The sequence below is a fragment of the Streptomyces sp. NPDC047130 genome (assembly GCF_040643475.1).
In the GTDB taxonomy this organism is placed as follows: Bacteria; Actinomycetota; Actinomycetes; order Streptomycetales; family Streptomycetaceae; genus Streptomyces.
In genome coordinates, this window is the sequence record NZ_JBEYUK010000029.1 from 1 (window position 1) to 55266 (window position 55266).

At 74.8% G+C, this 55266-nt stretch carries 51 protein-coding genes and 3 pseudogenes (1 of these 54 only partly in view); 25 read left to right on the top strand and 29 right to left on the bottom strand.

Annotated elements, in window-relative coordinates:
- Both ABZ836_RS26050 and ABZ836_RS26055 read left to right on the top strand, forming a co-directional pair.
- Positions 1–129: pseudogene (locus ABZ836_RS26050) on the top strand (6-phosphogluconate dehydrogenase); the annotation flags it as partial.
- 7 nt (positions 130–136) lie between these two features.
- On the top strand, positions 137–745 hold the full coding sequence (locus ABZ836_RS26055; RefSeq protein WP_356132173.1) for a histidine phosphatase family protein: 609 nt from the start codon (positions 137–139) through the stop codon (positions 743–745).
- Positions 746–777: 32 nt separating this feature from the next.
- On the opposite strand, the gene ABZ836_RS26060 is transcribed toward ABZ836_RS26055, so the two are convergent.
- Positions 778–1212, bottom strand: coding sequence for a PPOX class F420-dependent oxidoreductase (locus tag ABZ836_RS26060; RefSeq protein ID WP_356132170.1), 435 nt, complete (start codon positions 1210–1212; stop codon positions 778–780).
- Between the two features lie 118 nt (positions 1213–1330).
- On the opposite strand from ABZ836_RS26060, the gene ABZ836_RS26065 reads away from it, so the two are divergent.
- A complete protein-coding gene (locus tag ABZ836_RS26065) occupies positions 1331–2572 on the top strand; it encodes a serine hydrolase domain-containing protein (RefSeq protein WP_356132167.1) in 1242 nt (413 codons plus the stop codon).
- Positions 2573–2590: 18 nt separating this feature from the next.
- Here ABZ836_RS26065 and ABZ836_RS26070 read toward each other — a convergent pair.
- Positions 2591–3405, bottom strand: a pseudogene (locus tag ABZ836_RS26070) (GTP-binding protein); the annotation flags it as partial.
- A gap of 421 nt (positions 3406–3826) precedes the next feature.
- Here ABZ836_RS26070 and ABZ836_RS26075 point away from each other — a divergent pair.
- Both ABZ836_RS26075 and rfbC read left to right on the top strand, forming a co-directional pair.
- Entirely contained in the window at positions 3827–5848 is a 2022-nt protein-coding gene (locus ABZ836_RS26075; RefSeq protein WP_356132164.1) for a glycosyltransferase family A protein, read from the top strand.
- A 4-nt stretch (positions 5849–5852) separates the two neighbouring features.
- On the top strand, positions 5853–6458 hold the full coding sequence (rfbC, locus tag ABZ836_RS26080; RefSeq protein WP_356132161.1) for a dTDP-4-dehydrorhamnose 3,5-epimerase: 606 nt from the start codon (positions 5853–5855) through the stop codon (positions 6456–6458).
- Between the two features lie 56 nt (positions 6459–6514).
- Here the strand turns inward: rfbC and ABZ836_RS26085 are convergent, their stop codons facing one another.
- The 6 genes from ABZ836_RS26085 to ABZ836_RS26110 all read right to left on the bottom strand — a co-directional run bounded on the left by ABZ836_RS26085 (position 6515) and on the right by ABZ836_RS26110 (position 13323).
- Complete coding sequence (locus ABZ836_RS26085; RefSeq protein WP_356132159.1) at positions 6515–7321, bottom strand: class I SAM-dependent methyltransferase; 807 nt, start codon at positions 7319–7321, stop codon at positions 6515–6517.
- On the bottom strand, positions 7318–8205 hold the full coding sequence (gene rfbD / locus ABZ836_RS26090; RefSeq protein WP_356132156.1) for a dTDP-4-dehydrorhamnose reductase: 888 nt from the start codon (positions 8203–8205) through the stop codon (positions 7318–7320). Before rfbD ends, ABZ836_RS26085 begins: the two co-directional genes overlap by 4 nt.
- Before the next feature lie 46 nt (positions 8206–8251).
- The gene (rfbB, locus tag ABZ836_RS26095) at positions 8252–9235 is read right to left on the bottom strand and encodes a dTDP-glucose 4,6-dehydratase (protein WP_356132153.1); all 984 of its coding nucleotides are present in this window, start codon (positions 9233–9235) and stop codon (positions 8252–8254) included.
- Positions 9232–10305 carry a glucose-1-phosphate thymidylyltransferase gene (locus ABZ836_RS26100; protein WP_361146042.1) on the bottom strand — a complete coding sequence of 358 codons (1074 nt, stop codon included), beginning with the start codon at positions 10303–10305 and terminating at the stop codon, positions 9232–9234. The genes rfbB and ABZ836_RS26100 overlap by 4 nt, the downstream gene beginning before the upstream one ends.
- An 837-nt stretch (positions 10306–11142) precedes the next feature.
- Positions 11143–11505 (bottom strand): hypothetical protein, encoded by a 363-nt coding sequence (locus ABZ836_RS26105; RefSeq protein ID WP_356132147.1) that lies wholly within the window; start codon positions 11503–11505, stop codon positions 11143–11145.
- Positions 11506–11661: 156 nt separating this feature from the next.
- Positions 11662–13323 carry an N-6 DNA methylase gene (locus ABZ836_RS26110; protein WP_356132144.1) on the bottom strand — a complete coding sequence of 554 codons (1662 nt, stop codon included), beginning with the start codon at positions 13321–13323 and terminating at the stop codon, positions 11662–11664.
- 145 nt (positions 13324–13468) lie between these two features.
- Between ABZ836_RS26110 and ABZ836_RS26115 the strand changes: the two genes are divergently transcribed.
- The gene (locus ABZ836_RS26115) at positions 13469–14548 is read left to right on the top strand and encodes an acyltransferase family protein (RefSeq protein ID WP_361146046.1); all 1080 of its coding nucleotides are present in this window, start codon (positions 13469–13471) and stop codon (positions 14546–14548) included.
- A gap of 84 nt (positions 14549–14632) precedes the next feature.
- On the opposite strand, the gene ABZ836_RS26120 is transcribed toward ABZ836_RS26115, so the two are convergent.
- On the bottom strand, positions 14633–15421 hold the full coding sequence (locus tag ABZ836_RS26120; protein ID WP_356132139.1) for a methyltransferase domain-containing protein: 789 nt from the start codon (positions 15419–15421) through the stop codon (positions 14633–14635).
- 148 nt (positions 15422–15569) lie between these two features.
- Here ABZ836_RS26120 and ABZ836_RS26125 point away from each other — a divergent pair, with 148 nt between their 5' ends.
- Positions 15570–16223: a nucleoside/nucleotide kinase family protein gene (locus tag ABZ836_RS26125; protein ID WP_356132136.1), complete on the top strand. Its 654-nt coding sequence runs from the start codon at positions 15570–15572 to the stop codon at positions 16221–16223.
- Between the two features lie 85 nt (positions 16224–16308).
- Here ABZ836_RS26125 and ABZ836_RS26130 read toward each other — a convergent pair whose 3' ends face one another.
- Together ABZ836_RS26130 and ABZ836_RS26135 are read right to left on the bottom strand one after the other, a co-directional pair.
- Complete coding sequence (locus ABZ836_RS26130) at positions 16309–17640, bottom strand: hypothetical protein (protein WP_361146049.1); 1332 nt, start codon at positions 17638–17640, stop codon at positions 16309–16311.
- Between the two features lie 52 nt (positions 17641–17692).
- The gene (locus ABZ836_RS26135; RefSeq protein WP_356132130.1) at positions 17693–18205 is read right to left on the bottom strand and encodes a SigE family RNA polymerase sigma factor; all 513 of its coding nucleotides are present in this window, start codon (positions 18203–18205) and stop codon (positions 17693–17695) included.
- Between the two features lie 115 nt (positions 18206–18320).
- Between ABZ836_RS26135 and ABZ836_RS26140 the strand changes: the two genes are divergently transcribed.
- On the top strand, positions 18321–18953 hold the full coding sequence (locus tag ABZ836_RS26140) for a hypothetical protein (protein ID WP_361146052.1): 633 nt from the start codon (positions 18321–18323) through the stop codon (positions 18951–18953).
- Here the strand turns inward: ABZ836_RS26140 and ABZ836_RS26145 are convergent.
- A complete protein-coding gene (locus ABZ836_RS26145; RefSeq protein ID WP_361146055.1) occupies positions 18947–19546 on the bottom strand; it encodes a hypothetical protein in 600 nt (199 codons plus the stop codon). The genes ABZ836_RS26140 and ABZ836_RS26145 overlap by 7 nt on opposite strands.
- A gap of 140 nt (positions 19547–19686) precedes the next feature.
- Positions 19687–20727 (bottom strand): phosphotransferase, encoded by a 1041-nt coding sequence (locus ABZ836_RS26150; RefSeq protein WP_361146057.1) that lies wholly within the window; start codon positions 20725–20727, stop codon positions 19687–19689.
- A gap of 236 nt (positions 20728–20963) precedes the next feature.
- On the opposite strand from ABZ836_RS26150, the gene ABZ836_RS26155 reads away from it, so the two are divergent.
- The 7 genes from ABZ836_RS26155 to ABZ836_RS26185 all read left to right on the top strand — a co-directional run bounded on the left by ABZ836_RS26155 (position 20964) and on the right by ABZ836_RS26185 (position 27819).
- Complete coding sequence (locus tag ABZ836_RS26155; protein ID WP_361146060.1) at positions 20964–22100, top strand: peptidoglycan bridge formation glycyltransferase FemA/FemB family protein; 1137 nt, start codon at positions 20964–20966, stop codon at positions 22098–22100.
- A 206-nt stretch (positions 22101–22306) separates the two neighbouring features.
- A complete protein-coding gene (locus ABZ836_RS26160; RefSeq protein WP_361146063.1) occupies positions 22307–23896 on the top strand; it encodes an ATP-binding protein in 1590 nt (529 codons plus the stop codon).
- A complete protein-coding gene (locus ABZ836_RS26165) occupies positions 23896–24333 on the top strand; it encodes a roadblock/LC7 domain-containing protein (protein WP_356132114.1) in 438 nt (145 codons plus the stop codon). The genes ABZ836_RS26160 and ABZ836_RS26165 overlap by 1 nt, the downstream gene beginning before the upstream one ends.
- Positions 24330–24686 (top strand): DUF742 domain-containing protein, encoded by a 357-nt coding sequence (locus ABZ836_RS26170; protein ID WP_356132111.1) that lies wholly within the window; start codon positions 24330–24332, stop codon positions 24684–24686. The genes ABZ836_RS26165 and ABZ836_RS26170 overlap by 4 nt, the downstream gene beginning before the upstream one ends.
- Positions 24687–24696: 10 nt before the next feature.
- The gene (locus ABZ836_RS26175; protein ID WP_356132108.1) at positions 24697–25296 is read left to right on the top strand and encodes an ATP/GTP-binding protein; all 600 of its coding nucleotides are present in this window, start codon (positions 24697–24699) and stop codon (positions 25294–25296) included.
- Between the two features lie 7 nt (positions 25297–25303).
- Positions 25304–26578, top strand: a complete 1275-nt coding sequence (locus ABZ836_RS26180; RefSeq protein WP_356132105.1) for a cytochrome P450 — start codon at positions 25304–25306, stop codon at positions 26576–26578.
- Positions 26575–27819 (top strand): cytochrome P450, encoded by a 1245-nt coding sequence (locus ABZ836_RS26185; protein ID WP_361146068.1) that lies wholly within the window; start codon positions 26575–26577, stop codon positions 27817–27819. Before ABZ836_RS26180 ends, ABZ836_RS26185 begins: the two co-directional genes overlap by 4 nt.
- Positions 27820–28012: 193 nt before the next feature.
- Here the strand turns inward: ABZ836_RS26185 and ABZ836_RS26190 are convergent, their stop codons facing one another.
- A complete protein-coding gene (locus tag ABZ836_RS26190; protein WP_361146071.1) occupies positions 28013–28729 on the bottom strand; it encodes a type 1 glutamine amidotransferase in 717 nt (238 codons plus the stop codon).
- A 295-nt stretch (positions 28730–29024) separates the two neighbouring features.
- On the opposite strand from ABZ836_RS26190, the gene ABZ836_RS26195 reads away from it, so the two are divergent.
- On the top strand, positions 29025–30071 hold the full coding sequence (locus ABZ836_RS26195; protein WP_361146074.1) for an aminoglycoside phosphotransferase family protein: 1047 nt from the start codon (positions 29025–29027) through the stop codon (positions 30069–30071).
- Here ABZ836_RS26195 and ABZ836_RS26200 read toward each other — a convergent pair.
- Positions 30061–31074 (bottom strand): zinc-binding dehydrogenase, encoded by a 1014-nt coding sequence (locus tag ABZ836_RS26200; protein WP_361146076.1) that lies wholly within the window; start codon positions 31072–31074, stop codon positions 30061–30063. The two genes, ABZ836_RS26195 and ABZ836_RS26200, sit on opposite strands and share 11 nt — an antisense overlap.
- A gap of 197 nt (positions 31075–31271) precedes the next feature.
- Positions 31272–31916: a class I SAM-dependent methyltransferase gene (locus ABZ836_RS26205; protein ID WP_361146079.1), complete on the bottom strand. Its 645-nt coding sequence runs from the start codon at positions 31914–31916 to the stop codon at positions 31272–31274.
- Between the two features lie 42 nt (positions 31917–31958).
- Between ABZ836_RS26205 and ABZ836_RS26210 the strand changes: the two genes are divergently transcribed.
- A complete protein-coding gene (locus tag ABZ836_RS26210) occupies positions 31959–32411 on the top strand; it encodes a flavodoxin family protein (protein WP_356132089.1) in 453 nt (150 codons plus the stop codon).
- A 20-nt stretch (positions 32412–32431) separates the two neighbouring features.
- Here ABZ836_RS26210 and ABZ836_RS26215 read toward each other — a convergent pair whose 3' ends face one another.
- From ABZ836_RS26215 to ABZ836_RS26225, 3 genes are all read right to left on the bottom strand, one after another.
- The gene (locus ABZ836_RS26215) at positions 32432–32812 is read right to left on the bottom strand and encodes a hypothetical protein (RefSeq protein ID WP_356132086.1); all 381 of its coding nucleotides are present in this window, start codon (positions 32810–32812) and stop codon (positions 32432–32434) included.
- 141 nt (positions 32813–32953) lie between these two features.
- The gene (gene dnaN, locus ABZ836_RS26220; RefSeq protein ID WP_361146083.1) at positions 32954–34093 is read right to left on the bottom strand and encodes a DNA polymerase III subunit beta; all 1140 of its coding nucleotides are present in this window, start codon (positions 34091–34093) and stop codon (positions 32954–32956) included.
- Between the two features lie 263 nt (positions 34094–34356).
- On the bottom strand, positions 34357–35559 hold the full coding sequence (locus ABZ836_RS26225; protein ID WP_361146086.1) for a winged helix DNA-binding domain-containing protein: 1203 nt from the start codon (positions 35557–35559) through the stop codon (positions 34357–34359).
- Between the two features lie 220 nt (positions 35560–35779).
- On the opposite strand from ABZ836_RS26225, the gene rph reads away from it, so the two are divergent.
- The 4 genes and pseudogenes from rph (at position 35780) to ABZ836_RS26245 (ending at position 41259) form a co-directional block, all read left to right on the top strand.
- Positions 35780–38389 carry a rifamycin-inactivating phosphotransferase gene (gene rph, locus ABZ836_RS26230; RefSeq protein WP_361146089.1) on the top strand — a complete coding sequence of 870 codons (2610 nt, stop codon included), beginning with the start codon at positions 35780–35782 and terminating at the stop codon, positions 38387–38389.
- A gap of 79 nt (positions 38390–38468) precedes the next feature.
- Positions 38469–39443: pseudogene (locus tag ABZ836_RS26235) on the top strand (pirin family protein); the annotation flags it as partial.
- Entirely contained in the window at positions 39444–39797 is a 354-nt protein-coding gene (locus tag ABZ836_RS26240) for a GNAT family N-acetyltransferase (protein ID WP_361146165.1), read from the top strand.
- A 208-nt stretch (positions 39798–40005) separates the two neighbouring features.
- Positions 40006–41259, top strand: a complete 1254-nt coding sequence (locus tag ABZ836_RS26245; protein WP_361146168.1) for a phytase — start codon at positions 40006–40008, stop codon at positions 41257–41259.
- 168 nt (positions 41260–41427) lie between these two features.
- On the opposite strand, the gene ABZ836_RS26250 is transcribed toward ABZ836_RS26245, so the two are convergent.
- The 4 genes from ABZ836_RS26250 to ABZ836_RS26265 all read right to left on the bottom strand — a co-directional run bounded on the left by ABZ836_RS26250 (position 41428) and on the right by ABZ836_RS26265 (position 45529).
- Positions 41428–42318: an SDR family NAD(P)-dependent oxidoreductase gene (locus ABZ836_RS26250; protein WP_361146091.1), complete on the bottom strand. Its 891-nt coding sequence runs from the start codon at positions 42316–42318 to the stop codon at positions 41428–41430.
- A 183-nt stretch (positions 42319–42501) separates the two neighbouring features.
- Positions 42502–43359: a class A beta-lactamase gene (gene bla / locus ABZ836_RS26255; protein ID WP_361146171.1), complete on the bottom strand. Its 858-nt coding sequence runs from the start codon at positions 43357–43359 to the stop codon at positions 42502–42504.
- A 242-nt stretch (positions 43360–43601) separates the two neighbouring features.
- On the bottom strand, positions 43602–44534 hold the full coding sequence (locus ABZ836_RS26260) for an NAD(P)/FAD-dependent oxidoreductase (RefSeq protein WP_361146094.1): 933 nt from the start codon (positions 44532–44534) through the stop codon (positions 43602–43604).
- Between the two features lie 53 nt (positions 44535–44587).
- Positions 44588–45529 carry a class I SAM-dependent methyltransferase gene (locus ABZ836_RS26265; RefSeq protein ID WP_361146096.1) on the bottom strand — a complete coding sequence of 314 codons (942 nt, stop codon included), beginning with the start codon at positions 45527–45529 and terminating at the stop codon, positions 44588–44590.
- 49 nt (positions 45530–45578) lie between these two features.
- Here ABZ836_RS26265 and ABZ836_RS26270 point away from each other — a divergent pair, with 49 nt between their 5' ends.
- Positions 45579–46169 (top strand): XRE family transcriptional regulator, encoded by a 591-nt coding sequence (locus ABZ836_RS26270; RefSeq protein WP_356132063.1) that lies wholly within the window; start codon positions 45579–45581, stop codon positions 46167–46169.
- Between the two features lie 3 nt (positions 46170–46172).
- On the opposite strand, the gene ABZ836_RS26275 is transcribed toward ABZ836_RS26270, so the two are convergent.
- Complete coding sequence (locus ABZ836_RS26275; RefSeq protein WP_361146100.1) at positions 46173–47042, bottom strand: alpha/beta hydrolase; 870 nt, start codon at positions 47040–47042, stop codon at positions 46173–46175.
- A 108-nt stretch (positions 47043–47150) separates the two neighbouring features.
- Between ABZ836_RS26275 and ABZ836_RS26280 the strand changes: the two genes are divergently transcribed.
- A complete protein-coding gene (locus ABZ836_RS26280) occupies positions 47151–47630 on the top strand; it encodes a VOC family protein (protein WP_361146103.1) in 480 nt (159 codons plus the stop codon).
- Here the strand turns inward: ABZ836_RS26280 and ABZ836_RS26285 are convergent.
- The gene (locus tag ABZ836_RS26285) at positions 47525–48019 is read right to left on the bottom strand and encodes a hypothetical protein (protein WP_361146106.1); all 495 of its coding nucleotides are present in this window, start codon (positions 48017–48019) and stop codon (positions 47525–47527) included. The genes ABZ836_RS26280 and ABZ836_RS26285 overlap by 106 nt on opposite strands.
- Positions 48020–48143: 124 nt before the next feature.
- Here ABZ836_RS26285 and ABZ836_RS26290 point away from each other — a divergent pair, with 124 nt between their 5' ends.
- Positions 48144–49679, top strand: a complete 1536-nt coding sequence (locus ABZ836_RS26290; RefSeq protein ID WP_361146109.1) for an alpha/beta hydrolase — start codon at positions 48144–48146, stop codon at positions 49677–49679.
- Positions 49680–49745: 66 nt separating this feature from the next.
- Here ABZ836_RS26290 and ABZ836_RS26295 read toward each other — a convergent pair whose 3' ends face one another.
- From ABZ836_RS26295 to ABZ836_RS26305, 3 genes are all read right to left on the bottom strand, one after another.
- Positions 49746–52412 carry a SpoIIE family protein phosphatase gene (locus ABZ836_RS26295; protein WP_361146112.1) on the bottom strand — a complete coding sequence of 889 codons (2667 nt, stop codon included), beginning with the start codon at positions 52410–52412 and terminating at the stop codon, positions 49746–49748.
- Between the two features lie 88 nt (positions 52413–52500).
- Complete coding sequence (locus tag ABZ836_RS26300; protein WP_361146115.1) at positions 52501–53004, bottom strand: FBP domain-containing protein; 504 nt, start codon at positions 53002–53004, stop codon at positions 52501–52503.
- A gap of 41 nt (positions 53005–53045) precedes the next feature.
- Positions 53046–54143, bottom strand: coding sequence for a P1 family peptidase (locus tag ABZ836_RS26305; RefSeq protein WP_356132043.1), 1098 nt, complete (start codon positions 54141–54143; stop codon positions 53046–53048).
- 113 nt (positions 54144–54256) lie between these two features.
- On the opposite strand from ABZ836_RS26305, the gene ABZ836_RS26310 reads away from it, so the two are divergent.
- Complete coding sequence (locus ABZ836_RS26310) at positions 54257–54631, top strand: DUF1330 domain-containing protein (RefSeq protein ID WP_356132040.1); 375 nt, start codon at positions 54257–54259, stop codon at positions 54629–54631.
- On the opposite strand, the gene ABZ836_RS26315 is transcribed toward ABZ836_RS26310, so the two are convergent.
- Positions 54621–55266: the 3' portion of a GvpL/GvpF family gas vesicle protein gene (locus tag ABZ836_RS26315; RefSeq protein ID WP_361146118.1), read on the bottom strand. Its footprint extends 188 nt past the window's final position; only the last 646 of its 834 coding nucleotides appear in the window; its start codon lies beyond the right edge, outside the window; its stop codon occupies positions 54621–54623. The two genes, ABZ836_RS26310 and ABZ836_RS26315, sit on opposite strands and share 11 nt — an antisense overlap.

The window sequence follows — 55266 nt, forward strand, 5'->3', positions numbered from 1 at the left end:
ACCGCCTCGCTCTTCGCCCGGTTCGCCTCCCGCCAGGAGGACTCGCCCCAGATGAAGATGATCGCCGCGCTCCGCAACCAGTTCGGCGGACACGCCGTCGAGGCGGCCGGCCGGCCGGCGGCGAGGTAGGCGGGACGTGGGCGACCTTCTGCTGCTGCGGCACGGCGAGACGGAGTGGAGCGCGGCGCGCCGCCACACCAGCCGCACCGACCTGCCGCTCACCGCGCGCGGGGAGGAGGAGGCGCGGGCGGTGGCGCCGCTGCTGGCCGGGCGGCGCCTGGCCGAGGTGCTGACCAGTCCCCGGCTGCGCGCCGTCACCACCGCACGGCTGGCCGGACTTCCCGGCGCGCGGGCCGAGCCGGAGATGCGGGAGTGGGAGTACGGCGCGTACGAGGGCCTGATGACGGAGGAGATCCGCCGGGAGCGCCCCGGGTGGAACATCTGGACCGACGGCTGCCCGCCCTCCGCGGACGGGCACCCCGGTGAGCTGCCGGAGGAGGTCGGGGCAAGGGCGGACCGCGTCCTGGACCGCGTGGAACCGCTGCTGCGGGCCGACGACGGCGACGTGCTGCTGGTCGCCCACGGCCACTTCCTGCGGGTGCTGACCGCCCGGCGGCTGGGGCTGCCGGCCGCGGAGGGCAGGCTCTTCCAGATCTTCACCGGCACGGTCAGCCGGCTCTCCACCGAACACGGCCGTGCGGTGGTGTCGGTCTGGAACGCCCGGCCCGGTGGCACGGGACCGTAGCGCATGCGCCTCCGGGGCCGGCCGGCCCGGCGTCACCCCAGGGCGCCGCGCGGGATCCCGTAGGCGCGCTCCACGCGGATCCGCAGCACCAGGCGCCGGTCCCGGACCATCGCCGCGCGGTACTCGTCCCAGTCGGGGTGCTCGCCGGCGACGTCGCGGTAGAGGCGTATCAGTTCCTCCACCGCCTCGTCGTGCGGGTCCCGGGCGACCTCGCTCAGCTCGGCCGTCCCCTCGGCCACCGTGTACGCCCAGCGGTCCTGGCTGGTGACGTGGTAGGAGGCGCGGGGGTCCCTGCGGAGGTTGCGGGTCTTGGCCCGGTCGTCCGTGACGGAGATCCGGATCAGGCGTTCCTCGGGGTAGTAGGCGTGGTTGACGTTGGACAGCTGCGGCCGTCCGTCGGACCTGAGGGTCGCCAGCACTCCGCCGTCGGCCTCGGAGAGCAGGGCGAGCAGGGCTTCTTCGCTCATACCGGCCGAACGCGCCCCGCGCCCGCGGTGTTCCCCGGACGGCCCGGTCGGGTCTGACATTGCGCCGAACGGGGTATCTCGGAGCAGCTTGCGGAACGGACACGAAAGGCGAGGAGCGATGGTGGCGACCCCGGGGTCGGTGTTGCGGCAGGAGATCGGTCCGGACGAGGCGGGACTCGACCCGGCCCGGCTGGAGGAGCTGGACCGGGTGCTGGCCCGGCACGTCGACACCGGCGGCCTGCCGGGCTACCTGCTGTCGGTGGCGCGGGCCGGCCGGGTGGCGTGGCTGACCACCTACGGCAGCCGGGACCTGGCGGCGGGTCTGCCGGTGGAACCGGACACCCTGTGGCGGATCTACTCGATGTCCAAGCCGGTCACCTCGGTGGCCGCGATGACCCTGGTGGAGCAGGGCCTGCTCGGGCTCGACGACCCGCTGGAGCGCCACCTCCCCGCCTTCGCCGGGCCGCGGGTGCACGTGGCGGGCGAGGGCCCCGGCATGCGGACCCGCCCGGCGGACGGCCCCGTCCTGATCCGCCACCTGCTCTCCCACACGGCGGGTCTGACCTCGGCCTTCTACCACGCCCATCCGGTGGACGCCCTCTACCGCCGGGCGGGGCTGCACGCCTCGGTGCTCCCCGGCGGCGACCTGGCCGAGACCTGCGACGCCTACGCGCGGCTGCCGCTGCAGTTCGAGCCGGGGAGCCGGTGGAACTACTCGGTGGCCACCAACGTGCTGGGCCGGGTGATCGAGGTGGTGTCGGGCCGCCCGCTGGACGAGTTCGTCACCGCCCGGGTCCTCGCGCCGCTGGGGATGACCGACACCGGGTTCCAGATCGACGACGAACAGGCCGGACGCCTGGCCGAGCTGTACGGGGACGGCGACGACGGGAGGCTCGAGGTCGTGCCCGGCACTCCGGTGCGCGGGCGGCCCCGCTTCCTGTCCGGCAGCGGCGGGCTGGTGGCGAGCGCGGGTGACTACCACCGCTTCATGGAGATGCTGCGGCGCCGCGGCGAGCTCGACGGGGTGCGGGTGCTGCGCCCGGAGACCGTGGACCTGATGACGCGCAGTCACCTGCCGGAGGGCGCGGACATCCGCGGCTTCGGCTGCCCGGCCCACGACGAGCCGGCCAACTCCGGCGTGGGGTTCGGCCTGGGCTTCTCCGTGGTGGTGGACCCCGCCCGGACGGAGTCGCCGTCCTCGGCGGGGACCTTCGGGTGGAAGGGGGTGGCGACCACCGTCTTCTGGGTCGACCCGGTGCGGGACATGACCGTGCAGTTCATGACGCAGCTGCGCCCCCGGCGGTCGCGGCTGCTCTACCCGGACATCCGGCGGCTGACCCACGCGGCCGTCGTGGACTGACCGGCCTCCGGGCGCCCCCGTGCCCGCCACGGGCGGCAGGTCGGGCGGGGACGGCAGGTAGACCGCCGCCGCGTCCAGCAGCGGCTCCACGCCCTTGTCGCGGTACGCCGAAGCAGAGCACCACGACGGCGTCGCCGGTACGGGTCGGGTCCCGCAGGGCGGTCCGCAGGGTGTCCGCGCCCAGCGAGCCCTCCCGCGCAGAACTCCTCGAGCGCCGCGGCGTGCAGCGAGGCCACGGTCTCCTCCAGCGCGCGCCGCCGCCGCGCGGCCTCGGCGGCCAGGGACGCGGGGACCGGCTCCTCGACGGGCGCCTCGGCGCCCTCGGCCCACACCAGCGCCCGCAGGCCGAGCAGGTCCACGACGCCCCGGAAGCCGTCCTGCGCCCCGAGCGGCAACTGCACCGCCAGCGGCACCGGATGGAGGCGTTCGCGGACGGCGGCGACGGCCGCGTCGAGGTCGGCGCCGACCCGGTCCATCTTGTTGGCGAAGACGATCCGGGGCACGCCGTGCCGGTCGGCCTGCCGCCACACCGCCTCGCTCTGCGGCTCGACCCCGGCGACCGCGTCGAGGACCACCACCGCGCCGTCCAGGACCCGCAGCGAGCGCTCCACCTCATCGGCGAAGTCGACGTGGCCGGGCGTGTCGATCAGGTTGATCCGGCAGCCGTTCCACTCGCAGGTGACGGCGGCGGCGAAGATGGTGATGCCCCGTTCGCGTTCCTGGGGGTCGTGGTCGGTGACGGTGGTCTTGCCCGCGTCGACGTGGGCCAGCACGCCCAGGTTGCGGACGGCGGCGAGGGTGACGGCGGAACTGCGGACGAGGTCGTTGCGCACGGCCTGCGGCCTTTCTGGTGGATGATCCGGTCCTGGGGACGCGCGATCACCGCCGGGCCCGCGCCACGCCGCGCGTGCGGGCGTGGTTCAGCGGTACGGGGCGGACGTCCGGCGCCGGCCGCGCGGCGGGCGCCGGAGCACCGGGGACACCAGGATCACCTCGTACCGCGAACGGGGAACGACGGCTTCGGCGCGCTGACGCACGGCCTGTCCCCCTTCACTCGTCACGGTCGGCTCCCGGGCGGGTCCGTGGACGCGGACGTGCGGCCAACGGGAGGCAAACACCCGGGTGTTGAGCCGAGTGTAGGGTCGGACCACGGACAGGGCACCGCATTTTCCGGCGCGGTCGACCGGCCGCGCGGAACGTCCGGTTCGCGGTAGGTTCGCCCTACGTCCGTCTTCCGAGGAGCCTGTGAAGCGCATGTCCATCAAGGTCAGTGTGGTCGTCCCGGTGTACAACCCCGGTCCGTACATCGAGGACTGCGTGAACTCCCTCCTGCGGCAGTCGCTCGCGCCCGGGGAGTTCGAGGTCGTCTTCGTGGACGACGGATCGACGGACGGCACTCCCGCACGCCTGGACGCGCTGGCGGCCGAGCACCCGCACGTGCAGGTGATCCACCAGGAGCCGTCCGGCTGGTCGGGGAAGCCGCGCAACGTCGGCATCGAGGCCTCGGGCGGCGAGTACGTGATGTTCGTCGACAACGACGACTACCTGGGCGACGAGGCCCTGGAGCGGATGTACGACTACGCCGTGAAGAACGGCTCGGACGTCGTCATCGGCAAGATGGCCGGCAAGGGCCGCCCGGTGCCGGTGGAGCTGTTCCGCAGGAACCATCCGCGGGCGACGGTCGGGAACGCGCCCCTGATGGACAGTCTGACGCCCCACAAGATGTTCCGGCGCGCCTTCCTGGACCGGATCGGCCTGCGCTTCCCGGAGGGCCGGCGGCGGCTGGAGGACCACGTCTTCATCGCCGAGGCGTACCTGCGGGCCGAGACGATCTCGGTGCTCAGCGACTACGTCTGCTACTACCACGTCAAGCGCGAGGACGCCTCCAACGCCGGCTTCCAGCGGTTCGACCCGGTCGGGTACTTCAAGAACCTGCGGGAGGCGCTCGACGTGGTCGAGCGCCACACCGAGCCCGGTGAGCTGCGTGACCGCATGTACCGCCGCTGGCTGCGCAACGAGATGGTCGAGCGGATGCGCGGCAAGCGGCTGCTGGTCCTGCCGGACGACTACCGGCGCGAGATGTTCGCCGAGATCCGGGACGTGATCAACGAGCGGTTCGGTCCCTCGGTGGCGGAGCCGCTGGCTCCCACCCAGCGGGTGGTGGCGGCGCTGGTCGCCGCCGACCGCTACGAGGACACGCTGGCCTTCGCCCGGTGGGAGGCCTCGCTGGCCCCCCGGGCCGCGGCCACGACGGTCGGGTGGGACAAGGGCGTGCTGCGCGTCGGCCTGGAGGCCGGCTACACCGCCGACGGCGCCCCCATGGCCTTCCCGGCCGACGGTGCGCACACGGCTCCCGAGGGCGCTCCCGAGGACGTGTCCTCGGCGATCGCCTGGGTCCTGGCGGACGCCACGGAGCGGTTCGGGTCGGCGGGCGTGGACGTGGTGGTGCGCGAGCGGGCCACCGCCGCGCAGTTCTACCTGCCGGTCGAGGTGACCCGGGAGACGGCGCCCGTCGACGGTGACGCGGGGCGGGTGGAGCTGCGGGTGCGGGCCTCGGTGTCGCTGGACCCGGTGGTCGCGGCGGGCGGGTCCCCCCTGCGGCCGGGCCTGTGGGACCTGTTCGTGCGGGTCAAGCTGGGCGGCTGGGCCCGCGAGTGCCGGATCGACCCGGCACCCGGCGCTCCGCGTCCGGCCGGGCCCGCCGCCGTCACGGCCGGCAGCGTGGTCCTCCCCTACTGGACGGCCCGGGACACCCTGTCGCTGGACGTCGACAAGGCGACCCGGAACCTGCGTCTGGACCGGCTCTCCCCCGCCGACGTCGCGGTCTCCGGCGGCCGCCTGCGCACGACGCTGCCGCTGCACGTCGCGGACCGCACCGAGGTGCTGCTGCGGCTGGCCGGCCCGGCCGGCGACGCGGCGGCGCCGGAGGTGGCCGCCGCCCTCGCGCCGGGCGGTGACCCGGCGGCGGGCGCGGTGCTCGAGGCGGAGCTGCCGCTGGACCGCCTGCCGCGGGAGGTCCCGCTGCGGCTGTCGCTGGCGTCCGACCCGCGTGCGGCCTCCCCCCGGTTCCTGGCCCTTCCGGTGACCCTGCGGGCCACGGACGACGGGGTGCAGGTGCGCCACGCGGCGCTGCCGCGGGCCGCGCGGCCCGAGCCCGGTCTCCTGCTCCGTCTGGGGCGCCGGCTGCCGCTGCCGGCCCGCCGCGTGGTGGTGAAGGTGATGGACGCGCTGGCACCCGGTCTGCGGGTGCGGCTGACCCATGGGAAGAAGGACTGAGTACGTGCGACCGCTGACCATCGAGGGAACCTGGCTGCTGGAACCGAAGGTCTTCCCGGACGACCGGGGCACCTTCCACGAGTGGTTCCGGGGGCGGGAGTTGTACGAGGCCACCGGTTACCGGCTGCCGCTGGCCCAGGCGAACTGCTCGGTCTCCCGGCGGGGCGTGCTGCGGGGGGTGCACTTCGCCGACGTCCCGCCCGGGCAGGCCAAGTACGTGACCTGTGCGCGGGGCGCGGTGCTGGACGTGATGGTGGACGTGCGGGTCGGCTCGCCCACGTTCGGGCAGTGGGAGTCGGTCCGGCTGGACGACGAGAGCCGTCGCGCGGTGTTCCTCGCCGAAGGCATCGGGCACGCCTTCATGGCGCTGACCGACGACGCCACGGTGCTGTACCTGTGCTCCACGGGCTACTCCCCCGGCCGGGAGCACGGCGTGGACCCGCTCGACCCGGAACTGGGCATCGCCTGGCCGGACGGCATCGAGCCGGTGCTCTCCGACAAGGACGCGGCGGCGCCCTCGCTGGCGGAGGCCCGCGCGGCGGGCCTGCTCCCGGTGTACGAGGAGTGCGTCGCGTACTACGAGAAGCTGCGCGGCGACGAGTCCGTCTGACACGCGGGAACGGCGACGGCCGGGACCCTTCGGGGGTTCCCGGCCGTCGCCGTGTGTCAGGCGGACTCGCCGTTCAGCCGGTCCACGGCCCTGCTCAGCTGCTCCCAGCCCTTGGCGCGCTTGGTGCCGCGGTTGCGGGCGTGGACGAGGGGCTTCCAGAAGGCGGCGCCCAGCAGGTCCTCGGCGCGGACCGCGGTGGTGCGCCCGAGGATGGACTCGGGCACCTTCTGCGGGTCCGGGACCTCGAACTCGGCCATGATCTCGTCGTACTTGTCCTGCAGCACGGTGCTGGTGGGGTCGGCGCCGAAGACCACCAGCTGACCGGTGGGCTTCGTGTCGACCAGCACCGTCCTCAGGTCGGGGCGGTAGCGCCGCAGGATCTCCACCAGCTTGTAGACGTCGCCGGTCCACGCGCCGGTGTGGCGGTCGCGGGCGGCCTCGTCGATGTTCCGCGGCAGCATGTCGTCGAGGACGATGACGCTGGACCAGTCCGAGTGCTTCTCGACGTTGATGAAGTCGCGCAGCGCGTACTCGAAGAGGTGCATGCCGTCGATGAAGGACAGGTCGAGCGTGACGTCCTGCCAGTAGCCGAACGGGCTGCGGTTGCGGGCGATGTTGCGCAGCGGGTGACGGCCGCCCTTGAGGTGGCCCAGCGGGTTCTCACGGGCGAAGAAGTCGTCACTGGTGGCCTTCACCAGGTGGACGTCGCAGCGGATCTCCGTGACCACCTTGAAGGCGGGGTCGATGGCGATGCTGGGGACCCGGGACAGGGTCAGGCTGCGACCGTCGTTGACGCCGATCTCCAGGTAGTTCCGGTTGGCGCAGGTGGTGTGGAGTTCCTTCAGGAACTCGTGGCGCTTCACGAACAGGACTCCTTGCGGATGAGCGGAAGGGCAACATGCAGGGCGGTGCGCCAGTCTCGCAGCGGCGGCAGCCCGAGGTGCCGCCACCGGTGGTGGCCGAGGGCGCTGTAGGCGGGACGGGGCGCGGGCCGGGGGAACGCCTCGCTGGTCACGGGACGCACCCGGGCCGGATCGGCGCCGAGGAGCCGGAAGACCTCCTGCGCCAGGTCGTGCCAGGTGGCCTCGCCGGAGCTGGTGGCGTGGAAGATCCCGGTCGCCCCCGGGGTGTCCCTGACGAGGCGGAGGCCGAGTTCGGCGATCCGCTCGGCGACGTCGGCGCTCCAGGTGGGCTGGCCCCGCTGGTCGGCGACGACGTCCAGGGTGTCACGGCGGGACTCGAGCTCGGTCATGGTGCGGACGAAGCTCCTGCCGTGCACCCCGTACAGCCACGCGGTGCGCACCACGGCGCTCCGCCCGGGCAGTTCGGCGAGGACCGCCCGCTCGCCGGCCAGTTTGGTGCGGCCGTAGGCGGTGCGCGGACCGGTCGGGTGGTCCTCCGGGTAGGGGGTGGTGCGGGACTCTCCGTCGAAGACGTAGTCGGTGGAGAGGTGGATCAGCCGGGTGGCGTCCTGCTCGGCGCAGGCCCTCGCCAGCAGGCGGGGGCCGTCGCCGTTGACGCGCAGGGCGGTCGCCTCGTCGTGCTCGGCGTCGTCGACGGCCGTGTAGGCGGCGCAGTTGACCACGACGTCGGGCCGGTGCGCGGCGAGGGCGGCCCGGACGTCGTCCTCACGGGTGATGTCCAGGTCGGCGCGGCCGAGCGTCACCACATCCTGGCCGCGTTCGGTCAGTTCCTCGGCGGTGTCCCGGCCCAGCATGCCCGTGGCGCCGGTGACGAGCCATCTCATGCGCGCTTCTCCGTACTTCCTCAGCTCCGCCTGCGGTCCCGGCCGGTCATCCGACGCCGGCCCGTTCCTTCAACGGCTCCCACCAACTCCGGTTCTCCCGGTACCACCTGACGGTGTCGGCGAGACCGGTGGAGAAGTCGTGCCGGGGATGGTAGCCGAGTTCGGTGCGGGCCTTGCTCCAGTCGACGGAATACCTGAGGTCGTGTCCCTTGCGGTCCTCGACGTACTCGACCATGTCCCAGTCGGCGCCGCACGCTTCGAGGAGCAGGCCCGTCAGCTCCTTGTTGGAGAGCTCCGTGCCGCCGCCGATGTTGTACACCTCGCCGGATCGGCCCTGCGTACGGACCAGTTCCACGCCCTGGCAGTGGTCCTCGACGTGCAGCCAGTCGCGGACGTTGCGCCCGTCCCCGTAGAGCGGCACCTTCCGCCCGTCGAGGAGGTTGGTGACGAAGAGCGGAATCACCTTTTCGGGGAACTGGTGAGGACCGTAGTTGTTGGAGCAGCGGGTGATCCGCACGTCCATGCCGTGGGTCCGGTGGTAGGCCAGGGCGAGCAGGTCGGAGGAGGCCTTGCTCGCGCTGTAGGGCGAGTTGGGGGCCAGCGGGTGGTCCTCGGGCCAGGAGCCCGACTCGATGGAGCCGTACACCTCGTCGGTGGAGATGTGCACGAAGGGGCCGACGCCGTGGCGCAGCGCGGCGTCCAGCAGGGTCTGGGTGCCGACGACGTTGGTGAGCACGAAGTCCGCCGCGCCGTCGATGGAGCGGTCGACGTGCGACTCGGCGGCGAAGTGGACGATCTGGTCGGCGGCGCCCGTCAGCTTGTCCACCAGCTCGGCGTCCCGGATGTCGCCCTGGACGAACTCCAACCGCGGGTGGTCCAGCGGCAGGTTGTCCAGGGTGCCCGCGTAGGTGAGCTTGTCCAGCACGGTGACGCGGACGTCGGCCGTGGACCCGGCGGCGAGCAGGCCCCGGACGTAGGTGGAGCCGATGAAGCCGGCGGCCCCGGTGACGAGGAGGTTCGTGGAGGTCATGGCTGGATTCGCACCTTGCTGTGGTCGCCGAGAACGAGACGGTGGGCGCTGGGGACGCCGGGCGCGGTCTGGGTGGTCACCTCGGCGTGGCGGCCGATGAGGGAGGACTCGATCCGTCCGACGCCCCGGATGGCGGCGTCGCGCAGCACGATGGAGAACTCCAGCTCGCTGTCGCTGACGGTGCAGTTCTCGCCCACCGAGGTGAACGGGCCGATGTAGGAGTCGCTGACCTGGGTGCCGGCCCCGATGATGGCGGGCCCGACGATCCGGGACCGGGTCACCCGCGCGCCGGGCTCGACGACGACGCGTCCGACCGTCTCGCTCTCCGCGTCGACCTCGCCGTCGGTGCGGGACTCCAGCGACTCGAGGACCATGCGGTTGACCTCGAGCATGTCGACGACGTTGCCGGTGTCCTTCCAGTAGCCCTGGATGACCGTGGAGCGCACGGCGGCCCGGTCGTCGATCAGCCGCTGGATGGCGTGGGTGATCTCCAGCTCCCCCCGCCAGGACGGCTCGATGGCGCGGACGGCGTCGTGGATCCGGGAGGTGAAGAGGTAGACGCCGACCAGCGCGAGATCGCTCTGCGGCCGTTCCGGCTTCTCCTCCAGGGCCACCACCTGCCCCTCCGCGTCGAGCACGGCGACGCCGAAGGCGCGGGGGTCGGGCACCTTGGTGAGCAGGATCTGCGCGTCGGGGCGGCTGCCGCGGAAGTCCTCGACGATGTCGTCGATGCCGCCGACGATGAAGTTGTCGCCGAGGTACATCACGAAGTCGTCGTCGCCGAGGAAGTCGCGGGCGATCAGCACGGCGTGGGCCAGCCCCAGGGGCTTCTCCTGCGGGATGTACGTGACGCTCAGGCCGAACCGCGAGCCGTCGCCGACGGCGGCGCGGATCTCGTCGGCGGTGTCCCCGACGATGATTCCGACCTCGGTTATGCCGGCATCGGCGATGGACTCCAATCCGTAGAACAGCACGGGCTTGTTGGCCACCGGCACGAGCTGCTTCGCCGACGTGTGCGTGATCGGCCGCAGTCGTGTGCCGGCTCCACCTGACAGGACGAGAGCCTTCATCTGTCCCACACTAGCCGCGACTTCGCGCGTCAGGGAGCAGACCGCGGGATGCGGCGATCATTTCCCGCTTCCGCGTGACGCCCCGGGCCGGCGAACCCCGCCCCGGGGCCCTGACCGGCGGTGGAACGGCCGTCGGGCGGCCGTCGCGCCTGCCCCCGGATTTTTTCTGCCGCCGCCGTACAACCTTCCCGGCCGCTCGGTGGTCGATGGTCCTGTGCGGTGGTTTCCCGTACTCCGCCACCATCGAAGGTCGATGGCTCCGACACGTCCTGTTGACGATGTCAACGAGGAATAACAGTGGCGGATACCTGCACGGTCGTGTAGCGTTCTGCTCACGGCGCACCGCTTCGCCGGGGGGACGGGCCGGTGCGTCTCGGGGGGACCCGAGGGATCCCGGGGGGAATCCGGGGGGATGAGGGGATCAGGGGCCGACCGGTCCCGGCGTGACCTGGGGGGGGACACGCCGGGGCCCGGCTCGGAACGCCCGTACCGGCCTGGGGCCGTGAGGCGTTCGACCCCGGCCTTCGACGCGGTTCTCCTCTCCGCCACCTCGACAGCGTGGTCCGCTTCCACCGGCTCACCGCGTCCACCTCTCCGGAAGCGACCCGTGAGCTCGCGGCGGCCATGGCCCGCGCGTGCGCTGGTCACCGACGCGACGGCCGACTTCGCACGAAATTTCACGTTCTCCTCGCGGCCGTCCACGCACAGGCCACCCGGGCGCTCGTGACGCGGGGGCGTGCGGTACCGCGGCCGGACGATCTGCGCGGGGTGCCGGACGCCCGGACGCTCCGGTGTCGGCGTCCGTGGAGACCGGACTCCCGGCGGCCGGGGGCGCGTTCACCAGGGGGCGTTCCGGTCGAGGAGGGGTTCGGCCCAGGTGGTGAGCTGGAGGGCGGGGCGCGAGGCGGTGCGGGTGTCGCCGGCCGCCAGTTCCGCGGCGGCCCGGCCGCCGTGCGGGGCGGGCAGCAGCACCGCGCGGGTCCGTCCGCGCAGACCGACCCGGAGCAGGTAGCGCAGCCCTTCGATGTCCACCAGGCCGCACTCCCCCGCCGGCCAGTCGACCGGCTCGTCGACCTGGTCGACCTCCCATCCGGCGCGGCGGGCGGCGTCCATCCACGCCCCCAGCGTCTGGACGCGGTCGCGCGCCACCGACTCGCTGGGGCGGGTGATGATCTGGATCGGGTCGGGCCTGTGGTCCATCGACTCCCCCTGCTGCGCGGGCTCCTGGGGCGCGTCCCGCCGTCCGCGGACGCCGCCTTCCCCTGCTCCTTCCCCGCCGGGGGCCCGACCCCGCCACCGCGGCCTCCGGGGCGTGGGGTGCCGCGGCCCGGCGGGGTACTCCGGCCGGGCCGGGGGTCAGTCCTCGCGGCCCGGGGCCAGCGCCCCGTTGCCCAGCCCTTCGCCCGCGAGTTCGCCGATCCGCCGCGTGAGGTCGGCGATCTCCCGCGCGCACCGCTCGAACTCCCGCAGGGTGCGGAACGCCGCCCCGTAGCGCCGCTGTTCCTCGATGTCCATCTGCGGCACCCGCGCGCCCCGCCCGTCCGGACGGAACGTCCCGCTGAGCGAGGTGGAGCGCCGCACGTTGGCGGACGACCGCAGGAACCCGCGCAGGTAGTCGGTGTCGAGCTGGTCGCTGACCGATACGGGTTCCTCCCCGCCGTGGGCGACCAGGCCCGCCCGGGCCAGCTCGGCGACGCTCACGGTGGAGTTCTCCAGCGAGCCGGGTCCCCGGCCCTCCGCCAGTTCCGGCAGCAACCGCCCCAGCCGCGCCAGGCGTTCGTCGAGCTGCCGGCGCAGTTCCTCGTACTCGGCGGCGAAGTCCCGTGCCGTGTCCGCGACATGGCGTCCGGGGGTGAGGTCCACGGTGTCGTCGAGGAGGTCGATCAGCGCGACGTCCGCGACCTGCGCGGGCCCCGGTTCCAGCGGCCCGTCCGGGTCGTTGCCGGTGAGGTCGACCATCCGCACGGCGGTGGCGGCGTCCCCCGGGCCGGCCGGACGGCGCAGCTGCCACAGGTGGACGGGCTGGGCGTGCGAGGCCGCGGTGCCGGGGGCGAGGGCGGTGACCTGGGTGAGGATGCCGCGCCGGACCAGCTCGGCGCGGATGCGGCGGCCCGCCTTGCGGTAGGCGACCGAGGCCGGCATCACCATCAGCACCCGGCCGCCGGGGGCGGTGTGGGCGTAGGCGTGCTGGAGCCACGCGAGTTCGCTCTCCGCCCGCGACGGGGTTCCGAGTTCCCAGCGGCGGTCCAGGAGGAGTTGTTCGCGGCCCCAGTCGCTGTCGCCGACCGGCGGGTCGCAGACCACCAGGTCGGCCTTGAGGTCCGGCAGGCGGTCCTCGCGCAGCGAGTCGCCCACGACGATCTCGACCCCGGCGCGGCCGGTGAGGTCGGAGCGCAGCTGGGCGAAGCGGGCGCTGTCGGGGTCCACCTCCTGCCCGTGGCGCCGCGGTCCCCGCTCGGGGCCGACGCTCAGCAGGAGGGTCCCCGTGCCGCAGGCCGGGTCGAAGATCACCGCGTCCTCGGGCACCGTTCCGGCGACATGGCGCACGGCCCGCACCACCCGGGCGGTGGTGACCTGGTCGGAGGCGGCGCGGCGGACGGAGTCGGTGAACCGTTCGGCGAGGCCGGTGACCAGGTCGGCGGCGGATCCCCGCTCCAGGAGCCGCCCGACCAGCCGCACGGCCTCCTCGGGCAGGGGCGTGGCCGCGTCCGGGTCGTCGACGTGGGCGGCGGTGTCGGCCAGCGCGGTGATCATGTCGTCGCCGTAGGCGCCGCGCAGCGTCTGCCAGAGCCGCACCTCCTCGGAGACGTCCTGGCCCTTGCGCTGCTTGGCCAGCCATGCCTGGATCTCGGCCAGGTCGAAGAGCGGACTGGTGGGCCCGCCCCCGGCGGGTTCGGGGAAGTCGTCGTACCGCCGTCGCCAGTTGGAGACGGCGGCGCGGGTGACGCCGGCCAGACGGGCGATCTCCGAGCCGGTCACCAAAGCTCCCGCCGCCTGGTTCCCCGCGCTGTCAGTCATGCGGCACACCGTACACAGGGCTGGGGGATGTGTTCAACGACGCGGCTGTTGACATCGTTCACGGTGATTGCTCCGGCCGGGTGAAGTGCTCGGAAAGGCCGGTTCCCGACGTTTGGCCCCGGCGCATCCGGTGAGGCGCTCGCCCATGTCAACGGCGACATCCACCGCGCACCGGCCGACGTCCGTCCCGTCCTGCGAACCGCCCGACACGCGTGACGCGTACTTCGACAACGCCAAGTACCTGGCGATCCTCCTGGTGGCGGTCGGCCACATCTGGGAGCCGCTGCGGGAGGGCGACCGCGGGCTCCTGGCCCTCTACTTCTTCGTCTACGCCTTCCACATGCCGGCGTTCATCGTCGTCTCCGGCTACTTCTCCCGCTCCTTCGACGCCTCACCGGGCCGTGTCCAGCGGCTGGTGACCGGCTTCGTCGTCCCCTACGTCGTCTTCGAGACGGCGTACGCGCTCTTCACCCGCTGGTCCGACGACGACCCGCAGCGGCCGGTCACGCTGCTGGACCCGACCTATGTGACCTGGTTCCTGGCCGCGCTGTTCGTCTGGCGGCTGACCGCCCCGCTGTGGAGGGCGCTGCGGTGGCCGCTGCCGGTGGCGCTGGGGGTGGCCGCGCTGGCCGGCGTCTCGCCGTCGATCGGCGAGGACCTCGACCTGCAGCGGGTGCTGCAGTTCCTGCCGTGCTTCGTGCTGGGGCTGTGTCTGCGCCCGGAGCACTTCCGCCTGGTGCGGCGCCGGCTGGTGCGCGTGCTGTCCGTGCCGGTGGCGTCGGCGGGGCTGGTCCTGGCGTACTGGGCGGTGCCCCGGATCGACCAGGGCTGGCTCTACCGCAGCAGCGCGGCCCAGCAGTTGGGCATGGCCTGGTGGGCCGGCCCGGTGATGACGCTGCTGCTGTTCGGCGTCTCGCTGGCCCTGGTGGTGTGCTTCCTCGCCTGGGTTCCTGACCGCCGGACCTGGTTCACCGCCCTCGGCGCGGGCACCCTCTACGGCTACCTGCTGCACGGCTTCTTCATGAAGTTCCTCGCCCACACCGGCCTCTACGACCTGCTCCGGCCCCACGGCCGCCTCGGCCTGCTCGCGGTGACGCTCCTGGGCGCCGTGGTGGTGACCGCGCTCTGCACGGCGCCCGTGCGGCGGCTGTTCCGGCCGGTGGTGGAGCCGCGGGTGGAGTGGGTGTTCCGGAAGCAGGATGGCGGGGTGCCGCAGGGGCGGTGAACGGCCCCCGCCCCGGCCCTACAGTGCCGCACAGCGCCGCGCCGGGGCGGGGGTGGGGGTGGGGGCCGGGGCGGGGCGCGGGTGTCAGGCGGCGGGCGCCTCGGCGACGACCGCCCAGGTCCGGTGCGGGATGTGCAGCAGGTCGCCGGGGAAGCGGTCGCGCAGGACCGCCGTGAGCTCCTCGGAGAAGGCCCGGACCCCGTCCTCCGGGAGGCTGGCGCCCACACCGGCGCTGGCGCGGATCCGGCCCACCCAGTCCTGAGGGGTGTAGGGCACGTCGAGGTCGAAGGAGAACGTCCCGATGGAGCGGAAGCCGGCGGTCGCCAGGTCGGTCAGCCAGCGCGGGTACAGGCCGGTGCCGCCGGCCATGGACCAGGCCGGGTTGTGGGCCCGGATCAGGTCCTCCGTCGCGGCGACCACGTTGCCCGGCAGCGGCAGCCAGTCGAAGTGGGCGATGACCGCCCGGCCGCCGGGACGCAGCAGCCGCCGGACCTCGGCGGCGGCCCGGGGGGCGTCGAACCAGTGCCAGCACTGGCCGGCCGTGACGATGTCGAAGGAGGCGTCCGGCAGGCCGGTGTCCTCGGCGGTGCCGACCCGGTACTGAACGGTGACGCCCGCCTCGGCGTCCAGCCGGCGCGCCTGCTCGAGGAGGGCCGCCGCCGGGTCGACGCCGGTGACCCGGCCGCCGGCCAGGGCGAGGAGCCGGGCGAGGCTGCCGGTGCCGGTGCCGATGTCCAGGACGTCGCGGCCGTCCGCCTCGACGCCCTCGCGCTCCAGGCGGGTGATCAGCTCGGGCGGGAAGCCGGCGCGGTGGCGCCGGTAGTCCTGCGCGGTGAGTCCGAAGTCCGGGCTGCCGCGGTCGCTGCGTTCCATGACTGCTCCCTTGCTCCGCGAAGGTCCTTCGCACAAGATCGTCCGCCGATCCTCGCCCAGGACGGGCGCCGCGGGACAGGACGGCTCGTGGAGAGTTGGATCACAGAGCGGCTGCGGCCCCCGCGCCGGCCGTGGTGCGATGGCGGGCATGGACGCCACCACACTGCTGCGCGAGACGCTGAAGCTGACGGAGCGGGGCACCGGGCGGGTGATCCTCGGCATCGCCGGGGCGCCGGGGGCCGGGAAGTCGACCCTGGCCGAGTTCCTGGTCGCGGCGGCCGGGGAGCGCCTGGGCCCGGGGAGCACGGCGTACGTCCCGATGGACGGCTTCCACCTCTCCAACGCCCAGCTGGAGCGGCTGGGCCTGGCCGCCCGCAAGGGCTCGGAACCGAGCTTCGACGGCTGGGGGTACGCCGCGCTGCTGCGGAGGATCCGGGACCGGGACGACGAGCCGGTGTACGTCCCCGGCTACTCGCGCACCCTGCACGAGCCGGTCGCGGCACTCCACGTGGTGGAGCCGTCGGCCCGGCTGGTGGTCACCGAGGGGAACTACCTCGCCGTCCCCGAGGGGCCCTGGCCGCGGGCCCGGGCGTGCCTGGACGCGTTGTGGTTCCTGGACGCCCCGGAGGCGTTGCGGGAGGAGCGGCTGCGCGCCCGCCACACGGCCACCGGTTCGGCCCCGGAGGTCGCCCGTTCCCGCGTGACGGACAACGACCGGCCGAACGGGAGGATGGTGGAGGCCACCCGGAACGCCTGCGACCGGGTGATCACGCTGGGGCGCCCGCCGGCCCCTCCGGAATGACGCCGCCTCGCGCGGCGGCGAGGGTGGCGCGGGACGGCCCGCGGGAGGTCCTGTTCCCGCCGGCCGCCCCACGCGGGGCCCGCGGTCAGCGGACGTCCCGCCACCGCGGGTCGGTGGCGATGTCCCGGAGCTCCTCGACGGTGAGGGCCGGGGTCTCACGTGTCGCGTCCGTGTGCTGGGCGCCGGAGTTGAAGGCGCTGATCACCACCCGCCTGCCGTCGGGCCGGATGGTGTCGACGGTCCACTTGACCACGCCCTCCCCGCCCTTCTCGCCGGGTCCCCGGCGCTCGACGACCTTGGTGCCGTCGGGGAGGGTCTCGGCGTCGGCGCCGAAGAGCTGGTCCTCGACGTCCGACATGTCGGCCTGCACGTTGATCTGGACCAGGCTCGCGCCCTGGCCGTCGTCGAGCACCAGGAAGGCGTACTGGGTGTCCTGGCCGCCCTGGTCGACGACCTCGACGTCGTCGGGGAGGAGGGAGACGAGGGTCCTGCGGATCGCCTTGCCGGACGGGTCGGCCGGCGGGGTGTCCGTGCCCTCCGGCGGGGCCTGCTTCTCCGGCGCGGGACCGACCTCGGCGAGGGCGCGCCAGGCGGGGGCGGTGGCCACCGTCCGCAACTGCGCCATGCTCAGCGGCGGTCGGTCCCTGGTGACGGGCGCGTCCTTCTGCGCCTCGGCGTTCCACTCGCTGACCGAGACGTGATGCCCCTGGGGCGTGACCAGGTCCGCCGCCCACCACTTCGTGTCCGCCCGGCCGTCCGGGTACTCGTACCCCTGGAAGAGCATGAGCCGGGATCCGTCGGCGAGCTTCTCGGTGCGGCAGGCGTCGTGGCGGACCAGGGCCTTGTCGGGGCAGGTGGTCGTCTCGCGGGCCTGGTTGCTGCCGGGTTCGACGCGGTTGAGGCTGAGGCTGATCGCGCCGCCCCCCTCACCGTCGTCGTACACGAGTCCGGCGTAGGGCGGCAGGGGGTGCCGCTCGCTGCCGGCGCCCTCCTCCCCACTGGTCGTTCCCTCCGGGAGCAGGTCCTTGAGGGTGCGGATCATCTCCTCGGCGGTGATGCCCGCGTCGACGGTCCCGGCCGCCGGGGAGGAACCGGCCGGAGAGGAACCGGAGGAGGAGCCGGCCGGGGAGGAGCCGGCCGGGGACGTGCTGGTCGACGCGGCGGTCACGGACCGCGGGTCGTCCGCTCCCCCGGCGCCGGGGAGGAGCAGCGCGCCGCTCACACCGGCGCAGGCCACGGCGGCCGCCCCGGCCAGGACGGCGGCCCGGCGCCGGGCCAGGAGCCTGCGGCCGCGGGCCGCCCCGGCGGCGGCGAGGTCCCGGCCGGGCCCGAAGCCCGCCCCGGCGTCCTGCAGGGCGCGGGCGAACCGGTCCTCGAAGAGGTCGTCGTGCTGTTCCTTGGAGTCGTCAGCGGGCATGGCGGATCACCGTCTCCGTGCTGGTGGTGGGATGGGCGGGTCGTACGGTGGGTCAGACGGCCGCGTACTCGTGCAGTTCCTCGCCGAGCAGGGTCCGCAGCCGGCCGAGGGCGCGGACGCAGCGGGTGCGCACGGCGGCCGAGCTGGTGTTCATCACGTCGGCGGTCTCCTGGATGCTCCGGTCCTCCCAGTAGCGCAGGACGATCACGCAGCGGTCCTTGGCCGGGAGCCGGGCCAGCGCGTCGACCAGGGTCAGCCGGGTGTCGGAATCCACGCCGCGAGGCGCGGCGAGGTCCGGGAGCGTGTCGGTGGGCCGTTCGCCGCTCCTGCGCAGCCGCCGGTGGGTCAGGAAGGTGCGGTGCAGGACCGTCTGCGCGTAGGCCGCCGGGTTGTCGGCGCGTGCGACGCGGCTCCAGCGGACGTAGAGGCGGCCCAGCGCCTCCTGGACCAGGTCCTCGGCGAGGTGGGTGTCACCCCCGGTCAGGAGGCAGGCGGAGCGGTGGAGATGGCTCGCCCTCGCCGTGACGAACTCGGTGTACTCCTCCGTCGCCCGACTGTTCCTCATCCGCGCCCCCGCCCTCTCCCGAACCTGTCTCACCTCCTTGACGCGGCACCGGCCCGGAAATGTTTCACCCCCGCGGGAGAGGTCCCGGTGACCGGGGCCGGTATCGTCGCGGCCCATGACCGGGTACCGCTACCGCTTCGTCGGGCCGGAGGAACTGCGGGCAGGTGTCCGCCCGGAACGGCGGGGCCGGGTGGTCCGGGGGCCCGGCGATCTTCGGGAGCCGGACCTCGGGGAGGTCTTCACCTACGTGGTGGACCTCCAGGGGCTGCTGCGGCTCGCGCCGCGGCGGAGCGAGCACGTGGTGTGCGCGGGAGGGGAACCGGTGCTGGCGGCCGGGGAGATCCGCTTCCGCGCGGGCGGCGCGGAGAGCGCGGGTGGCGCGGAGAGCGCGGGTGGCGCGGAGAGCGCGGGTGGCGCGGAGAGCGCGGGCGGCCGGAGCGGCGGGGACGGCCGGAGCGGCGGGGACGGCCGGAGCGGCATGGGCAGCCGAGATGGTCGGGCGGTGGCGGGGGTCAGCAATCTGTCGACCGGGTACTGCCCGGACGTGACGTCCTGGGATGCTGTGGCCGCCGCGCTGGACGGGGCGGGGATCGGGCGGCCGGAGGAGTTCACCGACCCGGTGGTGTTCCGGTGGTGTCCGTCCTGCCGGCAGGTCCAGGTCGTGCGGGAGGCGTACTTCGTGTGCGTCTTCTGCGACGGGGACCTGCCGGAGGAGTGGAACGCCGACCGGGCGGCGGAGAGTCAGTAGAGCTTGGCGACGGACGTGCGCGCGGTGTCGCGGAAGGCGGCGACGGGCGCGTCGGCGAACCGGCCCATCCGCCCCCACTGGACCACGGTCACCGTGCGGTCGTCGCGGCCGACGGAGAACAGGTGGATGTCCTGGGTGTACTCGGTGTTGACCTCGACCGCGTACAGCCGGGCGCCCTCCTCGACCTTGACCCGCCCGAGGCGCGTCAGCTCGGCATCGGTGTCGGGGTACTCGGCCTCGGTGCGTCCGGCGCACTCCTCGACGGCCCGCCGGAGCAGATCCGCCAGCGCCCTGGCGGAGGCGCGGTCCTTCTCGACGACCGTCACCTGGCGGGCGCCGGTGTCCAGTTCGGTCCAGAACTCCCGGTACCGGGAGGTCGCCCCGGGCAGCGCCTGCCCGAAGCAGAACGGCACCGGGTCGGGCACTCCCGCCGTGACCTCGCCGCCGTACCAGTCGGACGAGGGGTGCGGCGGCAGGTCGGCGGGGGCGAGGAACCGCGGCGTCGAGGCCGTGGACGCGGCGGTGGCGGTGGTGGCGGGAAGGATCAGGGCGAGCGCCGTGGCGGCGATCACGGCGGTGGTGGTGCGGCGCATGCGGGTGCCTTCTCTCTGCGAGCAGCGGCGTGCGGGTCCCGCGCCCGGGCGGCCGTGTCCCGTGGTGCCGACCGGCGGACGACGTCCCCCTTCTTCCCGGTAGGACACGCGTGCGCGGGCCATGGTTGCGCCCGGACTTGTCACCCTTTCAGGTGATCGCCGCCCGGGGTCCCGAGTACCGCCCGCAGCCACCACGCGGTCGCCGGCGGCTCGCCCTCCGCGATCGCGAGCCCGGGGTTCCCGGGCCACAGCCGCCCCCAGGCCGCGGCGCGGTTGAGGGCCGCCAGCCGCAGCGCGAGGGTCAGTCCGCGCCGCAGGTCGCGCGGGGTGCGGCCGGGGCCGGTCCAGGCCTCCAGGTAGGCGTCGCGCAGCCTCGGCAGCTCCTCGTGGCCGTGGGCGCGCCCGAAGGCGCGGAAGGTGACCAGGAGACTGCAGAACGGGTGGGTGACGGAGGAGTCGCCCCAGTCGAAGAAGGTGTAGCGGCCCAGCTCGGGACGCAGGATCTGCCCGCCGTGGAGGTCGGAGTGGTCGAGGGAGTCCCCCACGCCGAGCGCGGCCAGTTCGGCGGCGGCGCGGGCGATCTCCGGGCGGGCGGCCTCCAGGCGGGCGACGTCGGCGGAGGGCAGGTGGACCGCGTTCTCCGCGAGGAGCCGGTCGAGGAGTGCGGGCAGGTCGGCGGTCCGCGCTCCGGGCACCCCGAGCGCGGTCAGCCGGTCGGTGCGGTCGAGGAGCGCCTGCTGGATCTCGGCGTAACGGGGCAGGAGTTCCTCCCAGGCGCGCGCCGCCTCCCGCGGCGTGGTCCCGGTCAGGGTGTCGCGCAGGACGGGTCCGCCGTCGGGGAGCAGCGACCACCCGCGGGCCGCGTCGACGGCGAGCGGCCGCAGGACGTGCTCCGGCGCCAGGCGGCCCAGCGCCTCGCCGAGGCCCGCCTCGAAGGCGCTCGCCGGCGGGTTGGCCTTGAACCAGACGTGCGCGCCGTCGTCGAGGGGGATCCGGACCAGGACGGACCAGGGGCGCAGCCGCACCGCGGGCCTGCCGCCGGGCCGCAGGCCGTGCGCCGTGAGGCCGCGGGTGGTGAACTCCTCGACGGCGGTCCGCCAGGCGGCGTCACCCCAGGGGGTGACGGCGTCGGGCCAGTCGCCCCGGTCGATGGTCGCGTCGCTTGTCGTCGTCCGCCGCATCGGGCCATTCCAGCAGGGTGATCACGCGTACCACCAGCGAATTCGCGCGCCCTGCGGCGGCACCGGGTGCGGGCGGGCCGATCGGCCCGCCCGGGCGCGGGGCCGTTCGTGCGGAGTGTTGGTCCGGGAATGCGAGGGATGTCTGAGCCTACTCTGCAGCGTTCGTATCGGCTGATCATCGGACGCCGCGGGGCGGCAGCCCCGCAGGCAGGCGGTCCGGGGCAGGAGCGTGGTGCATGAGGTGCGAGGTTCGGACGATCACCCGCGAGGAGCATCTGGACTTCGTCCGGGAGCGGCCCTCGGTGAGCCATCTGCAGGTGCCGGCCTGGGGCGACGTCAAGGAGGACTGGCGGCCGCACTCGCTGGGCTGGTTCGGCCCGGACGGGCGGATGGCGGGGGCGGGGCTGGCGCTGCTGAGGCCGGTGCCGGGGATCGGGCGTTCCCTGGCGTACCTGCCGGAGGGCCCGGTCGTGGACTGGGACGACGACGACCTGGCCGAGGGCCGGCTCCGGCCGATGCTGGACCACCTGAAGGGGCTGGGCGCGTTCACCGTCCGGATGGGCCCGCCGGTGGTCTCGCGGCGGTGGAGCGCGGAACGGGTCAAGGAGGCGATCCAGGACCCGGCGGCGCACCGCCTGGCGGACGCGGAGCCGAGCACGCGGGACGAGCGGGCCGAGGCGGTCGCCGAGCGGCTGCGGCAGGCCGGCTGGCGACCGGCGGGCGAGGGCGGCTCGGGCGGCTTCGCCCTCGGCCAGCCCCGCCAGGTGTTCCAGCTGCCGCTGGCCGGTCGGTCGTTGGAGCAGGTGCGGAACGGGCTGAACCAGCAGTGGCGGCGCAACGTCAAGAAGGCGGAGAAGGCCGGGGTCAAGGTCGTCGAGGGTGACGGCGAGGACCTGGGCACCTTCCACCAGCTCTACCTCGAGACGGCGGAGCGCGACGGTTTCACGCCGCGGCCCCTGGAGTACTTCCGCCGGATGTGGGAGGCGCTGCGCGCGGAGGACCCGGACCGCATGCGGCTCTACCTGGCCTCGCACGACGGCGAGACGCTGGCGGCCGCCACCATGCTGACGGTGGGCGAGCACGTCTGGTACTCCTACGGCGCCTCCACCGCGCGCCGCCGCGAGGTGCAGCCCAGCAACGCCCTGCAGTGGCGCATGATCTCCGACGCCCACGAACGCGGGGCGGCCGTCTACGACCTGCGCGGGATCACCGACACCCTGCGGGAGGACGACCCGCTGCTCGGCCTGCTCCGGTTCAAGGTGGGCACCGGCGGTGAGGCGGTGGAGTACCTGGGCGAGTGGGAGTTCCCGATCAGCAGGCCGCTCCACAAGGCATTCGAGGTGTATCTGGCGACGCGGCGCCGGGAGGGCTGAACGACGGGTGGACGACCGGGGCTCCGAGAGCCCCCGAACCCCTCGCCCATGGTCAACATGATGTGACAAGTGGGCGATTGCCGGAAATCACTGATCAACCTCTCCTCACGATTCGGTCACCTCCAGGCAAGTCGCGACACACAACATCCCTATAGTGTCCGGGAGTTACCGCCCTGCTGCGCTCCGGCCTGCCGAGGAGTACGACGATGACCCTGTCCCGAGTTCGCTCGGTCGCGTTCGTCTGCGCGCTGACGAGCGGAGCGCTCGCCGGCGCCACGGCGTTCGTCGCACCGGCGGACAGCTCGGAGGCGCTGCTGTGGAGCGTCGGCGGCGGTGGCGCCCTGGTGACGCTCACCGCCGGGCTGGCCGCCTGGTTCCGCACCCGTGAGCTGCGCGCGGTCGAGCGGTACGCCGAACTCGAGGCGGACGCCGTGCGGTTCGCCGACACCACGCTCCCGGCGGCGCTCGCCCGGGTGGCCGAGGGCGCCACCGCGGAGCGGGTACTGGCCGAGTTCACGGCCACCGGCGGGCAGGCCGGACAGGCGCCCGTCCGGCCCGAGCACCTGCGGGCGCTGCAGGGGGCGGTCCGCGCCCTGAGCCGCAGCGAGGCCCGCCGTGCCGCCGCCCTGGCCGCCTGCGCCAACGCGGCCGGGCGGATGCAGGCCATCTCCACCTCCACCCTCGCCGAGCTGCGCGAGATGGAGGAGCGCCACCACGACGGCGACGTCCTGGCCGACCTGCTGCACGTCGACCACCGCACCGCGCAGGCCGGCCGGCTGGCCGACTCCATCGCGGTGCTCAGCGGCGCCCGCTCGGGCCGCCGCTGGGCGCGGCCGATCGCGGTGGAGTCGGTGCTGCGCGGCGCCATGGGCCGGATCGCCGGCTACCGGCGGGTGCGGCTGCGGGCCGTGCCGCCGACCCTCGCGGTGGCCGGCCACGCGGCCGAGGGCGTGATGCACGTCCTGGCCGAACTCCTCGACAACGCCTGCAACTTCAGCCCGCCCAGCACCGAGGTGCACACCTACGTCAGCGAGGTGCCGGCCGGTCTGCTCATCACCGTCGAGGACAGCGGGCTGACCATGAGCGAGTCGGCGCTGCGCCGGGCGGAGCAGGCGGTCTCCGGGCGGACGCCGGACCTCTCGTCGCTCACCGGCACGCGCCTCGGCCTGGCGGTGGTCGGCCACCTGGCGCGCAAGCACGACCTCAAGGTGTCCTTCCGCCCCTCCGCCACGGAGGGCACGGCCGCCCTGGTGCTGATTCCCCGTCACCTGGTCTCCCGCACCGAGGAGTCCGCCCCGGCCGCGGCGAACGCCGAGGCGGCCACGGCGGCGGCCGGCCGGAGCACCGACGCCGCGGGCCGGCCGCCCCTCGCGCGCCGCGCCGCGGGTGGCGCGATCCCCAGCCAGCGCACCCCGGCGGCCTCCCGGGCCGGTGCCGACCCGCTCCCCCGCCGCGTGACGGCCGCCTCCTCACCGGCCGCCTCCGCACCGGCCGGGGGCGGCGGAGCCGCGGGCTCGACGCTGCCCCGGCGCCGTCGCGGCCAGACCTTCGCCGCGGCCCACCCCGAGGGCCTGCCGGGCTCGCACGGTTCCGCGGGCGACGGCGACGGCGGCGGCCGGCCGGCCGCCCTCCCCCGACCGGCCGCGCACGGTGCGCGGTTCCACGCCTTCCGGACGGCCGTGACCGGCCGGGCCGGCACCGCGGACGCAGCCCCCCGCGCGTCCGACTCGGCGACCGCCGAGGAGAAGAAGCCCCGTGAAGACCCCGCAGGCGCCGACACCCGAGGAACCGACTGATGACCCACGACCACAGCCGCATCGCCGAGCTCACCTGGCTCCTGGAAGGACTGCTGGAACGCACCCCCGGAGCACGCCACGCCCTGGTGCTCTCCCGGGACGGCCTGAAGCTGTGCCACTCCCCCGAGCTGACCGTCGACCAGGCCGACCAGCTGGCCGCCATCTCCGCGGGCATCCAGTCGCTCGCCCAGGGCGCCTCGGCCGAGTTCGGCAGCGGTGACGGTGGTGTGCGGCAGTCGATGACCGAGTTCCACGGCGGGCTGCTGTTCATCGTCGAGGCCGGGGCGGGCGCCCACATCGCGGTCGTCGCCGAGGAGACCGCGGACCCGGGGCTGGTCGGGCACACCATGCAGGAGCTGATCGAGCAGCTCGGCGAGCACCTGAGCTCGCCGCCCCGGGAGGACTCCGAGACGGCCGTCCAGGCCGCCACGTCGTGAGCCGTCCGGGGCACGACGACCGGCCGGACCGGCTGTACACCCTCACCTCGGGGCGCAGCCGGCCCTCCCGGGAGGACCTGGACCTGGTGACGCTGATCGTCGCCGAGAGCGGACCGGCGGCCGGCCTGTCCTCGGAGCTCTCGGAGATCCTGCGTCTGTGCGTCCACCCCACCTCGGTGGTCGAGATCTCCGCCGAGCTCGGCCTGCCCGTGTCCATCACGAAGATCCTCGTCTCGGACCTTCTGGACGCGGGCCGGGTCACCGCCCGTCACCCGCGGTACACCGCCTCCGGCCGCCCGGAGCTGGACCCCGCCACACTGGAGAAGGTGCTCGTTGGACTCCGCGCTCTCTGAACCCCGGCCCGTGCCCGACGAGCCGCGCGCTCCGCTCGGCGACCGGGCCAGCAACGGCCTGAAGATCGTGGTCGTCGGCGGCTTCGGCGTCGGCAAGACGACCATGGTCCGTTCGGTCAGCGAGATCCGTCCCCTCAACACCGAGGAGACGATGACGCGGGCCGGCGTCCCCACCGACGACACGCGCCATGTACCGGACAAGACCGGAACGACGGTCGCCTTCGACTTCGGGCGGATCACGCTCGACGAGGAGACCGTGCTCTACCTGTTCGGCGCCCCCGGCCAGGAACGGTTCTGGTTCCTGTGGGACCGCCTGTTCGCCGGGACCATCGGCGCGGTGGTGCTGGTCGACGACCGCCGTCTCGACGAGTCGTGGTACGCGATCGACCGGCTGGAGCACCACGGCACGCCGTTCGTGGTGGCCCGCAACGACTTCGGCGGCCCTCCGCACAGCCTGGAGGAGGTCCGGGACGCCCTGGACCTGGACCCGGGCATCCCCCTGGTCGACTGCGACGCCCGGTCCCGGGAGTCCAGCAAGCAGGTCCTGCTGACGCTGGCCGAGCATCTGCAGACCCTTCATGGGGCCCGCGCGACGGCCCCCGCCCTGTGAGGACCGGATGAACACCCCTGCCCCAACCTCAGCGCACGGCGGCGTCTGCCCCGTGGACCTGCTGGCGGACGAGCGTTTCCACACCGCGCCGCACGCCCAGTACCGGGACCTGAGGGCCCGGTTCGGCCCGGTGGTGCCGGTGGAGTTCGCCGGTTTCCCGGCGTGGCTGGTCATCGGTTACCGGGAGCTGCACCAGGTCACCAGCGATCCGGAGCTCTTCCCCCGGGACGCCGGCCTCTGGAACCAGTGGCCGAACGTGCCGGCGGACTGGCCGCTGCGGCCCATGCTGGGCGAGCGGGTGCCCTGCGTGTACTTCACGGTGGGCGAGGAGCACCGTCGTCACACCCGGCTGGTGAACGCGGTGCTCGAGCAGACCGACACCTTCGAACTCCGCCGCGAGGTCGAGGAGTTGGCGGACCGGCTGATCGACGCCTTCTGCGGGCGCGGGCAGGCGGACCTGGTCGAGGAGTTCGCCGTGGCGCTGCCCACCCTGACGCTGGCGCGGCTGTGCGGCTTCTCGGACGAGGACGGCCCGCGCATCGCGCGGATCATCCAGCGGCTCTCCGACGCCGGTCCGGACGCCCAGAAGGCGAACGACGAGTACGGCGAGTGCATGCGGGAGCTGCTGCGCTCCAAGCGGGAGCTGCCCGGACCGGACGTCGCCTCCCGGATGCTCGCCCACGACAGCGGCGCGGACGCGCCGTTCACCGAGGAGGAGATGGTCTGGGACCTGCGAGCCGTGGTGGCCGCCGGTTACCTCCAGACGACGGACTGGATCGGCAACTCGATCCGGCTGATGCTCACCGACGTGCGGTTCGCGACGGCGCTGGGCGGGGCCCGGCACAGCATCGCCCAGGCCATGAACGAGGTGCTCTGGGAGGACACCCCCTCGCAGATGCTGCCCAACCGGTGGGCCGCCCGCGACACCACGCTGGGCGGACGCGTGCTGCGGGAGGGCGACCTGATCCTGCTCGGGTACGGCGGCGCCAACCTGGACCCGCACGTGCGCCAGGACCTGTCGGCCGACCGGAACGTGGTGGCGTCCGGCAACAGCGCCCATCTCTCCTTCAGCCACGGCGAGTACCGCTGCCCCTTCCCCGCCCAGGAGATCGCCGAGATCATCGCCCGGACGGGCATCGAGGTGCTCCTCGACCGGCTTCCCGACCTGGAACTGACGGTCCCCGCCGAGTCCCTGGAGCGCCGGCCCTCGCCGTTCATGCGGGGCTTCACGTCGCTGCCCGTGCGTTTCACCGCCGTCCGGACCGTTGGAGACCATCGATGAAGTGCCCGTACACCGGCGCCACGACGACCGTCGACCCCATCGTCATCGACCCGATGGTGCGGGACCTGGCAGGCGAGACCGCCCGGCTGGTCGCGGCCGGTCCGGTCGTGCCGATCGATCTGCTGGGCGTGCCCGCCTGGTCGGTGACCCGGCACGCCGTGGCGCGTGAGCTGCTGCTCGACCCCCGCCTCGTCAAGGACCTGAACGCGTGGCGGTTGTGGCGGGAGGGCGTCGTCACCCGGGAGTGGCCGTTGATCACCATGATCGACGCGGGCCGCTCGATGTTCACCGTGGACGGCGCCGACCACCGGCGGCTGCGCAGCAAGACCGCGCAGGCGCTGACGCCCAGACGCATCGAGGCGCTGCGCGACGACATCGCCGCCTTCACCCGCACGCTCCTGGACGCGATGGAGGAGGCGGGCCGTGACGGCGCGCCGGTGGACATGAAGGCGGTCTTCGCCCAGCCGCTGCCGATGCAGGTGGTGTGCCTGCTGCTGGACGTGCCGGAGGAGAGCCAGCCGTGGCTCGCCGACGGCTACAAGCGGTTCTTCTCGATGCTCACCCCGCACGAGGAGCGGCTGGAGATCCTGGAGACCTTCGACCGGTGGTACATCGACCTCATCCGGGAGCGGAAGGCGAACCCGGGCGACGACCTGCTCAGTGCGCTGATCCACAGCGAGGAGGGCGGTGAGCCGCTCGGCGAGGACGAGGTGCTCGGCAACCTGAAGGCCCTGGTGGCCGCGGGGCACGAGACCACCATCGACCTGATCACCAGCGCGGCCCGCGCCCTCCTGAACCACCCGGACCAGCTCGAACTGGTGCTGTCCGGCAAGGTCTCCTGGGAGGCGGTGATCGAGGAGACGCTGCGCTGGGACCCGGCCAACACCCACCTGCTGATGCGCTTCCCGACGGAGGACCTGACCGTCGGCGACACGGTGATCCCCCGGGGCGACGGGGTGGTCATGTCCTACCGGGCCATCAACCGGGACCCCGAGCAGCACGGCGCGGACGCGGACAGCTTCGACGTCACCCGCGAGCTGCCGATCCGTCACATGGCCTTCGGTCACGGCCCGCACATCTGCCCGGGCGCCGCCCTCTCCCGTCTGGAGGCGGCCATCGCCCTGCCCGCGCTGTTCGAGCGCTTCCCGCGGATGCGGATGGCCGTGGCGGACGAGGAGATCCAGAACCTGCCGGTGATGACGCAGAACGACCTCACCGCGTTCCCGGTGTTCCTCGGCTGACGCCCGGCCCGCCCGTCCCCGGAGCCCCGGCCCCCGGCGTCCGCGCCGCCGGCCGGGGCTCCGGCGCGTCCGGGCCCGGCGGCTTCCCGGACTCCCCGGGCGCCGCGACTCCCCTGGTGCCGGAGCTCCGGGCGCCGCGCTGGGGCGTGGGCCGGGGCGTGCGCCGGGGCGTGGGCGTCCCCGCCCGCCCGGGTCACCCGCGGTTCGCGGCCAGGCGTCCGAAGCGGTGGGCGACGGTGCGCCAGACCTCCGCGGCGGCCGGCTCGTCGCGCCGGGCGCGCTCCAGCAGCTCTCCGTGGTCGAAGCCGTTGCGGGCCAGCCGGTCGGGGTTCCAGTGGGCGATCCGCTCGGCGGCGACCTCGGGGTGGAACTGGACGCCCCAGGCGGTGGACCCGACCCGGAACGCCTGGTGGGGGCAGGTCGTGGAGCGGGCCAGCCAGGCGGCGTCGGGCGGCAGCACGGTGATGGCGTCCACGTGGTGCTCGATGGCGGTGACCTGTTCGGGCAGGCCGTGGAAGAGCGGGTCGTCCACGACGGCGGGCAGCAGGGTGAGCGGTGTGCTGCCCGCCTCCGGGGTGCCGTGCTCGGCGCGCACCTCCCCGCCCGCCACCTGGGCCAGGAGCTGGCCGCCCAGGCAGATGCCGAAGTAGGGCAGGCCGCTGCCCAGCGCCTCGCGGGCGAGGGCGCGCGCGGCGGGGAGCCAGGGGGCGCGTGCGTCGTCGTCGGGCATGAGCGGGCCGCCGAGTATCACCAGCGCGGCGTACCGGCCGGCCAGGCCGTCGGGCAGCGGGGCGCCGGTGTGGGCCTCCACCACCTCGCAGTCGAGGCCGGTCTCCCCCAGCCAGTCCTGCCAGCGGCCGGGGCCGCCACCGGGGAAGTTCTGGACGACGAGAGCGGTCGGACGGGGCATGGCGGGTCCTTTCGGCAGGAGGGGGCGGTGCGCCGGCTTCGGCGTCCATGATCCCCGGCCGTGACGGAGGTCCCGTCGGCGGCGTGCTGCGCGTGGGCCCGGGCCGGCCGAGGAGGGGACGGCGAGGACCGGTTCGGTGACGGCTGGCGCGGACGGTCACGGGTGGTCGCGCACGGTCGCGCACGGTCGCGCACGGGAACCGAGGGGGCGGCACGCTTCTTCCCCCCGCGCGGCGGCGGCTGCCAGGATGGCGGAGCCATCGGCGCGGGGTGGCGACCCGAAGGGGGAACGCACCATGTCCGAAACCGTTGCGGAGGAGCGGCGGCGGGAACGGCTCGTCGCGGCGCTGCGCGACGCCGGGGTCCGGTGGGGCGAGGTGACCGACTGCCGGATGCTCGGCGGCGGCACGTTCAGCTCCGTGTTCCGCGTCAGGACGGCGGACGGCGCCGGGCTGGTGGTGAAGCTGGCGCCGGCTCCCGACCGGCCCGTGCTGCGCCACGAACGCGGCATCCTCGCCACCGAGGCCTGGTACCTGCGGACGGCCCGTGAGCGCACGTCCGTCCCCGTGCCCACGGTGCTGGCGGTGAGCCCGCCGGGCGGCTCGGGCCTCGGGGACCATCTGGTGACGGCCGAATGCCCCGGCACTCCCTGGGAGGAGCTGCGGAACCAGGTCGACGCCGCCGGGCGGACGCGGCTGCGCCGGGAACTGGGCCGTCACACGGCCGCGTTGCACTCCGTCACCGGCTCGGACGGGTTCGGGCTTCCGGCGCTCCCGTTCGGCCCGCTGCGGCCGGTCTGGCGTGACGCCTTCCTGGAGATGGTGGACGCCGTGCTCGACGACGCCGGCCGGTTCGCGGTCTCCCTGCCCCGGCCCGCGGACGAGATCCGGAAGATCCTCGGCACGCGGAGCGACGTGCTCGACGAGGTGACGACGCCCAGGCTGGTCCACTGGGACCTGTGGGACGGCAACATCCTCGCCGAGCGCGGACCGCACGGGCCGCGCGTCACCGCGTTGATCGACGCGGAGCGCGCCTTCTGGGGCGACCCCGTCGCCGAGTTCGTGTCGCTGGGCCTCCTCCACGACATCACCCGGGACGAGGCCTTCCTGGGCGGCTACCGCGCCGCCGGCGGTCCCGTGGCGTTCGACGCCGCGGCCCGGGAACGCCTGGCGCTCTACCGCGCCTACCTGTACCTGGTCATGTGGGTGGAGGCCCGGCCCCGGAACTTCGACGCCGGGCATCTCGCCTGGCTGGAGCGGGACGTCCTCACGCCCCTGGGCCGGATGCTCGGCTCCTGGTCCTGGGGCGAGGACGCGCCGGAGCACCACTGGTCTAGGGGATGAGCACCAGGCGGATGGGGTTGCCCTGCTTCGCCTCCAGACGCTCCACCGCCCGCGCCGCCTCGGCGAGCGGCAGCGTGCCGCTGACCGACCGGGAGAACTCCAGGCGTCCCAGTTCGCTCAGCCGGACCAGGTCCGCCACGTGGCGCGGCTCGGAACCGTAGTGGCCCAGGATCTGCTTGCGCGCGTACTGGAACCGGCCGTCGTTCTCCACGGTGAGCGCGCCGCCGCTGATGCCGACCAGCACCAGCCGGCCGCCCGCGCCGAGGGCCTTGAGTGCCTGGACGCGCACCGGGGCGACGCCCGCGAAGTCGATGGCGGCGTCCAGTCCGAGCCCCTTGGTGGCGGCGGCGATCCTCGCGTCGAAGTCCGGGTCCCCCGGGTCCAGCGCGAGGTCGGCGCCGAACTCCAGGGCCCGTTCGCGGGCCGCCTCCACCGGGTCGACGGCGACGATCGGCGCCGCGCCCATGAACCGCAGCAGCTGCACCCCGTGCACACCGAGTCCGCCGACGCCCCAGACGCCCACGGACTCGCCGGCCTTGATGCGCCCGGTCCACTCGATGGCGCCCCAGGGGGTGGAGACCGCGTCGGGGATGATCGCGGCCTGTTCGTCGGGCAGCGTCGCGGGGATCGGCAGCAGTACCTCGGCGGGGGCGACGACGTACTCCGCCCAGCCGCCGTCGTAGTCGACGCCCATCGTCCACACCACGTCACCGACGTGCTTGCCCGCGCCGACGATGACGCGGGTGCCGGGCTCGACGCCGACGACGCCCGCGCCGAGTTCGTCGACCTCGCCGGCCACCTCGTGCCCGAGGGTGACCTCGTCGCCCTGGAGCAGCATGGGGCGCAGCAGGCCCTCGATCAGGTGGACGTCGGACAGGCACACGCCTGCCGCGCGCACCCGCACGCGCACCTCGCCGGGTCCCGGGTCGGGGACCGGGACCTCCTTGACGGCGAAGGTCCTGGTGGCGAAGTTCATCCGGCCCGCCAGCATGGTGCGGCTCATGACGTGCGTTCCTTCCCGTTCCCGGCCGTGGGGCGCGTGGGGCCGGAGCCTCGGGGACCTCGGCGGCACGGCCTGTTCGACGGCCTCGTCGACGTGCTCATGGAACCATGTGCCCGGCGGGGCGACCCGCATCGCCGCTCCGTCGCGCGGGCCGCCGGCCCGGACCGTCCTGGTGCTCCGCGGGACGCGGGCGGTGTTCAGTCCCGGACGCAGTGCAGGTAGAGGTGCGGCTCGGGCTCGCCGTCGGGGTGGGCCGGGGTGAAGAGCACGGACCGCTCCTCGACGATCCGCAGGCCCGTCCGCCGGGCCAGTTCCGCGAAGCCGTCGGCCGCGAAGCTGCTCACCCGCACCGGGTGGCCCATGAAGGCGTGCGGCACGTCGTCCACGTCCACCGGCACGGTCGCCAGCACGGCCGCGCCGCCGGGCCGGACGGCGCGGGCCAGGCGGCCCACCAGCTCCTCCTGCTCCTCGCGGGTCATCTGCAGCAGCGAGAAGTACACCGTCACGGCGTCGAACGACCCGTCGTCGAGCCGCAGTTCACGGACGTCGGCGAGCGTGAAGCGGGCGCCGGGGACCTGCCGGGAGGCGAGTTCGACCATCACCGGTGAGACGTCGACCCCCAGGACGTCGTGTCCGGCGGCGGCGAGCACCTCGGCGGTGGGCCGGCCCGTGCCGCTGCCGACGTCGAGGACGCTGCTGCCCGGGGCGAGCCGCCCCAGCAGCCACTCCAGGGAGGCGTGGTGCGCCTCGGAGCCGGCGAAGGCCTTCTCGTACTCGGCGCCCAGGGCGTCGAAGAGGGCCTCGGGGCGGGGGCGGGCGGTGCCGCCGTCGGCTTGGGTCATGGCGGCATCGTTCCACCGGGCGGGAGGGAGGACAATGGGGCCGTGCCCACCTTGCTGATCGTGCATCACACTCCTTCGCCGAGCTGCCAGGCCATGTTCGAGGCGGTCGTCTCCGGGGCGAGCGACCCGGAGATCGAGAACGTCCGGGTCGTCCGGCGGGCGGCTCTGGCGGCGACCGCCTCGGACGTCCTGGAGGCGGACGGCTACCTGCTCGGCACGCCGGCCAATCTCGGCTACATGTCCGGCGCCCTCAAGCACTTCTTCGACCAGGTCTACTACCCGTGCCTGGACGCCACCCGTGGCCGCCCGTTCGGGTACTACCTGCACGGCAACAACGACGTGACCGGCGCGGCGCGCGCCGTCGAGTCCATCACCACGGGGCTGGGCTGGAGGCGCGTCGCGGAACCGGTGACGGTGACCGGGGAGCCGGGCAAGGTCGGGACGGAGGCGTGCTGGGAGCTGGGCGCGACCGTCGCGGCGGGGCTGATGGACTGACGCGCCCGAGGCTCCCGCCGTCAGCACTTCTCGTCGGTGCGGACCACACCGAACTGGTACACCACGCGTCCGTCCCCGCCGAGCTGGTGCGCGGAGCAGACCGTCCACAGGGCGGGGTCCTCCACCGGCCGGTCCGCGCCGGTGGCGTCCGTGAAGCGGACGTCGGTGTCCTGGCCCAGCTGCTCCATCGCGCGCTGGGCGTTTCCGCCCTCCCAGTCGCCGGTCAGGTCCGCGAGGGTGCTCAGCGCCTCCGGCGGGGCGGCCGCCGCCGGGGAGCCGGACGCGGTGGTGCCGTCGGTCCCGGTGTCGGGCGCGGAGCCGCAGGCCGTCGCCCCCAGCAGGGCGAGGGCGAGCACGGCGACCGGGCGGGCGGTCCTGGAAGGTATGACGGTCTGGCGCATGGTCCCTCTCGGAACGGGGCCGGTGACGGCCGAGGACGGGAACGCCGGCCCCGGACGACCGTGCCGACGGTCACCGGGGGCGGGAAGATCGAACCCTACGCCCGCCGGGCCGGCCGCCCCGCGGCGGGTCCCCGGCGACCGTCAGGCCAACTGCCGCACCGACATCAGCAGATGACGGTGCGTCACCTCGCGCGAGGCGTCCTCGTCCCCGGGCACGCCGCTCAGCAGCACGCGCTGCCCGGGGCCCAGCAGCTCGAAGCGGATCCGGTCGGAGGTGAAGGTCTGGAGCGCGTCGAGGAGGTACTGGGGGTTGAAGGCGACGGACACCTCCGGCGCCCCGGTGAGGGCGGCCGGTATCCGCTGGGAGGCCACGTCGTCCTCGTACCCGGCCTGCAGCAGCAGGCGTCCGTCGGCGGAGAAGTCCAGGCGGATCGGGCTGTTGGGCTCGGCGACCACGCCTACCCGGCGCACCGCCTCGCCGAGCGGCCCGCGCTCCACCAGGGCCACCGAGGGGTCGTCGAGGGCGAACAGCTTGTCGGAGCGCGGGAGTCGGCCCTCCGGCAGCCGCAGGGCGCTGCGCAGGCCCGCCGCCTCGAAGGAGACCAGTCCGCTGCCGCCGCCCGCGTTCAGCCCCGGCCGCAGCGTCCCGGAGCGCGCGGCGGCCCGGGCGAGGTCGGTGAGCCGTCTTCCCGGCAGGACGGCCTCCAGGTCGTCGGCGGCCGCGTCGGGTTCGGGCTTCCACGGCAGGGAGCGCACGGCGTAGCGGTAGCGGTCCGACGCGCTGAGGGTGAGCCGGTCGCCGTGCGCGCGGAGCCGGACGCCGGTGAGGACCGGCAGGCTGTCGTCCCGGCCGGCGGCGACCACCACCTGGCCGACCGCGACCGCGAACTCGGCCGCGTCGACCTGGCCGCGTATCTCCGGGAGGGCCGGCAGCGCCGGGTACTCCTCCAGCGGCAGGGTGGAGAGGCCGAACCGGGTGCCACCGCCCTCGACCGTGAAGCGGGAGCCTTCCAGGGCGCAGGCGACCCTGCCCTCGGGCAGCACCTTGCAGATGTCCGCCAGACGGCGGCCGAGGACGAGCACGCGCCCCTCGGCGGCCGTGTCGGCGGGGGCGCCGGTCTCGGCGAAGGCCTCGTGGTCGAAGCCGGAGACCCGGAGGCGGCCGGTGCGGGCGTCCAGCAGCAGGCCGCCGAGCACCGGCACCGCGGAGCGCGCCGGCAGCGACCGGGCCGCGCAGGCCACGGCCTCCGCCAGCGCGCTCCGCTCGATCGTGAACTCCATGGCGCCCATCCCCCGTCGGTCGTCGGTCAGGTGACGCCCTTCACGCTACGGGCCACCACCGACAACGCCCGGTCCGCGAGGGCCGGGCCCGTCCAGCGGTCGGTGGCGCCCGCGTCGACGGCCTCCTTCCCCGGTCGGGGGTCACGCGGTCCCGGCACCCGGCAGCGCGTGCGGGCTCGCGGAACCGTCGACGCGGCCCTCGATGCCTTCCGCGACCTCGCCCTCTACGGCGGAGGACGACGCGCCCCGGTCCGGCCGCGCGGTCAGCCGCCGGTCGCGGCCAGTTCCTCCTCGAGCCAGGTGCGGCCGCGGGTGCGGGGGGTGATGCGGGTGCCGCCGAGGAGGGCGGTGAGGCGGTCGGCCTCGGCGGCCACCGCGGCGCGGGCGTCGGCTCCGACGTCCTCGAGGAAGCGGTGCACGACGCGACCGTCCGCGTCGGTGGCCCAGCCTCCGACGACACGGCCGTTCCACCACACGGACGGCCCGATGTTCCCCGCCCGGTCGAAGAGCCGGGGGCCGTGCGGCCCGAGGAACCACTCGCGCCGCTGCCAGCCCATCGGCGTGGGGTCCAGGGCGGGCAGCAGGGCCGCCCAGGGCTCGGGCTCCGGCACGTCGTCCTGGTCGTCGGCGAGCAGCAGTCCCGTCGTGCCGTCGAGGTCGACCTCCACCCGGTCGAGCCCGGCCAGGGCCTTCCTGGTCCGGGTGAGGGTCCAGCCCGTCCACCACTGGAGGTCCTCCGCGGGCGCCGGTCCGAAGGCCCGCAGCCACAGCCCGGCCAGTTCGGTCTCGGCGTCGGCGGCCGGGAGGTCGGCGAGTCCCTGCGGGCACCAGCGCTCCAGCGGCGACCACCGGTAGCGGTGGGAGGTCCACGACCCGCGGGGCCGCCCGCGCACCGCCCGGCCCTCCGCGGCCAGCAGGAGCAGCAGCCGTGCGGCGACGCTCGCCCGGGCCTCGTTGCGGCTGCCCCTGGCGAGCACCACCCGTTCGGCCAGACGGGGGTCGTCGGCGGCGAGTTCGGCGGCGGTGGCCTCGCCCCGCTGCCGCAGCGCGGCGAGCGCGGCCTCCTCGGCCCCGGCCAGCCACCGCCGCGCGCCGGGTTCCGTGCCGCCGCCGAGGCCGGAGTCGGCGAGCAGCGTGATCAGTTTCCGTCGTTCCTTGGCCGCGACCTCGCGGGAGCAGGCGGCCTGGAGGACGGCGGCCCGGTCGGGGGTGGTGACGAAGACGGTGCGGCGCATCGCCGTCAGCCGGATCAGGGTCCGGTCGTCGTGGAGCGCGCGCTCCACCTCGGCGACGCCGCAGTCGGCGGTCCGCGCCCAGCAGGAGAGGTGGACCGACGAGGGGTCCGTGCCGTGCAGCGCCACCATGGCCCGCGCCGCCCCGGCCGGGTCCTCGGCCCGTTCCCCGGGTGCCAGCAGGTGCCGTCGGCCCAGCCTCGCCCGGCGCTGTTCCGCCGTGACCGCCCGCATCCCGTCGTCCCCTCCTCGCCGGCTCCGCCCGGCGTTCGTGCGGCGCGTCGGCCTCGTCGGGCGCGCGCGGGAAAAACGAAAGGCAAGGAGAGCGCTCTCCTTGCCGTGCTCAACTTATAGCGCACCGGGGGGCTTGCCACAAGCCCCCGCGGGGGCCGCAGAATCCGTGGTCCGATCACACCGTGGTGCACCGGGCACGGCGGTTTCCGGAGGTGTCCCTGTGAGCGAGCAGTACGTGCTGGATCTTCGCGCCGTCGACGCGGCGGACCGGTCGTCGGTCGGCGGCAAGGGCGCCCGGCTGGGCGCGCTGTCGCGCGTCGAGGGGGTGTGGGTGCCGGACGGGTTCTGCGTGACGACGGACGCCTTCCGGCGGGCCCTGGCACAGGAGCCGTCGATCGGGGAGCGGATCGACCGGCTCTCCCGCATGGACCCGGCCGACCGGGAGTCGGTCGGTGAGTCGGCCGCCGCCCTCCGCCGGGCGATCGAGCGGATCGCCGTCCCGGACGACGTCGCGACGGAGATCACCGGCGCGCTCGCCCGGTACGGCGACGGGGCCGCGTACGCCGTCCGTTCCAGCGCGACCGCCGAGGACCTGCCGACGGCCTCCTTCGCCGGCCAGCAGGACACGTACCTGAACGTGGTGGGGCGTGCGGAGGTGCTCCGGCACGTCGTCCGGTGCTGGGCCTCGCTGTTCACCGGGCGCGCAGTGACCTACCGCCGCCGCAACGGCGTCGACGACCGCGAGGTGCGCATGGCGGTGGTGGTGCAGCGGATGGTCGGGCCCAGCGCCTCCGGCGTCCTGTTCACCGCCGATCCGGTCACGGGGAACCGGAAGGTCGCCACCGTCGAATCGGGGTTCGGCCTCGGCGAGGCGCTGGTCTCCGGCCTGGTGAACCCGGACGTCCACCGGGTGCGGGACGGCGAGGTCGTCGCCAGGACGGTCAACGCCAAGCACCGTGCGGTGCTCGCCCTGCCGGGCGGCGGCACGCGGGACGTGGAGGTCGGCGCCGAGCGGCAGCGGGTGCCGGCGCTGACGGACGCGCAGGTGCTGCGGCTGGTGGAGCTCGGGCGCCGCGTGGAGGCGCACTTCGGCAGCCCGCAGGACATCGAATGGTGCCTGGTCGGCGACGGCTTCGCCCTGGTGCAGAGCCGGCCGATCACCACCCTCTTCCCGGTCCCGGAGGCCGGCGACGGGGAGAACCACGTGTACGTGTCCGTCGGCCACGGGCAGATGATGACCGACCCCATGAAGGCCCTGGGACTCTCCCTGTGGCGGACGACGGCCCTGATCCCGATGCACGAGGCCGGGGGGAGGCTCTTCGTCGACGTCACCCGGCGCCTGGCCTCGCCCGCGAGCCGCGCCGCGCTGCTGGAGGCGACGAGGGTGGGGGGCGACCCGCTGGTCAGGGACGCCCTGGAGACCGTGCTCGCGCGCGACGGCTTCGTCCCGTCGCTCCCTGACCCGGCCCCCGCGGGCCCGCCCGCCGGTGGCCCGGTGGCCCCGCCTCCCCCGCTGGAGACCGATCCGGCGGTCGTCACCGAGCTGGTCGGACGCAGCGAGGCCTCGCTGGCGGCCCTGGAGCGCGCCCTCGCCACGCGGAGCGGTCCGGCCCTGTTCGCCTTCCTGCGGGAGGCGTTCGAGGAGCACAGGCAGGTGCTCGGCGATCCGCTGAGCCATCAGGTGATCATGGCGGGCATGGAGGCCACCTGGTGGCTCAACGACCGGCTGCTGGAGTGGCTGGGCGAGCGGAACGCCGCCGACACGCTGACCCTGTCGGCGCCGGGCAACATCACCTCGGAGATGGGCCTGGCCCTGCTCGACGTCGCGGACGCGATCCGCCCGCACCCGGAGGTGGTGGCCTTCCTGGCGGACGTCGAGGGCGAGGACTTCCTGGACGAGCTGGTGAAGCTGCCGGGCGGTCCCGAGGCGCGCGAGGCCCTGGACGCCTACCTCGACCGGTACGGCGTGCGGTGCGTCGGCGAGATCGACATCACCAGGCCCCGGTGGCGCGAGCGCCCGTCCACGCTGCTGCCCGCGATCCTCGACAACGTCAGGAACTTCGGGCCCGGGGCCGCCGCACGGCGCTTCGCGGAGGGACGGGCGAAGGCCCTGGAGAAGGAGCGGGACGTCCTGGCGCGGCTGCGCGCCCTGCCGGACGGCGACCGCAAGGCGGACGAGACCCGGCGGACGATCGAGCGGGTCAGAACCTTCATCGGGTACCGGGAGTACCCGAAGTACGACATCGTCCGCCGCTACTTCCTCTACCGGCGGGCCCTGACGGCGGAGGCGGAACGCCTGGTGCGGGCCGGGGTGATCGCCGACGCCGAGGACGTCTTCCACCTCACCTTCGAGGAGTTCGAGGAGGCGGTGCGCACCCACCGGGTGGACCACGGGCTCGTCCGGCGGCGCGCGGAGGAGTTCCGCGCGTACCAGGCGCTCACGCCGCCCCGGGTCCTCACCTCGGAGGGCGAGGCCGTCAACGGGTCGTACCGGCGGGACGACCTACCGGACGGCGCCCTGGCCGGGCTGCCGGTGTCCGCCGGGACCGTCGAGGGCCGGGCGCGCGTGGTGCTCGACCTGGCGGAGGCCGATCTCGCGGCGGGCGACATCCTGGTGACCGCCTTCACCGACCCCGGCTGGTCCCCGTTGTTCGTCGGCGTCGCGGGCCTGGTGACGGAGGTGGGCGGGCTGATGACCCACGGGGCGGTGATCGCCCGGGAGTACGGGCTGCCGGCCGTCGTGGGCGTGGACGGGGCCACCCGGCTGATCCGGGACGGGCAGCGGATCCGGGTGCACGGCACCGAGGGCTACGTCGAGATACTCGGCTGACGACGCCGGCCGCCCGCAGGTCCTGCGGGGCATACGATGGCCGGGAGGAACGATCACGGGCGGAAGCGAGGCGGGGCAGATGAGCAACACCGAGGTGCATCCTCCGGAGGTGCTGTGCACGTCCGCCCCGGGGCCCTCCACGCGGGTGGAGATCCTGACGCCGCGCTCGGTCCCGCTGGGCGGCCCACGGGCGATGACGGTGCGGCGGACGCTGCCGCAGCGGGCCCGTTCGCTGATCGGCGCCTGGTGCTTCGCCGACCACTACGGCCCGGACGACGTCGCCGTGACCGGCGGCATGGACGTGGCCCCGCACCCGCACACCGGGCTGCAGACGGTGAGCTGGCTGTTCACCGGCGAGATCGAGCACCGCGACAGCCTGGGCAGCCACGCCATGGTGCGGCCGGGCGAGGTGAACCTGATGACCGGCGGGTACGGCATCGCGCACACCGAGGTGTCCACCCCGTCGACCACGGTCCTGCACGGCGTCCAGCTCTGGGTGGCGCTGCCCGCCGAGCACCGTGACGCCCCGCGCGACTTCCGCCACCACGTACCGCGGTGCGTGGAGCTGCCGGGCGGCGCGGGCGAGGTCCGGGTGTTCCTCGGCTCGCTGCTCGGCGAGGTCTCCCCGGTGCCGACGTACACCCCGCTGCTGGGCGCCGAGCTGATCCTCGCGCCGGGGGCGACCCTGAGCCTGCCGGTGGACGAGCGCTTCGAGCACGGCCTGCTGCTGGACGCCGGCGCCCTCACCTTCCCGGGCGGCAGCCGTCTCGCACCGGCCGAGCTCGGCTACCTGGCGCCGGGCCGCACCACCGTCGACATCGCCAACCCGAGCACGGAGGAGTCCGCGCGGGTGATCCTGCTGGGCGGCCCGCCGTTCGGCGAGGAGATCGTCATGTGGTGGAATTTCGTGGGCCGTTCGCACGAGGAGATCGCGGAGGCGCGGGCCGGGTGGGAGGCGCACTCCGACCGGTTCGGCGTCGTCCAGGGCTACCCCGGTGACCGGCTGCCCGCACCGGCCCTGCCCAACATCCGTCTCCAGCCGCGGAGGAACCCCGTGCCGCAGACCCCGCCCGCCCCGGACGAGACCACCCAGGTCCGTCTCGCCGCCGAGGCGCACCGCTACGAGATCCTGGTGGAGGGCACGGTCGCCGGCTTCACCGAGTTCCGCGACCACGGCTCCCGGCGGGTCTTCTTCCACACCGTGGTCGACGACGCCTTCGCCGGACGCGGCCTGGCCTCGATCCTGGTCCGCGAGGCCCTGGAGCACGTGCGCGCCGGCGGCATGCGCCTGGTCGCCGTCTGCCCGTACGTGGCCAAGTACCTGACGAAGCACGACGGTTACCGCGACATCACCGACGAGGCGACCGACAAGGTGCGGGCCTGGCTCGCGGCCGAACTCGACGCCTGATCGCGGGCGTCGACGCGCCCCGTTCACCTGCCCGTCGTCTCCCGGGCGGCCGGCGGACGTCCGGAGCGCACGGACGGCGGGCACGCTCCCGCTGTCCGTCCGGACGTCGACCCCTGTGAACCGGGAGCCAGTTGTGACGACCAGCAGCAGACCGCGCATCCTCTCCGCCGCTTCCCTGGCCGCCGCCGTGGCGGTGGTGGCAGCCACGCTGGGCGCGGCCCCGGCCGCCGGAGCGGACGGCAGGTCCGGCGGCGAGCTGCCCGGGGTGGCGCCCCGCGCGCAGACCCCGGCGGTCTTCGACGACGAGGAGGGCGGCAACGCCGACGCCGACGACCCGGCGATCTGGCGGAACGCGGCCGACCCGGACCGCAGCCTGGTGATCACGGCGGTGAAGGAGGGCGGGCTGCGGGTCTACGACCTCGACGCCCGTGAGGTGCAGGCCGTCGCGGCCCCTCCGGCGCCCTCCCCCTCGGACGCCCCCGGCCGCTTCAACAACGTGGACCTGGTGCACGGCCTGCGGCTGTCGTCGGGCCGGGCGGACCTGGCCGTGACCAGCGACCGGGGCGGCGACCGGCTGCGCATCCACCGGATCGACGGTGACGCCGCCGGCGCCCCGCTGACCGATGTCACCGACCCCGCGGCCCCGCGCATCTTCACCGACTCGCAGGAGGAGGTGAACGAGGGGCGCACCGCCTACGGGCTCGCCGCGTACACCGACCGGCGTTCGGGCCGCTCCTACGCCGTGGTCAGCCGCGCCGGCACCACCGAGCTGGCGCTGCTGGAGCTGACCGCCACCGGCTCCGGCACGGTCGGCTACCGCACGGTCCGCACCCTGTCCCTGCCCGCCGGCTTCCGCCTGCCCGACGGGAGTGCCTGGTCCCCGTGCGGGGAGCCCGGCGAACTGCCGCAGGTGGAGGGCATGGTGGTGGACCCGGCCACCGGCACGCTCTACGCCGGCCAGGAGGACGTGGGCGTCTGGCGGCTGTCCGCCGACCTGCGCGGCAAGCCGGAACTCGTCGACAGGGTGCGGGAGTTCGGCGTGCCCGCCCGGTACGACGAGGTGAGCGACGAGTGCCTGCCGAGCGGTGCGGACCCCGGCTTCGGCGGCGCCCGCCTCGCCGCCGACGTGGAGGGCCTGACGCTGCTGCCCGGCCGCGCGGGCGGCCCCGCGAGGCTGCTCGCCTCCAGTCAGGGCGACGACAGCTTCGCCGTGTACGACCGCGGCCGGTACGCGGGCGGTTTCCGCGTGGTGGCGGCCTCCGGGGACGAGGCCCTGGACGGCGTCGAGGAGTGCGACGGCGCGGCCGTGCTGGACGCCCCGCTGGGCAGCCGTTACCCGCACGGCCTGCTGGTGGTGCAGGACGGCCATGTCTCGCCGGAGGACGAGGAGCGGGAGGCCACCGGCTTCGCGTTCGTCGACCTCGCCGACGTCCGGGCGGCCCTGGGCCACCGGCGTCACTGACCGGGTACGGGATCGTGGCCGGGCGGGGTCAGCACGGGCCGGGACCCCGCCCGGTCACCGCGCGGGGCCCGCACGGGCGCTGCGCGGGGCCCGCACGGGCGCTGCGCGGGCCCGGCCCGGACTCTGCGCGGGCCCGGCCCGACCCGGGCCCTGCACCGGCCGCGCGGCCTACGCGGGTCCGCGACCGGGCCTGTCCTCGCCCGCACCCGGGTCGCCCGAATCCGGTTCGCCCGAACCCGGGTCGCCCGTGCCCGGTTCCGCCATCTTCCGGTGGAAGAGCCCCTTCACCTTGTCCGGCATCACCTTCTGCACCGTGCCCTGGGCCTTGGTCTGGGCGGAGCCGGTGACCAGCTTCTTCCGGCCCTTGGTGACGGCCTCGAACGCCTGCCGGGCCACCTGGGCGGGGTCGTCCTTCTCCATGGTGCCGATCCTGGTGTCCTCCATGCCCGCGCGGCGGAAGAAGTCGGTGTCGGTGGGGCCGGGCATGAAGGAGGTGACAGTCACGCCGGTGTCCTTCACTTCCTCCTGGAGCGCCTGGGCGAAGGACTGCACGAAGGACTTCGAGGCGTTGTAGACGGACTGGAAGGAGCCGGGCGACAGGGAGGCGATGGACGAGGTGAAGAGCATCCGTCCCTCCCCGCGCTCTACCATCCGCCGCAGCAGCGGTTTGGCGAGCAGGACCGTGGAGGTCACGTTGAGGTCGATCACCTCGCGGTCGTCGTCCGGGTCGGTGTCGACGAAGGCGCCGCCGCTTCCGACGCCCGCGTTGAGTGCCGCCACGTCCACCGCGAACTCCCCGGCGACGGCCGCCACCCGGGCCACCGCCTCCGGGTCGCGGAGGTCGGCGCGGATCGCGCGCACGTCCGCGCCGCTCTCCCGCAGCCGTGCGGCGGCCTCCTCGACGGCCTCGTCCTCGGCGTTGATCAGCAGGTCGTAGCCGTGTTCGGCGAACTCCCGGGCGAGCTCGAAGCCGATGCCGCGGGAGGCGCCGGTGACCAGCGCGACCGGTCGGCGGCTTCCGGGTTCGCCGGGGGCGGGGGTGCTTGCGTGCGTGTTCATGGGAGCGGGGTAACCGTCCCGCCCGAGGTCATGCGCCGGCGGGGTTCTCCATGTCGGTGTCGTGCGCGGCGCGCAGGTCGTCGGCGCGCTGTCCATGGGACCCAGTGTGCCGCCGCCCGTCGGGGGCCGCGCGGGCCCCGCCGCCGGACGGGGTACGGCCGGGGGCCCGCGCTCCCGCGGGGGTCAGCGCAGGGCGTCCTTGAGGATCTCGGCCACGTCGGCGAGCAGTCTGTCGTCGCGGGTGGCGTCCCGGTCGGGCTTGGTGGTGAGGACGGCCATCACCAGGGGCGTGCCGTCCTCGGTCCACACGACGGCGACGTCGTTGAGCGAGCCGTAGGTGTCGGCGGCGCCGGTCTTGTCGGCGACCGTCCACTCCGGCGGCAGGCCGGCCCGAAGCCGCGTGTCTCCGGTCATGTTGCCCAGCAGCCAGGAGGTGAGCAGCTCCCGGTCGGCCCGCTCCAGCGCGCCGCCGAGCACCAGCCGGGCGTAGGTCTCCGCGATGGCGGCGGGCGTGGTGGTGTCGGTCTCGCGCCAGGGCTCGCCGGAGTTCAGCTCGGGCTCCCACCGGTCGAGCCGGGTCGCCGTGTCGCCGAGCGAGCGGGCGAAGCGGGTGATGCCGTGCGGGCCGCCGATCTGCCGCAGGAGCAGGTTGCCGGCGGTGTTGTCGCTGTACCGGATGGCCGCGTCGCACAGTTCCCGGATCGTCATGCCGGTGGCCAGGTTGGCGCGGCAGACGGCGGTGGGCTCGACGAGCTGGGCCTCGGTGTAGCGGATGCGCCGGTCGAGGAACGTGCCGTCGGTGTCGCGGTCGCGCAGGACCGCGGCGGCGGCGAGCGTCTTGAACACGGACAGCATGGGGAACCGCTCGTCGGCGCGGTGCCGGACGGTGACGCCGGTGGCCGTGTTCCGCGCGAGGACGCCCACGCGGGCGCCGTACCGGTCCTCGAGTCCGCGCAGGAGGGCCGACGGCGTCCCGGGGGCGTCGTCCGGGGGAGCGGGGGCGGGGGCGGCCGCGGCGGGGCCGGCGGCGAGCAGGGTCATCGTCGTCGCAGTGGCGGTCAGCAGGGTGCGGCGGGTGGGAGCCGACACAGTGCGGCGGGTGGGAGCCGACACAGTGCGGCGGGTGGGGGCCGACACAGTGCGGCGGGTGGGTCCGAAGGCAGGTGCGTCGGAAATCGCTCTCTCCGTTCCTCGGTGATCATCCATCCCTTGCCACGACGCCGCTCCCCCGCGCCTCGGTTCCCTCGCCCGCGCGGCCCGGCGCGGTGCCGCGCGCCGGCCCCTCAGGACGCCGTGACGAGGTCGGTGTTGAGGGCGGCGCCGGCCATCAGTCCGGCCGCGGAGGCGACGGTCACCATGGCCGCGAGGTCCGCGGCGTTGCCCGCCGCCCAGACGCCGTCGATCTCCGTCCGGCCCTGCGGATCCGCGGCGACGAAGGTCCCCAGCGGGTGCTCCGTGAGTGTGCCGCCCAGTTGCTCGTAGAGGTCGCCGCGGGCCAGGAAGCGGGGGCCGACGGCCACGGCGTCGGCCGCGATCTCCCGTCCGTCCGCCATGCGCACGCCGCGCAGGGCGCCGCCCTTGCCGTCGACCAGGCGCTCCACCGTCCCGTCCACCACGCGGATCCCGCGGGCGGCGAGCCGCGCGAACGTGTCGTCCTCGGGTTCCGGCATGGTGTGCCGCAGGAGGGTGACGTCCTCGCTGAGCTGACGGAACAGCTGGGCCTGGTGCGGCGCGTGCGGCCCGGTGGCGAGCACGGCGATCCGCCGGCCGCGGACCTCCCAGCCGTGGCAGTAGGGGCAGTGCAGCACGCTGCTCCCCCAGTGCTCCCGCACGCCCGGGACGTCGGGCAGTTCGTCGACGAGCCCGGTGGCCAGCAGCAGCCGGCGGGCGCGCACGGCGCCGCCGCCGGCCAGGGTGACGAGGAAGCCGTCGTCGGTGCGGCGGGCGGTCACGGCGCGGTCCTGGACGATGCGGGCCCCGTACCCCTCGGCCTCCCGGCGGCCTGCGGCCAGGAGTTCCAGGGGCGCGACGCCCTCCTGGCCGAGGACGTTGTGGGCGCCGGCGGCGGGTGCGTTCCTGGGCCGGCCGGCGTCCACCACGATCACCTCGCGCAGGGACCGGGACAGGACGACGGCCGCGCTCAGTCCGGCGGGTCCGCCGCCCACGACCAGGACGTCGGCGGTGGCTGTGGTGTCGTGCGGTTCGGCGGTGGTCATGGGTGTTCTCCTTCGTGTCGGTGCGGGGGGGTGGGGAGCGGGGGGTGGGGACGTCAGGGCCGGCGGGCGGCCCAGACCGTGCGTGCGGAGCGGGGGACGAGGTCGCGGCGGTGGCCGAGGTGGGCGGGGTCGCCGGGGGTGAGGAGACGGTCGAGGGCGGCGAGGTCGTCGGGGGCGAGCCGTTCCTCCAGGGCGACGCGGAACCGGCCGAGCACCTGCTGGGCGTAGTGGGCCGACTCCTCGCCCGCCGGGCCTTCCGCGGTGACGGTCCAGCGCTCGACGGGCCGGAACCCGGCCCGTTCCATGTCGTCCCGCCAGTCGGGGTGGGCGTTCCAGCCGGCCCGCGCCGCGATGTCCCGGCAGCGGTCCTCCAGGCCGGGGCGACCGGCCTCCGCGTCGGCCGGGAGGAACCGCGGCATGCCGTCGGACTCGACGACGACCAGCAGGCCGCCCGGCGCGATCGCCCCGTGCAGGTGCCGCAGCAGGGCCGCGGGGTCGGCGACGTGGTGCAGCGAGGAGGAGGCCCAGACGAGGTCGAGCGGGGCGAGGCCGGCGGGCAGGCCGGCGTCTAGGTCGGCCCGCAGGGTGCGCACCCTGTCGCCGAGCCCCGCCTCACGGGCCGCGGCCGTGACCCGGTCGAGCATCGCCGGCGACAGGTCCACGGCGGTCACCCGGGCCTCGGGGAAGTGCCGCGCCAGCGTGAGCGTTCCATACCCGGGTCCGCTGCCGAGGTCGGCGACGTTCCGGGGACGGGAGGGGCCGAGGGCGGTCACCGCGCGGGTCAGCGCCTCCTCCAGGGCCGGTCCGAAGGCGCGGGCCTCGAGTTCCAGCAGCCCGGCGTGGGCGGCGTCGCCCCCGTGGTCGTGGTGGTGCCCGTGGGCCGCGTCACCGCCGTGGTGGTGCGGGTGCTCGCCGTGCGGCTGCTCACCGTGCCGGTGGTGCGGGTCGGGGTGAGCATGGTGGGGGCCGTGGGCGGGTGCGTCGTGGTGCGTCATGCCGTCCACCGTAAGGCGGTCCATGCCTCATCGGCATACACTCTTGCTCATGACGCAAGAAGTCGACCTGGACGGTCTGATCAGGCAACGGATCCGCAGCCTGCGGCATGCCCGCGGCTGGTCCCTCGACGCCCTTGCGGTGCGGGCCCATCTCAGTCCGTCGAGTCTGAGCCGGATCGAGACCGGGCACCGCCGGATCTCGCTGGACCAGCTCGTCCCGATCGCGCGGGCGCTGGACACCACGCTGGACCAGCTGGTCGAGTCCCCGTCCGACGAGGACGTGGTGATCCGCCCGCAGCCGGCGCACACCCCAGGGATCACCCTGTGGCTGCTGTCCCGGGAGGCGTCCCTGCACGGGGTCACGGTCGCCAAGATGCGGATCTCGCCCGATCTCCCGTTCCGCCCCGACAGCCTGAAGGTGCACCCGGGCCACGAGTGGTTCACGGTGCTGTCCGGGACGGCCCGCCTGCACCTCGGCGACCGCACGATGCTGGTGCAGGCGGGCAACGCCGCGGAGTTCTCGACCATGACGCCCCATGCCATCCGGGCGCACGAGGGCCCGGTGGAGATCCTCACCATCTTCGACCACAACGGGGAGCGGTCCCACCTGCACGCCGGCGAGCACGGCGTGCAGCCGTGAGGCTCAGCCGCCGGGCGGGGCGAAGAAGTCGCCGAGCGCCGCGGCGAGGGCCTCCGGCGCCTCCTCGGCCATGTGGTGTCCGGAGTCGATGCCGTGACCGCGGGCGTCGTCGGCCCAGTCGCGCCAGATCTCCAGGGGATCGCCGTGGAGCTCCTCGAGGTCGTCGCGCAGCGACCAGAGGATCAGCGCCGGGCAGCGCACACGGCGCCCGGCCGCGCGGTCGGCCTCCTCGTGGGCCCGGTCGACGGTGAGCCCGGCGCGGTAGTCCTCCAGCATGGCCCGCACGACCTCCGGGCGGCGGACCGCCTCCAGCCGCTCGGAGTGGTTCTCCGCCCCCATGGCGTCGGGGTCGCCGCGGTACCAGGCGTCCGGGTCGGCGGTGATGACGCGTTCCGGGACGTCCGGCTGGGCGAAGAAGAACCAGTGCCACCACCGGGTGGCGAACTCGGCCCCGGCGCGGGCGAGATGCTCGCTGATCGGCAGGCAGTCCAGCAGCGCCACGCGGGTCACCGCGTCGGGGTGGTCGAGCGCCAGCCGCAGGGCGACGTACGAGCCGCGGTCGTGTCCGGCCACCAGGAACCGCTCGTGCCCCAACTCCCGCATCACCGTGACCAGATCACCGGCCATCGCCCGCTTGGAGTGGGCGCTGTGGTCGGGTGAGGGGGCCGGGCCGCGGGAGCGGCCGTAGCCCCGCAGGTCGGGGCAGACGACGGTGAAGCCGCGGTCCACCAGCAGTGGCGCGACCCGGTGCCAGGTCGCGGAGGTACGCGGGTGCCCGTGCAGCAGCAGGACGGGCGGCCCCTGCCCGCCGTGGCGCAGGAAGACCGAGGCGTCCCCGGTGTCGATCCGGGTCTCGGTGAAGTTCGCGAACATGCTGCCACCCTCCCGCCGTCGGCCGTCCTCCGGCGCGCAGCCGGGTACCCCGGCGTGCCGCGTCCGTGCCTCGCCGTCGCCGTCGGAGCCGGCGTCTACGGTGAACGCATGACCACGACACAGCAGTTGAGCCTGGTGACCCTGGGCGTGCGGGATCTGGGGACGAGTCGCCGCTTCTACAGCGAGGGGCTGGGCTGGAGTCCGCTGCTGGCGGCGGACGAGGTGGTGTTCTACCAGGTGGGCAAGGGCCTGGCACTGGGCCTGTTCGGCCTGGACGACCTGGGGGCCGACATCGGCCGTCCGGCCACCACCGGCACCCCGTTCACGCTGGCGTGCAACCTGGGCTCGGCCGCGGAGGTGGACGAGGCGATGGCCCGAGCGGCGAAGGCGGGGGCGGAGATCCTCAAGCCGGCCCGGCGGGCGGCCTTCGGCGGGTACCACGGCTACTTCGCCGACCCGGACGGCCACCGTTGGGAGGTCTGTCACAACCCCGGCTGGTCGGTGGCGGAGGACGGCACGGTCTCGCTCACCGCGGTGGAACCCGCGGACCCGGCGGCCGACCCGGCGGACCCGGCCTCCGCCGGGTAGACCTCCCGCCGGCGTGCCCGCTCGGCGCGGGCGAGCTCCGCGTCGTACGCGCCGGCGTCGAAGTGGTAGGCGGGCGGCGGCTGTTCCAGGGCGGGCGCCTCCCAGTCGGCCCACTCCACCACACCGCCGCAGCGCCACACCACGACGGACAGCCACCCGCAGCACCCGCCCGTGCAGGCGGGTTCGCCGAGCACGACCCGGCGCGGCTCCTCGGTGGCGCGCAACGGGGACGGGCGGCCGTCCGGCAGCAGGACGACGGCCGGCCGCCCCCGTCCGCCCGGACCCACCGCCTCCTCGATGGCCTCGGCCCCGTTGATCCACACCCGGACGGTGGGGACGGGGTACCGCGGGCCGGGCGGCAGGACGCCGATCCTCAGGTCGTCGAACACCGCAGCAGCCTACGCGGGGCCGGGTGCGGCCGAAAAAGCGCGGGTGGGCCCCGGACACCCGGCGGATCTTGAATGATGGCGTCGGCGGCCGTCCGGCCGCGGAGACCGAGCAGAGGGAGACTCCGTGATCCATCCGTTCGAGACGGGCGCCGACGCCGGGACCGGCTCCGCCGGATCGTCCCCCCTCCGGCAGCGGGCGCGCTCGGCCGCCGTCGTCGTCCGGCCGGGCGTGACGCTCGTGCACGACGACCTCGGGCCCGGGGACGGCGTGCCCGTGCTGCTGGTGCACGGGCACCCCTTCGACCGGGGCATGTGGCGCCCGCAGGCCGAGGCGCTGGTCGCGGCCGGGTACCGGGTGATCCTCCCGGACCTGCGCGGGTACGGCGCCGCCCCGGTCGCCCCGGGCGGGACGGCGTGGTCGGACTACGCGGAGGACCTGGCCGCGCTGCTGCGGCACCTGGAGGTGCCCCGGGCCGTGGTGGTGGGGCTCTCGATGGGCGGGCAGATCGCCATGGAGTTCCACCGGCTCCACCCGGCGCGCACGGCGGGCCTGGTGCTGGCCGACACCTCTCCGGTGGCCGAGACCGAGGAGGGCCGGCGCGTGCGGAACGCCCTGGCCGACCGGCTCCTCGCGGAGGGCATGGACGGGTACGCCGCCGAGGTGCTGGACCGCATGATCACGCCCCGCCATGTGACCGAACTGCCCGAGGTGGCCGCCCAGGTGACCGCCATGATGCGCGCCACCGTTCCGGCGGGCGCGGCGGCGGCGCTCCGGGCGCGGGCCGAACGCCCCGACTACCGGGCCTCGTTGGCCGACGCACGGGTTCCGGTGCTGCTCGTCGTGGGCGCGGAGGACACCTACACGCCCGTGGCGGAGGCGGAGGTGACCCACCGGCTGATCGACGGCTCCGTCCTGACCGTCGTGCCGGACGCGGGCCATCTGCCCAACCTGGAGCGGCCCGAACGGTTCAACGCCGCACTGCTGGCCTTCCTCGACGCCCACCGCGCGGAGTTCGCGCCGCCCCACCCGCTGCTGGCGCTGCTGCTGGACGCCGCCGAGGGCCGCTTCCCGGACGCCGACGGGGCGGTCACCGTCCTGCCCCGGCCGCCGTTCGGGCCGGAGTGCTCGGTCGCCCTCACCGGCCACGCGGTGGTCGCCACGTCGCTGCCCGCCGACCGGGTGCTCGGGCTGGGCCCCGACGGCTTCGGCGGGTCGCTCGCGCCGGACTTCCTGCGGGCCCTGGCGGGGCCTTCCGGGGTGGTCGGGACGATCGACGTCGTCCTGGTCGCCCGCGGCGCCGGCGGCCCGGCGGCCCGGCTGCGCCCGCTGTCCGGCCTGGACGAGCATCCCCGGGTGCGGCACGCCCGGCGGCTGCGGCGCTCGGTACGGGTCTTCGGCGATGCGCGCGGCCTGGTGACCCTGGCCGAAGGGCTCGCGGGACGCGCCGAGTTGAGCGTCGAACTGGCTCCGGGCGAGGAGCACGCCCGCGGCAGCGGCCGCTCCCTCGTGGCCGACGCGCTGACCCTGCTGCCGGTGAACGCGCCCGTGTTCGCCGCCGTGGCCCCCGGCAACGCGCGCTCGCTGCGCGCCTTCCTCGCCGCCGGGTTCGTCCCGCTGGGTTCCGAGACCCTGATCGAGCCGGCCCGCCCGGACGCCTGAGCCCACCAGGACGCCGGAGCCCGGCCCGCCCGGACGCCTGAGCCCGCCGGCCCGCCGTGTCGCGGCTCAGTCCGCCGGAGGCGGCGGTGGGACGGGGCGCAGGGCGAGCAGGGCGATGTCGTCGGCGCCGTCCGCGCCGAGGCGGATCAGCAGCTCGTCGCAGAACACGTCCAGCGGCTCGCGGGCGAGGTCGGCGGTGTGCCGCCGCAGCCGTTCCAGGGAGCTGCCCAGTCCCTCGTCCCGGCGCTCGATCAGTCCGTCGGTGTAGAGGAGCACGGTGGAGCGGGGCGGGAGGCGGACGGACGCGGCGGGCCGCGGCATGTCGATGCCGGTGCCGAGCATCAGGCCGACGCCGTCCTCCAGGTACCGGGTCCCGCCGTCCTCGGTGGTCAGCAGCGGGGGCAGGTGGCCGGCGGCGGCGTGGACGAAGTCCCAGGGGCCCTCCCGGGGTCCCCGGACCAGGCCGTAGACGCAGGTGGCGGTGGCCTCCCGGTAGAGGGTGTGGTTGGCGATGTCGAGCCGCCGCACCACCTCGCCGGGCGGTTCCTCCCGGTCGACGGCGATGCCCCGCAGCATGGAGCGCAGCTGGCTCATGGCGACGGCGGCCGCCAGGTCGTGGCCGGCCACGTCGCCGATGGTCACCGCGAGGTCGCCGCGGGGCAGCACGAAGCAGTCGTACCAGTCCCCGCCGACCTCCGCGGTGACGGAGGACGGCACGTACCGCGCGGCGACCTCCAGGTGCGGCATCCGCGGCAGGACCGGCAGCAGGGAGCGCTGGAGCTGCTCGGCGATGCCGCGGGTCTCGTCGTACAGACGGGCGTTGTCGACGGCCACCGCGACGCCGTGCGCCAGGTCGTCGGCGAACGCCAGGTCGGCCTCGGTGAACGGCCGCGCGGGGTCGGTGCGGGCCAGGGTGACGGCGCCGTGGACGTCGCGGCGGGCGCGGAGCGGGGCCACGACGGCGCTGTCGCCGCCCAGGGACTCGAAGAGGGCCCGGTGGCGGGCGTCGAACGGGCTTCCGATCTGGCCCGGCGGCTGCTCGGCCAGGCCGCCGGTGATCAGCAGGGGACCCGCTCCGCGCAGCACCCGGGCCAGCGGCCCGCGCGCGTCGGCGGTGAACGGCGGCAGGGCGCCCTCGAAGCCCTGGGCGGGGCGGTCGCCGCGGTCCCGCCGGACCACGCCCACCCGTTCACCGGTCCCCTCCGCGCCGAGCAGGTCGATCACGCACCAGTCGGCCAGCCGCACGGTGAGGATCCGGCACACCTCACGCAGCCCCTGGAAGAGGTCGGAGGTGTCGGTGACCGCGCGCCCGGTGTCCACGATCATCGCCAGCCGCTCCATGGCCTCGCCGACCACCGGTGTGGCTCCGGCGACCTGCCGTTCCGGAACCGGCGCGAGGACGGGCCGGACCTCCGGGCCGGCCGGCTGCTCCGCGTCGTCGAGGGCGCGGTCGCGGGCGGCGGGCGCCGACTCGCCGGTGCGGGGGATCAGGTGGGCGACGAAGGTGGTCAGGCCCTCGGGGGTCTGCTGCGTCTGGATGACCAGGCGGACGGGGATCTGCCGGCCGTCCCGGTGCAGCGCGGGCAGCGGGACCGACCGTCCCAGGATGCGGGCCCGGCCGGTGAACAGCAGGGAGGTGAAGGCCTTCACGTGCCGCTGCCGCAGGTGCTCGGGGATGATCGTGAGGAGTCTCCGCCCGACCAGCTCGTCCGGTTCCCAGCCCAGCAGCGCGGCGGCGGCGTCGTTGACCGCGACGATCCGGTTGTCCTCGTCGGCGGCGACGGTCGGGGTCCGGCCGGCCCGCACCTGGGCGGGGTCGAAGGGCACCGTCTCCAGGGGGCCGGGCTTGGGGTCGCGCGGGATCACCGTCCAGGCGGTCGGGTGCCCGCCCGCCAGTTGCCCGGCGATCTGGCCGAAGAGCCAGCTCCGCAGCGCCCGCACCGCGGGAAGGGCGGGGCGGGCCAGGAGCCGGCCGCTTCGGGCGGCCTCCTCGGCGCGGTCCAGCACCCGGTGCAGGACCAGGACGGACGGTGAGGCGTCCGCGGGGACCGAGAGGGTCAGGGAACTGGTTCCGCCCTCGGAGGGGGGCTGCTCGTCGAGGGCGGTGGTCACCCAGGAGCTGATCATGTGGTTGGCGTCGTTGGCGACGTGCAGGTCCTCCTGCCGGACGCCGAGGTCGTCGCCGGCGCAGGCGGCGAGCGTCAGCTCGCGCAGCAGTTCGTCCCGGTTGCGGTGGGAGGCCGCGTAGAGCGCGCGCGGCAGGTCGATCAGCGTCACGGTGCGCCGTGGCGCGGCGCTCGCCGCCGCGCTCCCCCAGCCGGACTCCTCCCGCGCGGTGCCCGGGGGGCCGATCTCGCACCAGACGGTCTTGCGGTCGGCGCCGGTCTCCACGCCGTACCGGGTGGCCAGCCGCTGGACGACGGTGAGGCCGTGGCCGGTCGCCGCGTACGGCTGGATCTCGTACTGCGGCATCGGTCCCAGCCCCGGCCGTTCGTCGGCCACCTTGATCTCCACCCGGTCGCCGCTGCGCCGCACGCCCACCTCGACGTCGGTGCGCGCGTGCAGGACGGCGTTGGCGACCAGTTCGCCGGCCAGGAGCTCGGCGTCCTCCGCCAGGAGCTGCGCGGCGGCGTCGCCCAGGGTGTGCCGCACGAATCTCCGGGCCTCGGCCACGCTCCGCAGGCGCGGGGCGAACCGGCGGACGATCGGCGCGTTCGGGGAGATCTCGGACATGGGTCCCAGTGTGGCCCGCGTCCGGCGACCGGCACGGCAGACACCGCCGAGGCGCGGCGTCCGGGCGGCCCGTCGGGCCACCGGGCGGTCAGACGGTGACCATCCGCAGGAAGGCGTCGAGGTTGTCCCGCATCCGGGCGATCTTGCCCTCGAGACCGATGCTCTCGTCGAAGCCGCGTCCCGCGGAGCTCTCCTTCTTCCCCCGGAGGTAGAGGGAGCAGGCCAGGTCGGAGCAGAGGTACTGGCCGACGGTGTTGCCCTGCCGGCCGGCCTCGCCGGTGCGGCGGGCGGACATGAGGACCACACCGCCGCGGACGTGGGTGGTCAGGCAGAGCGAGCAGAGCGACCGCGCGGTGAATCCGCGCGCGGGGCCCGCCGCCACCGCCCGGAGGGAGAGGCCGAGCAGGCCGCCGTCCTCGCGCTCGGTGACCAGGTACGCGCGGTCCGGCGCCCCGGGGTCGCGCCAGCCGAGGAAGTCGAGGTCGTCCCAGGGCGTATCGCCGAGGTCGCGGGGCAGGCCGAGGCGCTTGGCCTCGCCCTTGGAGCAGTTCACGAAGCTGGACCGGATGTCGGTGTCGGAGATCTGTCGCACGGCATCGAGGCTAGGTCGCCTAATACCTTTAGGCAAAATGATTATTTCTCTAGGGCGGGCCGGGCCAGAAACCGCAGGAGGGCGTCGCCCGGCAGCGGATGCAGCACGTCGCCCCGGATCCCCTCCGTCGCCTCGGCCGTCAGCAGCGAGTCGAGCACGGCCTCCTCCACCGCGTCGAGCACGGCCCGGAACAGCGGGTCCAGCGCCGCGTCCGCGGTCGGCCGCTCCGGCGGGCGCGTCGTGAAGGCGAGTCCGTAGTCGCCGCTGCCGTGGCTGTACGAGGCGCCGGTCCGGCCCAGCGCGTACACCGCCCGCCGGGCGACCCGCCCCAGCTGCCGCGCGTCCACGGGCGCGTCGGTGGCGGCCACCACCATGCAGGAGCCCGTGTCGGCCGCGGGGGGCCGGGCGGGCACGCCGACGTCGGCCGGGGTCACCTCGCGCCCGCGCACCCGCAGCGTCCCGCCGAAGTTGGCCTGCACCAGGACCCCCACCGTGACGTCCCGGCCGTCCACCGGCACCACGCGGGAGGAGGTTCCGACGCCGGCCTTGAAGCCGAGCGCCGTGGTTCCGGTTCCCGCGCCGACGCACCCCTCGGCCACCGGCCCGGCCTCCGCGCCGTCCAGGGCGGCCCGGACGTGCTCCTCACGGACCGGGCGGGACCGGATGTCCGACAGCAGCCCGTCGTTGCACTCCCCCACCACCGGGTTGAGGCTCAGCACCCGTTCCCGGCCGGGCTGTTCCAGCACCCAGCCGACCAGCGCGTCGGCGACCCGGAAGGCGGAGAGCGTCGAGGTCAGCAGGACCGGCGTCTCGATCACCCCCAGCTCGGCGATCTGCGTGGCGCCGATCAGCTTGCCGTAGCCGTTGCCGCTGAAAACCCCGGCGGGCAGCGGGCGTTCGGGTCCCACGCCGTCCGGCACGATCGCCGTCACGCCGCTGTGGAGCCGCGGGGGCCGGCGCACGGTGGTGTGCCCGACCCGCACACCGGACACGTCGGTGATCGCGTTGTGCGTCCCGGTGGGCAACGGCCCGACGCCGAGGCCGAGTTCACGGGCCCGGCGGGCCGCGGACGGCACGGGGGCGTCATGCGGGACGGGAGCGGGGCGCGGGAGGGGGGCGGGGGGCGGCGCGTCGGTCATGCCCGCACGCTATCCCAGGTGCGTACTGGTCGGTATGCTGCCGTTCGCCCGTCCGGGCTCCGTCCCCCTCCCCCGCCCCCGGAGCTCCCCGAGCTCTCCCGAGAGGAGCCCTCATGGCCATCGATCCCACCGGAGCGGACCTCCAGCGCCTGCTGGCCGAGGATCCCGGCGGCCCCGTCGTCATGCTCAACCTGCTCCGCTTCGCCCCCGGCGGCCGAGCGGCGTACGAGGAGTACTCCCGAGCGGTCGGGAAGACCTTCCTGCCCCGTTACGGGGGCGAGGTGGTGTACTCCGGCACCGGCGACAGTCCGCTGGTGGCGGGGGACGGCCAGGCCTGGGACGCCGTCCTCCTGGTCCGCTATCCGAGCCGTGAGGCGTTCTGCCGCATGGTGGCCGATCCGGAGTACCAGGCCGTCACCGCCCTGCGTCGCGAGGCGCTGGCCGAGGCCGTGCTGCAGCCGACCTCCCCCGGCCCGGTCACTCGCTGAGCCCCGGGGCGGCGGCCTGGGCGGCCGGGACGGCGGGCCCGGAGGTCAGCTCCGTGAAGGAGTACGGGGGCCAGGGGCCGAGGAAGCGGACGCGGACGGCCGGGTGGCTGTCCTGGACGTCGGCCAGCACGGTGCCGACCGTCTCGATCTCCGCGGCCGGGACCAGCAGCGCGGCGGTCAGCACCTCCGCCTCGCGGGGGTCGCGGACGGTACGGGTGCGGTCGCGGATGTCCTCGACCACCGCGGCCAGCCGGCGGCGCACGTCGGCGTGGATGCCGTCCGCCAGCCGCTCGGAGGCCTCCTTGCGCAGGTGCTCCAGCTTCTTGGCGAGCAGCCGTCGCATGCCCGGCGAGCGGCTCGCCATCTCGGCCTCCAGGGCGCGGGCCCGCTCGTCGTCGCCGACGGCCTCCTCCCGGTCCACGGTCAGTTCCACCCGCAGTTCCGCACGCCCCGCCAACTCCCGCAGGCGCGCGCCGAGTTCCTCCGCGCGTTCGGCGAGCCAGGCGGTCAGCCGGTCCTCGGCCGCGGTGTCCTCCCCGGGTGCGACCAGCACGTTGAACGTCATCGGCAGGACGGCGCCGGTCCGCTCCCAGACCGCGACCACCGCCCGGTCCTGCTCGACGACCCAGCGCCGG

Coding starts and splice junctions, on each gene's coding strand:
- ABZ836_RS26120 (WP_356132139.1), bottom strand. CDS start 15,421: ATGGAACGCAGCGACCGCGGCAGCCCGGACTTCGGACTCACCGCGCAG.
- ABZ836_RS26160 (WP_361146063.1), top strand. CDS start 22,307: ATGACCCTGTCCCGAGTTCGCTCGGTCGCGTTCGTCTGCGCGCTGACG.
- bla (WP_361146171.1), bottom strand. CDS start 43,359: ATGACCCTGCTCGCCGCCGGCCCCGCCGCGGCCGCCCCCGCCCCCGCT.
- ABZ836_RS26065 (WP_356132167.1), top strand. CDS start 1,331: ATGGTGGCGACCCCGGGGTCGGTGTTGCGGCAGGAGATCGGTCCGGAC.
- ABZ836_RS26205 (WP_361146079.1), bottom strand. CDS start 31,916: ATGACCCAAGCCGACGGCGGCACCGCCCGCCCCCGCCCCGAGGCCCTC.
- ABZ836_RS26275 (WP_361146100.1), bottom strand. CDS start 47,042: ATGTTCGCGAACTTCACCGAGACCCGGATCGACACCGGGGACGCCTCG.
- ABZ836_RS26110 (WP_356132144.1), bottom strand. CDS start 13,323: ATGACTGACAGCGCGGGGAACCAGGCGGCGGGAGCTTTGGTGACCGGC.
- ABZ836_RS26305 (WP_356132043.1), bottom strand. CDS start 54,143: ATGACCGACGCGCCGCCCCCCGCCCCCCTCCCGCGCCCCGCTCCCGTC.
- ABZ836_RS26185 (WP_361146068.1), top strand. CDS start 26,575: ATGAAGTGCCCGTACACCGGCGCCACGACGACCGTCGACCCCATCGTC.
- ABZ836_RS26155 (WP_361146060.1), top strand. CDS start 20,964: ATGAGGTGCGAGGTTCGGACGATCACCCGCGAGGAGCATCTGGACTTC.
- ABZ836_RS26265 (WP_361146096.1), bottom strand. CDS start 45,529: ATGACGCACCACGACGCACCCGCCCACGGCCCCCACCATGCTCACCCC.
- ABZ836_RS26075 (WP_356132164.1), top strand. CDS start 3,827: ATGTCCATCAAGGTCAGTGTGGTCGTCCCGGTGTACAACCCCGGTCCG.
- ABZ836_RS26100 (WP_361146042.1), bottom strand. CDS start 10,305: ATGAAGGCTCTCGTCCTGTCAGGTGGAGCCGGCACACGACTGCGGCCG.
- ABZ836_RS26195 (WP_361146074.1), top strand. CDS start 29,025: ATGTCCGAAACCGTTGCGGAGGAGCGGCGGCGGGAACGGCTCGTCGCG.
- ABZ836_RS26130 (WP_361146049.1), bottom strand. CDS start 17,640: ATGCCCGCTGACGACTCCAAGGAACAGCACGACGACCTCTTCGAGGAC.
- ABZ836_RS26215 (WP_356132086.1), bottom strand. CDS start 32,812: ATGCGCCAGACCGTCATACCTTCCAGGACCGCCCGCCCGGTCGCCGTG.
- ABZ836_RS26280 (WP_361146103.1), top strand. CDS start 47,151: ATGACCACGACACAGCAGTTGAGCCTGGTGACCCTGGGCGTGCGGGAT.
- ABZ836_RS26150 (WP_361146057.1), bottom strand. CDS start 20,727: ATGCGGCGGACGACGACAAGCGACGCGACCATCGACCGGGGCGACTGG.
- rfbB (WP_356132153.1), bottom strand. CDS start 9,235: ATGACCTCCACGAACCTCCTCGTCACCGGGGCCGCCGGCTTCATCGGC.
- ABZ836_RS26225 (WP_361146086.1), bottom strand. CDS start 35,559: ATGCGGGCGGTCACGGCGGAACAGCGCCGGGCGAGGCTGGGCCGACGG.
- ABZ836_RS26180 (WP_356132105.1), top strand. CDS start 25,304: ATGAACACCCCTGCCCCAACCTCAGCGCACGGCGGCGTCTGCCCCGTG.
- ABZ836_RS26135 (WP_356132130.1), bottom strand. CDS start 18,205: ATGAGGAACAGTCGGGCGACGGAGGAGTACACCGAGTTCGTCACGGCG.
- ABZ836_RS26115 (WP_361146046.1), top strand. CDS start 13,469: ATGTCAACGGCGACATCCACCGCGCACCGGCCGACGTCCGTCCCGTCC.
- ABZ836_RS26250 (WP_361146091.1), bottom strand. CDS start 42,318: ATGAACACGCACGCAAGCACCCCCGCCCCCGGCGAACCCGGAAGCCGC.
- dnaN (WP_361146083.1), bottom strand. CDS start 34,093: ATGGAGTTCACGATCGAGCGGAGCGCGCTGGCGGAGGCCGTGGCCTGC.
- ABZ836_RS26165 (WP_356132114.1), top strand. CDS start 23,896: ATGACCCACGACCACAGCCGCATCGCCGAGCTCACCTGGCTCCTGGAA.
- ABZ836_RS26200 (WP_361146076.1), bottom strand. CDS start 31,074: ATGAGCCGCACCATGCTGGCGGGCCGGATGAACTTCGCCACCAGGACC.
- ABZ836_RS26190 (WP_361146071.1), bottom strand. CDS start 28,729: ATGCCCCGTCCGACCGCTCTCGTCGTCCAGAACTTCCCCGGTGGCGGC.
- ABZ836_RS26105 (WP_356132147.1), bottom strand. CDS start 11,505: ATGGACCACAGGCCCGACCCGATCCAGATCATCACCCGCCCCAGCGAG.
- ABZ836_RS26310 (WP_356132040.1), top strand. CDS start 54,257: ATGGCCATCGATCCCACCGGAGCGGACCTCCAGCGCCTGCTGGCCGAG.
- ABZ836_RS26060 (WP_356132170.1), bottom strand. CDS start 1,212: ATGAGCGAAGAAGCCCTGCTCGCCCTGCTCTCCGAGGCCGACGGCGGA.
- ABZ836_RS26145 (WP_361146055.1), bottom strand. CDS start 19,546: ATGCGCCGCACCACCACCGCCGTGATCGCCGCCACGGCGCTCGCCCTG.
- ABZ836_RS26260 (WP_361146094.1), bottom strand. CDS start 44,534: ATGACCACCGCCGAACCGCACGACACCACAGCCACCGCCGACGTCCTG.
- ABZ836_RS26270 (WP_356132063.1), top strand. CDS start 45,579: ATGACGCAAGAAGTCGACCTGGACGGTCTGATCAGGCAACGGATCCGC.
- ABZ836_RS26295 (WP_361146112.1), bottom strand. CDS start 52,412: ATGTCCGAGATCTCCCCGAACGCGCCGATCGTCCGCCGGTTCGCCCCG.
- ABZ836_RS26125 (WP_356132136.1), top strand. CDS start 15,570: ATGGACGCCACCACACTGCTGCGCGAGACGCTGAAGCTGACGGAGCGG.
- rfbD (WP_356132156.1), bottom strand. CDS start 8,205: ATGAGATGGCTCGTCACCGGCGCCACGGGCATGCTGGGCCGGGACACC.
- ABZ836_RS26140 (WP_361146052.1), top strand. CDS start 18,321: ATGACCGGGTACCGCTACCGCTTCGTCGGGCCGGAGGAACTGCGGGCA.